Raw genomic sequence first — 54,805 nt, forward strand, 5'->3', positions numbered from 1 at the left:
ATCAGCTCCGTCGCCGACGCCACCGCCTGCCCGATCTGGTCGGTGCCGTCGCCCGTCACCACGAAGACGCTGTCGGCGAGGTCCTCGCCGGCCTGCAGCAGGTGCGGCTCGTTCGAGTAGGGCGCCACGTCGTCGAGGTCGTCGCGGGCCGAGGCCGCACCGGAGGCCGTCAACTGCTGCGCGAGGGGCTCGCCGGTGGAGAGGTACTGGATGAACTCCATCGCGGCGTCCTTCTTCTCCGACTGCTCCGAGATCGCGTAGCCGCCGCCGGTGCTGCTCCACCCGTAGGGCTCGTCGCCGGAGCGCAGGCCCGGGAACTGCCAGGTGGTCACCTTCTCGTCGAGCCCGTCGATGGGCGTCGCGCCCTCGGGGCCCCAGTCGAACTTCCAGCCCCACGTGCCCTGCGCGGCGACCTGGATCTCGCCCTCGGGGAACTTCTCGTACTTGGTGGGCTCCCAGGGGTTCGGGTTCTGCAGGTCCTCGACCGGCATGAGGCCCTTGTCGACCAGCTCGGCGTACAGCTCGAACACCGCCAGCCAGCCGGGGCTCTCCAGGTCCCACGTGTCGGTCTCGGTGTCGTAGTAGCCGGTGTCGGTGCCGCCGAGCAGGGGCTGGAAGCCCTCGCCCCACGTGCCGCCGCCCCACGCGGTGCCCGCCGGGATGACGATGGGGGTGCCGCCGGTCCTCTCCTTCACCTGCACGAGCCGGTCGATCAGCTCGTCCCAGGTCGCGGGCTGGCTGGTGTCGACGCCGACCTCGGTCAGCACGTCCTGGCGGATGAAGAGGTTGAGGACCCCCGCGCCGGACGGGAGGCTGTAGATGCTCCCGTCCTGGCGGGTCATCGCCTCCTTGACGGCGGGGTAGTAGTGCGACCAGCCGTCCCACTCCTCGAGGTAGTCGTCGAGGGGCGCGAGGTATCCGGCCGACGACCACGCGATGGCCATGTTCTCGCCGATGTCCAGCACGTCCGGCGCCTGGCCGGCGATGAGCTGCTGGGTCATCTTGGTCATGAACTGCTCGTCGGTCAGCTGGTCCGCGATCAGGTCGACCTTGATGTCCTTGCCCTGCTCCTTCATCGCGGCCTCGAAGCCGGGGATGACCTTGCCGATGGCGTCGATGTTGGTCTGCTTGGTCTCCATGATCGTGATGGTCACGGGTCCGTCCTCGGCCGATCCGCCGCCGCTGGAGCAGGCGCTGAGCCCGACCGCGACTGTTCCGGTGACGAGGGCCGCGATCACGCGGGAACGCTTCATTGCGATGCCTCTCTCCGCGCCCCGTCCGTCGGCCACTTTGCCACTTCGATGGGATAAAGCGCTGCGTCAGATGTTAGGACATGAGGTCATGGGCGTCAACGGAATTCCCTCATGTGCCGGAACGGCTGGGCAACGGGGCGCTGTCCGCGGGCGCCCCGGGGATCGGCGGGCCGATGCCGCTGCGGTAGCTTCGTCGGACGCCGGGGGACGTCCCGCCGCCGGCGCACCCGGCCTGGCGACGAGGAGGCGACGTGTCCCGAGGCAGCAACCTCCCGCGGCTCGCCGACTACAACCAGGCCGTCGTGCTCGACCTCGTGCGGCGGGAGCCCGGTCGCAGCCGCGCCGACCTGCAGCGCCTCTCGGGCCTCGCCTCGCAGACCATCTCGAACATCACCCGCCGGCTCATCGACACCGGCATGATCCGCGAGAGCGCGCCCGCCGACACGAACCGCGGCCGCCCGAGCATCCCGCTCTCGGTGGATCCGGACGGCGCGTGCGCGGTCGGCGTGCACGTGGATCCGGCCCGCCTCACCGTGCTCCTGCTCGACGTCGCGGGAGGGATCCGCGACCGACGCGAGCTCCGGACGCCGCAGTCACCCGACCCCGACGACACGACCGCGCTCATCGCCACCAGCGTCGACGGGATGATCACGGCGTCCGGCGTCGACCGGGAGCGCGTCCTCGGCCTCGGCGTCGCGGTGCCCGGCCCGCTCGACGTCCGCACGGGCGTCATGATCGCCCCGCCCCAGCTCCCGCGGTGGCGGCACGTGCGCCTGCGCGCCGACCTGCACGAGGCGACCGGCCTCCCGGTGCTCCTCGACAAGGACGTGACGGCCGCCGCGACCGCGGAGCTGCGCGCCTCCGCCGACGCCGACTTCCTGTTCCTCTACCTCGGATCCGGCGTGGGCGCGTCGGTCGTCGCCGAGGGCCGGGTGCTCCGCGGCGTGAGCAACAACATCGGCGAGATCGGCGACATCCTCGTGGACCCGGCCGCGGAGGACCTCGGCTGGGGCGGACGACGCGGTGGGCTGGCGGCCGCGTGCGTGCCGGAGGCGCTCGTGATCCAGGCGGTGCAGGCGGGTCTCATGCCGTTGCCCGACCTCGCCGACTACCTCGCGCTCGACGACGCGCTGACGCGCCTGTCGGAGCTGGCGGCGGGCGGCGACCAGGCGGCCCGGGAGCTGCTCGCGCGCGCCGCCCGACGGGTCGCGTCGGGGATCGCGGTGCTCGTGAACTTCCTCGACGTGCCGCGCGTGGTGCTCGGCGGACCCGCGTGGGACCGGCTCCGCGACGCGTTCCTCCCCGTGCTCGAGGAGGCCGTGCAGCGCGAGCTCGTCGTCGCGCGGCCCGGGTTCCGGGTGGTGGGCAGCGCGGTGGGCGGGCGCATCGCCGCGCAGGGCGCCGCCGAGCTGGTGCTCGACAGCTTCCTGGCGCCGCACGCCGGCGTCCTCGTCATGGGGTGAGGGCGGCGGCGCGCGTCGCGGGTCAGTCGCGCGGCGCGGCCGCCGTCTCGGCCTGGATGGTCGACGCCGTGGGCGGGGCCGCGTGGGCACCGTGCCCGCCGTCCGCCGGGAGGCCCGCGGGGAGGTCGGCGGCGGGCGCCGACGCGTGCGGGTGGGTGCGCTCGAGCGCCGCGCCCTCGATGTCGACGTCCGGGAGGATCCGGTCGAGCCAGCGCGGCAGCCACCAGGCCGAGCGGCCGAGCAGGTGCATGAGCGCCGGCATCAGGAGCATGCGCACCACGAACGCGTCGAGGAGCACGCCGAACGCGAGGCCGAAGCCGATCGACCGGATGATGGTCGACTCCGAGAAGACGAAGCCGCCGAACACCGACACCATGATCAGCGCAGCCGCCGTCACGACCGCGCGCCCGGCCCGGAAGCCCTGCACCACCGCGAGCCGGGCCTCGGCGCCGTGCACGTACGCCTCCCGCATGCCGCTCGCGAGGAACAGCTGGTAGTCCATGGCGAGGCCGAACAGGATCCCGACGAGGATCACCGGCAGGAAGCTCAGGATGGGCCCCGAGCTCTCGAGCCCGATCAGGCTCGCGCCCCAGCCGAACTGGAACACCGCGACGATGAGGCCGTAGGTCGCGAAGAGCGAGAGCACGAACCCGCCGGTCGCGATGAGCGGCAGGAGGATCGAGCGGAACACCACGATCAGGATCAGCAGCGACAGGCCGACGACCACGAGCAGGTAGAGCGGCAGCACCGCGGCCAGCGCCTCGGAGATGTCGATGTTGGTGGCGGCCTGCCCGGCGACGCCGAGCGAGATGCCGCCGTCGAGCTCGGGCAGCGCGCGGATGTCCTGCACGAGCTCCTCGGTCGACGCGCTGTTCGGGCCCTCCTCGGGGAGCACCTGGAACGCGAGCACGCTGCCGTCGTCGGTGTTCGCGACGGGGGCGACGGCCACCACGTCGTCGAGGTCGTGCAGCGCCTGCGCGACGTCGACCTGCGTGGCGAGGAGGTCGTCGGCGGCGACGCCGGAGGGCACGTCCGCGACCACGAGCAGCGGGCCGTTGGCGCCCTCGCCGAACTCGGCGGCGACCGTGGTGAACGCGCGCTGGCTGGTGGATCCGGCGGGCTCGCTGGATCCGTCCGGCAGGCCCAGGCGCATCGAGAGGCTCGGGATCGCGACCACGAGCAGGGCGACGACCGTGCCGACCACCGTGAGCACGGCGCGCGCGGTCGACATGGGCTTCAGGGCCTTCGCCGACTCGCCCGGGTGCGCGGCCCGACCGGCCTCGGCCGCCGCCGCGCGGTCGCGCTTCCGCAGCACGCGCGTGCCGGCGAGGCCGAGCACCGCGGGCGTCAGCGTGATGGCGACCAGCACCGCGACGAGCACGCACACCGCGCCGACCGTGCCCATCAGTGCGAGGAACGGCACGCCCGTGATGTTGAGGGCGAGGAGCGCGACGATCACGGTGGATCCCGCGAACACGACCGCCGTGCCCGAGGTGCCGGTGGCGAGCCCGATCGACTCGCGCACGCCCGTGCCGGCGAGCATCTGCTTCCGGTGCCGGTTGACGATGAAGAGGGAGTAGTCGATGCCGACCGCGAGGCCGAGCATCACGCCGAGCACGGGGGTCACCGACGCCATGTCGACCACGCCGGAGAACGCGAGCGACGCCGTGACGCCGACGCCCACGCCGACCACCGCGGTGACGATGGGGAGCGCGGCGGCGATGAGCGTGCCGAGCATCACGATGAGCACGATGGCCGCGAACACGAGGCCGACGACCTCGCCGATGCCGAAGATCTCGGGCACGCCCTGCGCGAGGTCGGTCGCGAAGTCGACGCGCGTGCCGTCGACGGGCGCGTCCTGGAAGTGGGCGATGGCCTCCTGCTTGGTCTCCTCGGAGAGCTCGAGGCGCGGGTCCGTGAAGGAGACGTTGACGATGGCGGTCGAGCCGTCCGCCGACACCACGCCGATGCCGTCCGTGAGGCCGAGGAGCGTGCGCCCGAGCTCGGCCTGCTCGGCGCCCGCGTCGAGCTGCGCGCGGGAGGAGTCCACGGTCGCCTGCTGCTGCTGGAGGGCCTGGGTCTGCGCATCGAGCTGGGCCTGCTGCGCGTCGAGCGCGGCGATCTGCGCGGCCGGCGCGCCCGCGGCCTCGGCCTGCTGGCGCGCGGCGGTGAGCTGCTGCTGGCCCGCGTCGAGCTGCGCCTTCCCGGCATCCAGCTGCTGCTGCGCGGCGTCGAGCTGCGTGCGGCCCGCGGTGATCTGCGCGTCGCCGCTGGTGAGCTGCGCGGCCTGGTCGGCGCGCTGCTGGGTGACGGCGAAGGGATCCACCACGCGCGCGACGCCCGGGAGGTCGCCCGCGCTCGTGGCGAGCGCCGAGATGTCCGCCTTCTGCTGGTCGGTGAAGGCCGACCCGTCGGTGGTCGTGTAGACGACCGTGCCGGTGCCGCCGGCGGTGTCGGGCAGCGTCTGCGCGAGCTCATCGGTGACGGCGCCCGAGGCCGTGCCCGGGATGTCGAAGCTGTTGCCGAGGGTGCCCGCGAACGCGAGGAACGAGCCCACGCCGATCCCGAGGATCACCACCCACGAGACGATCACGAGCCACGCGCGACGCGCGGCCATCGAACCGAGCCGGTACAGCACTGATGCCATGTCATCTCCCTCAGACGCTTCGACGATACGCTACGTCTCGTCTAGTTTCCGGAGCTACCCTGTGCTGGTGAACGAGCACCGAACCGGACGGGTCCGCAGCGAGGCGGCCCGCGAGGCGATCCTCAGCGCGACCGTGCGCCTCATCCACGCCGTCGGCTACGACCACCTCACGATCGAGGGCGTCGCCAAGGAGGCCGGCGTCGGCAAGCAGACGATCTACCGGTGGTGGCCGTCGCGCGGCGCGCTCATCGCCGAGTGCATGACCGAGGGGCGCCTGATCCCGGTCGAGTTCGCCGTGCCCGACACGGGCGACCTCCTCGCCGACATCGAGCGCTGGCTCACGGACGTGCTCGCCGTGCTCGACGCGCCCTCGGGCGGGCCGCTCGTCCGCTCGCTCGTGGCGGCGGCCGCCGAGGACGAGGCCGTGGGCGACCACCTCGGCGCGAGCCTCGGCGTCGACCGCGACCTGTCCGAGCGGCTGGCCTCGGGGATCCGCGCGGGCCAGCTGCCCGCCGGCGCGCCCGTCGAGGAGCTCGGCCAGGCGATCCTCGGCGTCATCGTGCTGCGCGTGCTCGGCCGCAAGGGCGACCACGCCGAGAGCGTGACGCGGTTGGTGCGGTTCGTGCTCGGATCCGCCGAGGCGACGGGGACACGCGCCCGGCGCTGATCAGCCGAGCAGCCGGATCGGCGCGCCCGCCGCCCACGCGGCCACGCTCTCGTGCGCCTCGGCGAAGAAGCGGCGGTAGGTGTCCTCCGTCACGTAGCCGAGGTGCGGCGTGAGCACCGTGCGGGGTGCCGACCGCCAGGGCGAGTCGGCCGGCAGGGGCTCGCCGTCGAAGACGTCGAGGGCGGCGGCGCCGATCCGGCCCTCGTGCAGGGCGGCGAGCAGTGCGGCCTCGTCGACGAGCGGTCCGCGCGCGGTGTTGACGAGGATCGCCGTCGGCTTCATCGCCTGGATGTCCGCGGCGCCGATGAGCCCGGCGGAGGCCCGGTCGAGCTTCGCGTGCACGCTGAGGACGTCGGAGGTGGAGATGAGCTCGTCCTTGCCGACCGGGATCACGCCGAGGCCGCGGGCCCGCTCCGGATCCAGGTGCCGGCTCCACGCGGCGACCTCCATGTCGAACGCGAGCGCGACCCGGGCGACGCGCGCGCCGATCGCGCCGAGCCCGACGATGCCGAGCCGCCTCCCCGCGAGGTCGCCGCCGACCGTGCCCTGCCAGAGGCCGTCGCGCACGCGGCGGTCCTCCTCGGGCACGTGCCGCAGCGCGGCCAGGATGAGCGCCCACGTGAGCTCGGCGGCGCCCGAGGTGCCGCCCGTCGCGCCGCTCGACACCAGGATCCCCGCGCGTGCCGCCGCCGCGAGGTCGATGGCGGCGTTCGCGCGCCCGGTGGTCACGAGCAGACGGAGCGCGGGGAGGGAGGAGAGCACGGCCGCGTCGAACCGGGTGCGCTCCCGCATGGCCACGACGACGTCGAAGGGCTGGAGGGCGGCGATCACCTCCTCGGTGGATCCGAGGTGCTCGCGGAACGCGGTGATGGTCGCCCCGGGGATCGCGCCCCAGTCGGCGAGGTCGGCGGAGACCGCCTGGTAGTCGTCGAGGACGGCGATGCGGATCGGTGCGGTCATGCTCCACTCTCCCTCCTCCCGCCGGACGGCGGGAGGGCGCGTGCGTCGGATCAGGCGAAGGCGTTCGGGACGAGCACCAGCAGCAGCCAGCAGATGAGAGGCGCCACGGCCACCACGACCCCGGCGTTGAGCAGCAGCTGCCGGTAGAAGACGTTGCGGTCGATGCCCTGCGCGTTGGCGAGCACGAGCGCGCCGTTCGTGGAGAAGGGCGAGACGTCCACCACCGTGGCGGCGATGGAGAGCGCCGCGACCACGCCGACCACGGGCAGCTCGCCGAGCTGCAGCAGCGGCAGGGACAGCGGGATGATCGCCGCGAGCAGGGCGGTGGAGGAGGCGAAGGCCGAGGAGATGCCGATCACGTAGCAGAGCACGAGGGCCACGACCACGGGGGCGCCGATGAGCAGCGCCATGTCGGCGAGGTGGTCGATGGTGCCGAGCTCCTCGAGCATCGCGATGTAGGTGACCATGCCGGCGACCAGCAGCACGGTCGGCCAGCTGATGCCGGCGATCGAGCGGCTCGTGTTCTTGAGGTCGGTGAAGGAGAGGATCACGCCCGCGGCGATGGCGACGAAGCTGATGGGCTGGTGCCCGACGAGCACGACCACGAGGATCGCGGCGATGAGCGCGAGCGTCAGCATCCGCACGCGGGTGAGCGGCACGTGGTCGGCGTCGACGGTGTCGTCCTCGATGGTCATGACGCTGCCGGTCGCCGTGTACTCGAGCGTCTTCACGCGGCTCGTGATCGCGTAGGCGGCGACCGTCAGCACCGACAGGAGCGTGTTGATCCCGAAGCTGGAGAAGAACAGCTGCCACGGGTCGAGCGAGAGGCCGTTGCCCTCGACGATGTCGCGCACGAGCACGCCGGAGACGGAGATGGGCGAGAAGGCGCCGGCGTGCGCGCCGTTGATGGTCATGATCCCCATCACGAGCGGGCTCATGCGCGTGCGGCCCGCGAAGCTCATCGCGGCAGGGGCGATGAGCGCGACCGCGGCCGGGCTGAAGGTGCCGAGCGAGGTGAGGAACGCGGCCACGAGGAAGAAGACCCACGGGATGAGGTACAGCTTCCCGCGCACGGCCCGGATGCAGGCGCTCACCATCAGGTCGATGGTGCCGTTCTGCTTCGCCATGCCGAAGAAGTAGGTGACGCCGATGATCGTGAGCACGATCGACGCCGGGAAGACCTCGAGGATCTCCTTGTCGTCGTAGCCGAACGCGATGGCGCCGACGAGGAAGGCCCCGATGAAGCCGAGGAAGCCGATGTTGATCGGGAACACCGTCGCGATGACGAACATCACGACGAGGCCGATGAGGGGGATGATCTCGATAGACGACACTGTCTTCTCCTGGTGATCGCGGGCGCGGGGCGCGTCAGCGGGTGGGGGCGAGCGGGATGGGTTCGTGGTGGGTGAGGAGCTCCGAGTCCGCGAGGCGGCGGGCCGCCCGCTGGAGGAGCACCCGGGTGCCGGCCGCGTCGACCTCGACGCCGGCGCGCAGCGGGCCGCCGAGGGTGCCGAGCCGGAGGGGCGAGGTGGCCGGATCCACCCCGACGCGCTCGAGCACGGTGCCGGGCTCGCGGGCGGCGAGGGCCAGCGCGACGGCGCTCGTGAGGCCGATGGTGGGATGCGCGGCGTTCATGGAGAGCATGCGGACGGAGACGTCGTGGTCGGCCGCGCGCACCTCCTCGCCGAGCGTGGTCACGTGGTCGACAGCCGGGCCGACGACGCCTACCTTGGGCACGGCGTCGCCCGCGGCCTCGACGGAGGGCGCGATGCCCATCGCGACGGCGGCGTGCGCGCGGATGCGGCGCAGCAGCGGCACGGCGGCGAGGATCTCCACCTCGGTCGCGGCGGCGGGCAGCCCGATGTCGGCCGCGGCGAGCAGCACGACGGGCGCGCCCGCGTCGGCCATGGTCACCTCGTGGGCGACGCCGTCGACGACGAGCTCCTCGCGCACGGATCCGGTGGGGAAGAGCGAGCCGGTGGTGGATCCGGCCGGGTCGACGAACGCGAGGTCGACCGCGGTGCCGGATCCGCGGACGCCCGGCACGGAGACCTCGCCGGCTGCGGCGCCGGCCACCTGCGCGACGACCTCGGCGGACGTGTTGAGGTTCCGCATCCGCACCGTGGTGGGCGCGTCGCCGGGGCCCGCGAGCCCGAAGCGCTCGACCGACCACTGCGCGACGGCCGTGGCGCAGTTGCCGCAGTTGCTGCCCCACTCCACGACGTGCGCGCCGATCGCGACCTGCGCGAAGAGGTAGTCGACGTCGATGCCGGGCTCGTCGCTCCGGCCGACGATGACGGCCTTGGACGTGACGGAGGTGCCGCCGCCGACGCCGTCGAGCTGGCGCGGGTCGTCGGCGCCGAACAGCTCGATGAGGAGCTCGGCGAGCTCGTCCCGGTCGGCCGGGACGGCGTCGCGGTCGAAGAGCCAGCACTTGCTGGTCCCTCCGCGCATGAGGGTGGCGGGGATGCTCACGAGGCCTCCTGGTCGTCGTCGATGTGCTCACGCTACGAATCCGGACGCTTGAGCAAAATCTCGATCTGCTACGCCCCCGTTCAGCCCAGCTAAAGTCGTCGCATGGCCTCCTTCGATCTCGTGACGCTGGATCTGCTGCTCGACGTGGTCGACTCCGGCACGCTGACGAGCGGCGCAGCTCGCTCGCGGATGACCACCTCGGCGGCGTCGCAGCGCATCGCCAAGCTCGAGCAGCTCATCGGCCAGCCCGTGCTCGACCGGCTCCCGCGCGGCATGCGGCTGACCGAGGCGGGGCAGGTGCTCGCCGCGAAGGCGCGGGCCGTGCGCCGCGAGCTGCGGGCCGCCGAGGGCGAGCTCGAGGCGATCCGCGGGCTCGAGCACGGCACCGTGCGGCTCGGGTCCTTCCCCACCGTGAGCGCGTCGCTGCTGGCGGACGCGCTCAAGGACGCGCACGCGGCGTGGCCGGGCATCGAGATCCGCGTGCAGTCGGCGCTGCGGCCCGAGCTCATCGACAAGCTCAGCTCCGGCGAGGTCGAGATGGCGCTGCTCTGGAGCTACGCGTGGACCGAGGAGGCCGAGAAGCACCTCGCGCTGCGGAAGCTGGTGGAGGACGAGACGATGCTGCTCGTCGCGGCCGACAGCCCCATCGCGGACGGGGTGGCGCTGAAGTCGCTACGGAAGGAGTCGTGGATCACCCGCAACGGCGGGCATCCGGCGGCCGACGTGCTCTACCGCAGCTGCGCGGCCGCGGGGATCACGCCGGAGGTCGCGTACGAGGCGTACGACTACCAGGAGGTGCAGGCTATGGTGGCCGCGGGCGTCGGCATCGCGATGGCGCCGCGGCTCGCGCTCGCGTCGCATCGGGACGACGTGCGGGCGGTCTCCTTCCGGCCGGCCGACCGGATCCCCGCCCGCACCATCTACCTCGCGACCCTCGCCCGACGCGTGGAGACGCCGGCGATGCGCGCGCTGTCGGAGGCGGTCACGCGCGCGGCGCGGTCGTTCGCGGCCGGGGCCGGGGCGGATCCGCGGTAGCGGCCGGGCGCGCGCGGCGCGTCCCGGGCCGGTCGCCTAGGCCGGCGCCGGCGCCTCCACGGCGAGCTTCACGCCGACCGCGCCGATCAGCCCGCCGGTGGCCCAGCGCTGCCAGCGCATCCACCGGGGTCGGCCCCGCAGGAACTAGGCGACCGAGCAGATCACCTGACCGTCGGTGCGGTCGCATCCGCCCGAATTGGGGGTCTCAGGGCGGCTTCACGCTTCTATGCAGACTCATAGGATCTTGGCGATTACCCGATCCTGCGGTGTTGTGCCACGCCCCGCGCCTAGGCGCCGCGCCGTTTCTGCGACCCGAATCGCACTGGAAGAGAAGCATTGATGGTCAACGAGAACAACGAGTCCGACATCGCCACGGAGCCGCAGCCCCACCCGGCATCGGAAGAGCTGACGTCGTCACGGCGCAGGATCACACGGAGGTCATGGGTCATCGCCGGCGTCTGCCTCCTGGTCGCAGTGATCGTCGTGGTGGTCATCGTCCTGGTAGCCAACCTCCTTCGCGAGCAGGCGGAGACGAAGGCCGAGGCTGTGGCCGGCTATTCGTCCCTTCGCACGTCGCATCTGAGTGCGATCTCGAATCTCCGCAACAGCATCGACAGCGCTGAAGCGGTGACGGAGACGAAGTCGGAGGGTGACGTGGAGGACGGCAGTCTTCTCCGCGAGCTCACCGCCGAGATCGGTACCGCGAAGGCGGGACTGGCCGAGTCGCAGCGGAAGTACATCGATCCAGCGGACTTCGGAAGCGATGAGGTGGATGCTGCCGCAGCGGGTCTCGGGCTGGCGCGGTACCAGGCGGAGACCGCGACGAAGAGCCTGAACGAGGCGCGAGTGGCGGTCGTCGACAGCGCGTCGGCGCACGATGCGCGGATCGCGGAAGAAGAACGAGCAGCCAAGACCGCCGCAGCGAAGGCCAGTGCAGGCACGGTCGCCTTCGAGGACCTTTCCCGAGCGGGCAACAGCGCGATCGGCACGTACTACCGGTTCGAGGGCCGCATCATCCAGGATGCGGGTGGCGGTACCTATCGGGTGAACATGACGAAGGATCCTGGTTACACGCGCGTCTTCTGGGAAGACACGATCCTCGTATCCGTCGCTGGGACACCCGGTACTCGCTTGATCGAAGACGACATCATCTCGTTCACCGCGGCATCCGCGGGCGAGCAGAGCTACACGACCGTCCTCGGTGCGACCGTGACACTGCCCCTGGTGATCGCGGAAGCGTCGGACATCTCCGTGACGGGGCGGGCGGACTGACGAGCGCAATGCGCCCGTAGGTCATCTCCGCCGTGACGGCGCCCCTTGGGCGAGGCAGCGTCTATGGCGGGCCGATCGCGTAACGTCGCTCAATTCCACGGATGCGGGATCAGGAGGATCCGGCGGCGCCTAGGCTGGCGCCGGCGCCTCGATCGCGAGCTTCACGCCCACGGCCCCGAGGAGGCCGCCGGTGGCCCAGCGCTGCCAGCGCATCCACCGGGGGCGGCCCCGCAGGAACACGGCGATGGAACCGGCCGCGAGGACAATGCCTGCGTTCACCGCGAGGCTCACCAGGATCTGCACCGCACCGAGCTGGAAGCCCTGCGCCACGACGTCGCCGGCCGCCCGGTCGACGAACTGCGGGATGAGCGCGAGGTACATGATCGCGGCCTTCGGGTTGAGCAGGTTCGTCACGAGGCCCATGCGGAAGAGCTTCGCGGTGGAGTCGCGCGGCAGGTCGCGCGTGTCGAAGACGGAGGCGCCGCCCGGGCGCAGCGTGGAGTACGCCAGCCACAGCAGGTACGCCGCCCCGGCGACCTTGAGCCCGGTGTAGAGCCACGGCACCACGACGAAGACCGCGGCGAGGCCGACGTTGGCCATGATCATGTAGACGACGAAGCCCACGCCCGTGCCGGCCAGTGAGACGAGACCCGCGCGACGGCCCTGGCTGATGCTGCGCGAGACCAGGTACATCATGTTCGGGCCCGGCGTGAGGACCATGCCGAGCGCGACGAGGGCCATGGCGGATGCGGCGGCCAGGGTGATCATGCGGGTCCCTCCTCGATCCGCCGGCGTCGCGCGCGGCCGGAGGGACCAGCTTGCCGCACGCGCTGCTCCGGATCGACCCGGTCGCGGGCGGCCGTCGCCTCATCGGCGCGGCGTCACCGGCTCCGCGTCATCCGGCCGCGTCACCGGCCCGCGTCAGCGGTAGTCGTAGAACCCCTCGCCCGACTCCACGCCGAGCTTGCCCTTGTCGAGGTACTCGCTCTTGAGGTGCGCCGCCCACGCCTGCGCGCCCGGGTCGTCGCTCGCCACGGAGACCGCGTAGGCGGTGCGGAGGCCGACGACGTCGTAGATCTGGAACGGGCCGAGGGGCGCGCCGGTCGCGATGCGCCAGGTGGTGTCGATGGTCTTCGGATCCGCGACGCCCTTCAGCAGGAGGCCCGCGGCCGCGTCGAGCAGCGGCACGAGCAGCGAGTTGAGCACGTAGCCGGGCTGCTCCTTCTTCAGCGGGATCGGGACCATGCCGATCTCCTCGGCGAACGCGACGACCCGGTCGAACACCTCGGGCGACGTGCGCTCGGTGCCCATGACCTCGGCCGTGTTCTGCCGCCACACGTGGTTCGCGAAGTGCAGCGCGAGGAAGCGGTCGGGGCGGTCGGTGGAGTCGGCGATCGCGCTCGGCAGGAGCGTCGACGAGTTGGTCGCGAAGACCGTGCGCTCGGGTGCGGCCTCGGCGATGCGGCGGTAGACGTCCTGCTTGAGCTCGAGGGACTCGGGGACCGCCTCGATCACGAGGTCGGCGTCGGCGACGGACGCGGCGAGGTCGCTCGTGAGCGTGATCCCCGCGGCGGCGCGGGTCGCCGCGTCCCGCGTCTCCTCGCCGGACTCGGACACGAACTGCGCGACGATCGCGTCGAGCCGCCCGCGCGCGGCCTCGAGCGCGGCATCGTCCACGTCGTAGCTGGTCACGGTCTTGCCGTGGTTCGCGGCCTGGAACGCGATCTGCGCGCCGAGCACGCCCGCTCCGAGGACGGTGACCTTCGTGATGTCGGGCATGGCGGACTCCTTCGTCGGCGGACGCGTCGAGGCGGCGGGCGGGTCCCGCGCGGGCGTCATCGCCAGCGAACCACCGGGCGCGGCGGGCGGTCGGATCCATGCGGCCAGCGGACAGGCGCGTCCCCCCTGCCCGGCTCCGGGCAGGGGGGACGCGGGCCTCACTCGGCGGGCGCCGCCGGGTAGTCGTGCTGCGCGAGGAACGCCGCGAGGTGCGCCGCGTTGCGGGCGGCGGTCGCGGTGACGGAGGCGACGCGCTCGGGCACCTCGTCGAGGTCGTTGTAGTCGACGCTGTTCATCGCCTCGCCGTTCCAGTAGACGCCGCCCTGCGCGGGGATCGAGAAGCCGACGTCGTTGAGGCCCTGGAAGAAGTCGGCCGTGATCTTGTGGGCGCCGTCCTCGTTGCCGACCACGACCGCGAGCGCGACCTTGCCGAACAGGCTCGGGTTGCCGTCCTCGCGGGTCTCGGAGAGCTCGGCGTCGAGGCGCTCGAGCACGCGCGAGGCGACGGACGACATGTGGCCCATCCAGGTGGGCGTGGCGAGGATCAGGATGTCGGCGGCGAGCACGGCCTCGCGGACGGTGGGCCAGGCGTCGCCGTCGCCCATGTCCTTCTCCACGCCGGGCTTGATGTCGTGGTCGACGAGGCGGATCTCGCGGCCGGTCACGCCGTGCGTGGCCAGCTCGGCGAGCACCTCGCCGGCGAGCTTGCTGGTGCTCGAGGGGGCGGGGGAGGGCTTGAGGGTGCAGTTGAGGACGAGCGCGGTGGTCATGGGTGTTCCCTTCGGTGGATCCCCTGGAACGTAGGCCGGTCGGGGCGGCGGCTGTCGAGGAGCTGCGCGGATCGGCCAGGGCTCGGAGGCGGCGGTCATCTCCCGGCGGGCCGTCGCTAGGTTCGAGGGGCGGATCCCTCCGCCGAGCACGGAGGACCCATGGACGACACCCCGAGGCGCAAGCCCCTCGAGCCCCTCGACCCCGCCGACCAGGGCGTCTCCGGCGAGCTCCGCCGCGACCGCTTCCTCGGCGATCGCGACCTCACGCGCTGGGTGACGCCCGTCGGCCGGGTCCTCGCCCGCGTCGTGGAGCGGATCATGCGCGCGCTCGGCCCGTACGCCGCCCTCGTGATCACTCTGCTGGTCGGGCTCGCGCTCGCTGTGGGCCTGTCGGCGATCGCCGCGCAGGTCTACGACAACGTCACCGACGCCGACGGGGTCGCCGGCCTCGACAGGCCCCTCCTCGCCTTCATGATCGGCATCCGCACACCGTGGCTGGATGATGCGGCGACCGCGTACACGGACGTGGCGGGCACGACGATCATGCCGATCATCGCGGTGGTGACGATGCTGTTCCTCGCGGTGCGGCGCCGCTCGTGGACGCCGATCATCCTGGTCGTCGCGGCCGGCGGCGGATCCCTGCTGCTCACCATCGCGGGCAAGGACATCATCGGCCGCGCCCGCCCCGACCTCGCCGACGCGGTGCCTCCCTACGAGACGTCGCCGTCGTTCCCGAGCGGCCACACGCTGAACGCGGTGGCGATCGCCGGGATCCTCGCCTACCTGCTCCTCCTCCGCCAGCACCGCCGGGCGACCCGCGTGCTCTCGATCGCGGTGGCCGTGGTCTTCGCGATCACCGTCGGCGCCTCCCGCGTGTACCTCGGCCACCACTGGTTCACGGACGTGCTCGCAGCGTTCTTCCTCGGCGGCGCGTGGCTGGCGCTGGTGATCACGGCGCATCGGCTGTATCTGACGGCGCGGCGGCCGGGGGCGGTGGATTGACGCGCCTCGCTTCGGAGGATGAGGGACTTTGGCACCGGCATGGACGAACGCCATATAGCAAGGCTCTTAGCGATAGCAACACGGGTCTCTTGGGCTACGTGAAGAACTGCGATAACTAGGTATTCACCCAAGTTGCGCGGCGTAAAGTCAGTATACTGCCCGCAATTCGCTCCTTGTGGCCCCTATGTCTTGTGCTATCTGTGCCGTCAGCTGCGCGGCACAACTCATACTAAATGCCTCTTTACAAGCGCGGATTCGCAACCTAGGCTCCAACTAATGTACCTGGTCGCTCGACCTGGTTTTTCGTTAGTGATGGCGCGCCGGTCTGAGTTCGCCTCGTATATGCGAAAGGTGCCATTGTGGATGACAAAGAACTTGGAGCGGGTAAAACTTGTTTTTTGGTCACGCCGATTGGTAGTGCCCTCGCGCCCCTGGGAACGGAAGGGCGAGATTCCTACGAACGCGCTCTTGAAATGTGGGCTAAGGTTTTCTCTCCGGCTTGTGAGGTGTTTGGTCTGCGTGTTATACGCGCCGACAAAATCGCCGATCCGGGCGAATTGCCAGATCAAATATTCTCCTACTTGCGCGACGCTGAGGTCGTCATAGCCGACCTCAGTGGCGGAAACTCTAACGTTATGTACGAGCTTGGCTTGCGTCATAGTAAGCATGCCATGACGATTCAGGTCGGTGAGTATGGCCGGCTACCATTTGATCTCCAATCTATTCGCACGATTCAATTCAAGCGTGACGAGATGGGGCTAATCGATGCGCGCAACTCTCTGATAGACGCTTTGAGAGCTGGTCTTATAAGCGGACCAACGTCGCTCCGCGCGACGGAGGTCTTTACGGATGGCGCAGGAGCTAGAATTGATTCCCAAGCAGATTCCGCACGTTCAGCCGCGCCGGATGAAGTCGGGAAATTGCCGGAGGAGCCGGGCCTGCTTGAGGTGATGGCCGAAGGTGAAACGGCCCTGACTCATGTTTCCACGGTCATGCAAGACATTTCGGGAGATATCCGCCAAATTGCTGCGGTAACTTCAGCGGCAGGTGAACGCATTCAAGATCCTCAAATGCAGACAAAGGGTTTCGCTGGGCGGCTAGTCATTGCTCGTGAATTGGCCTCAGAGCTTGAGCCGCTGGCGAGTGTCATGAGCAACGATTCGGCGGATTTTGCGTCCGACATCGCACTGATCGACGCAATGCTTAAGAATATTTTTGCGCGATCGGATGACGAGGACCCAGAAACTATCACTAACTTCTTGGACAAAGTGGAAGAGATGCTTGAGGCCGCCGAGGGGGGAGGGGAAGGCATGATGCAGATGCGTGCTGGCGTAAGCAAGATTCGCGGACTCTCGCGTGACTTGCGACCTGTGGCCGATGCTCTCGATAGGTCTTTGGGTGAGGTCATAACGGGTATTCGAGTAATGCTTGATTGGAGGACGCCCATGGCAGAAGTTCGGGCTTCGTTGCTGACGAGGGATTTGGCGTAGCCCGTCCTCATAGTATTAGACGTGAAGCACGGACTAGCAATTATTCAAATGAGGTGTTGGCGTTGTGGCGATGGGTGCCTGTGTCGGGCGCCTCAAGCGCGCGGAACTGCCCCTATGGCGTAGATGGCCGCTGTTGACCCGACGGCCGTGCGACCCTTGCCGCATGGATCTCGTGGTGCCCCCGGGGCTGACCATCCCGGCGGCCGAGCTGCAGTGGCGGTTTTCGCGGTCGTCCGGGCCCGGCGGGCAGCACGTTAACACGGCGGACAGCCGGGTGCAGCTCACGTGGGACGTCGCAGGATCGCTCGTGCTCACGGATCAGCAGCGCGAGCGGATCCTCGACCGGCTCGGCCGACGCCTCGTCGCCGGGACCATCACGGTGACGGTCTCGGAGCAGCGGTCGCAGCTGCGCAACCGGGTCGCCGCGATCGACGGGCTCCGTCAGCTCATCGCCGAGGCGCTCGCGCCCGATGCCTCACCACGCCGCCCGACCCGCCCCACGAAGGGCTCCCAGAAGAGACGCCTGGCGGCCAAGACGCAGCGGTCCGCGACGAAGCAGCAGCGCAAGCGGCCGACCGGCGACTGAGCGCGCGAAGGAGCGGGCGTCAGCGGATCAGGCGGACGCCCCCACGGACGCGTCCGCCCGGTCCCACCCCAGCGCCTCCCCGATCTGCTTGATAGCCGCGAGCGACCGCAGGTTGAAGTCCACGCCGAGCTGGTTGGGGATCGTGACGAGCAGCGTGTCGGCTGCGGCGATCGCCTGGTCGGCGCCGAGCTCCTCGATGAGGCGCTCGGGGCTGCCGATGTAGGAGCGGCCGAAGCGCCACCTCTCGCCGCCGACCTCGCCGACCTGGTCCTGGCCCTCGATCTGCGAGCGGACGCCGAAGTACATCTCGGACTCGTCGTCGACGATCGGGATGATGCTGCGGCTGACGCTCACGCGCGGCTCCCACGCGTGCCCGGCGGCGGCCCAGCCGTCGCGGAACAGCTGGATCTGCTCGGCCTGGAGCACGTCGAGCGGCACGCCGGTGTCCTCGGAGAGGAGCGTCGACGACATGAGGTTCATGCCCTGCTCGGCGGCCCACTGGCCGGTCGCGCGCGTGCCGGCGCCCCACCAGATCCGCTCGCGGAGGCCCGGCGACTGCGGCGTGATCGCGACGCCGCCCGCGATGATGCCGCGCTGCGGGGCCGCGGTCGCGAGCTCCTCGCCCTCGAGCGCGCGGAGGAAGAGGCCCGTGTGGCGGCGGGCCATGTCGGCGTCGGTCTCGCCGTCGCGGGGCACGTAGCCGAACGACTCGTAGCCGGCCTCGACCTGCTCGGGCGATCCGCGGCTGATGCCGAGCTGCACCCGGCGGTTGGAGATGAGGTCGGTCATGGCCGCCTCCTCCGCCATGTAGAGGGGGTTCTCGTAGCGCATGTCGACCACACCGGTGCCGATCTCGATCCGGCTGGTGCGGCTCGCGATGGCGGCCAGCAGCGGGAACGGCGACGCCTGCTGCGGCGCGAAGTGGTGCACGCGGAAGTACGCGCCGTCGATGCCGATCTCCTCGGCCGCGACCGCGAGGTCGATCGACTGGAGCAGCGAGTCCTGGGCGGTGCGGACGCGGGATCCGCGCACGTCCTGCCAGTGGTTGAACGACAGGAAGCCGATCTTGGTGGCCATGGGGCGCTCCTCGGTGCTCGACGGCGGCGGATCCGGGTGGATGCGTCTGCATGGAAGCGAACCACGTCCGCGCGCCCCGGTATTCCCGCGGCGGATCCCTGGACCGCACGCGCACCCCGGCCTACGCTCCCGACATGCACCGGATCTACACGACGCCGTTCGCCGCGGTGTACCCGCTCTACGTGACGAAGGTCGAGCGGAAGGGCCGCACGCGCGCGGAGCTCGACGAGGCGATCACCTGGCTCACCGGCTTCGACGCCGCCGAGCTCCAGCACCACCTCGACGCCGAGACCACCTTCCAGGACCTCTTCGCCGCCGCGCGGCTCAACCCGCTCGCCGACGAGGTCCGCGGCGTGATCTGCGGCGTCCGCATCGAGGAGATCGAGGACCCGCTCATGAAGCAGGTCCGGATCCTCGACAAGCTCGTCGACGAGATCGCCCGCGGCCGGCCGATGCAGAAGGTGCTGCGCGGCGGCTAGCCGATCCGCACGGCCTCCGCCAGCACCGCCGCCGGCAGCACCGCGCTCGCGTGCAGCACCTCGAGGCCGAGGAGGCGGCCGTCGGCGTCGAAGTCGAGCGCCACCTCGCCGCGGTCGCCCGGCGTCGTGATCGAGTGGATCGTCGTGGCCGCGTCCCCGTCGGCGATCGGGTCGGCCAGCTCCACGTACGCGGCGTCCGCGACCGGGTCGTAGGTTAGCCGCATCACGCGCCCGCCGCCATCACGCGACGGAACGCGTCGAGGGTGTCGTGCAGGACGTCGGCCAGCTCGCCCGCGCCGTCGTCGGAGAGCCAGCGGCCGATGGAGACGCCGAAGACGGTCGCGGTGGCGTGGGCGACGAGCACGGCGGTGAGCGGATCCACGCCGCGCTCCACGAAGCCCGCGCGCACGGCCTCCTGCATCGCGTGGACCTTGCGCATCTCGCGCTCCTGCAACCCGGCGTCGGCGACGATGATGCGCTTGCGGGCGACGAGCGTCGCGCGCCCCTCCGCGAACTGCGACGCGACGACCTCCGGGAAGCCGTCCTCGACGACCTGGAGCGGCGAGCGGTCGGCGGGCGCCTCGCGGATGATGCGCGTCACGAGCGCGGGCAGCTCGTCCTCCTCGGCGAACAGCACCTCGCGCTTGTCGGCGAAGTGGCGGAAGAAGGTGCGGGTGGTGAGGCCGGCGCGGGCGGTGATCTCGGGCACGGTCGTCGCGGCGAAGCCCTGGCTCTGGAACAGCTCGAGGGCGGCGGCGGCCAGGCGCTCGCGCGTGTCCGGCTGCCATCTGCTCATGCGTCGATCCTAGTGATGACATTCCGTGCCATCGCAGTGCATACTGATGACACGCGGTGTCATCGGGCAGCGCGATCCGCAGATCGGAGATCCGCCATGCCCACCGAGACCGCCGCCTGGCTCGCCTCGTCCGCCGCCGACCTGACCGTCGGCCCCGCGCCGCTCACCGCACCCCGGGAGGGCGAGGTCGCGATCCGCGTCCGCGCCGTCGCGATCAACCCGCTCGACACCATGAAGCAGCACATGGGCGACCTCATGTACCGCTGGCTGCCGCACCCCGCGGTGCTCGGCGAGGACGTCGCGGGCGTCGTCGAGGAGGTCGGCCCGGGCGTCACGCGCTTCGCGGTCGGCGACCGGGTCGTCGCGTACGCGGTGGGCATGGAGAAGGGCCGGCGGCACGCGCCGGAGGGCGGGTTCCAGTCGCGCGCGATCGTGCGCACCGACCTGGCCGCGCCGATCCCGGACGCGCTCGGGTTCGCGGACGCCGCGGTCCTCCCGCTCGGCATCTCGACCGCCGCGTCGGGCCTCTTCGGCGCCGGCCAGCTCGGCCTGCGCATGCCCGACGCCACCACGCCGCCGACGGGGGAGACCGTGGTGGTGTGGGGCGGATCCACGAGCGTCGGCCTGAACGCCATCCAGCTCGCGGTCGCGGCTGGCTACGACGTCGTGACCACCGCGTCGCCGCGCAACCACGACCTCGTGACGGGCCTCGGCGCGAGCCGCGCCTTCGACTACCGGAGCGCGACGGCCGTGCAGGACATCGCGCGGCACCTGGCCGGCCGACGAGTCGCGGGCGTGCTCGCGATCGGCACCGGATCCGGCGACCCGGCCGTGCGGATCGCCGCCGCCACGGGCGCGAAGCGGGTCAGCATGGCGAGCCCGCCCGTCTCGTTCGAGACCCTGCCGCGCGGGGGCCGCGTCGGCCTGCCGCTCGTGCGCCTCGGCCTCCGCATGGGCACGGCCACCCCGGCGCTGATGCTGCGGGTGCGCGTGCGCGGCATCCGCGCGTCCTTCATCTGGGGCAGCGCGCTCATGCACGACGAGGTGGGCCCGATGATCTGGGAGCGCTTCCTGCCGGCCGCGCTCGCCGGGGGCCGCTACGTCGCGGCGCCGCCGGCGGAGGTGGTCGGCACCGGACTCACGAGCATCCAGCCCGCGATGGACCGGCTGCGGGAGGGCGTCTCGGCGCGGAAGCTCGTGGTGACGCTCTAGCGGTCGCGCTCCGTCGGTCGGCCGGGGTCACGGCGGAGGTCCGAGCTACCCGGTGCCCTGCCCGTCGGTCGCGCCGGGGTCGCGAACGCGAGCCGTAGGCGCTCTGCGACCGACGTCTCGACTCCTGCCATGCGCGCGTACGCCGGATCTCGGCGCAGCAGTGCCGCCGCCGCCAGCGCGCGTGTCCGCTCGACCGCGGTGATGCCGTCGCCGACGCGGTCCCGCCGGGTCACCAGCGTGCCGAGGGTGGCGATGTCGACGAGGTGACGCGTGCTGTCGTCTCAGGGGATCTCCACGGCGGCGGCCTTGGACAGGATCGCTCCCTGCAGCGTGGGACGACGGATCGTCCCCTCGCGGTCTTCCGCACGGAAACGGACGTCCATCGACCGGTCGAGCGCGCCTTGGGTCCCCGGTGCCGAGAGGGTCGTCCCGCCACCTACGCCCCGGCGTCGGTCGGCGCGCTCGCCGAGGAAGCGCGGGATCAGCACGTCGATGCGGGCCTCTCCACGGGTCCATCGGTGCTGGTGGCCTTCGAAGCTCGTTCCGTCCGGCTCGAACCCGATGTCGCGCAGGACGCTGGTGAACGTCATCAGCATGCGCGGGTGCGCGCGGATGTCGAGGGCTGTGTCCGCGTCCACGGTCGGGCGGTTCGCCGGGGCGCCCCGCTCCCAGCACAGCGACTGGATCATCTGCCCGCCGTCCAGGGCCCAGCCCACCGGGATGCGTTCGTGGACCTCGAACAGCGCATGCCAGGCGTCCGCCTGCGCGCGTCGCAGCGGCGGTGCGATGACGGTCATGCGATGCCCCCGAGGAGCTGCGCGGCGGCCGCGCGTTCCCGCGGGCCCTGGTGCTGGACGAGGTCGGCGATCAGGTCCCCGAGCGGGAGTGGGCGCCCGACGGGACCGTCGTGCACATGGAGCAGGACGTTGGGCTGCTCGCTCCGGACGAGCAGGTACTCATGGACCACGGAGTCGAGGACGTCGGCGGGGACGTGGGCCTCGAGCTCCTCGGCATCCGACATGCCCGAGCGCGGATCGCTGATGCCCCCTGCGACGAGTCGGCGATCCGCTCGGAGATCCTCCAGATCGGCGGCCGCGACGCGGTACGGCATCGGTGCCGACCGCGCGCTGCGGATCCAGGAGGCCAGCAGCGACGCCGGGTCAGGGTCCGCCTGGAGCCGTCCGAGTCGCGCGGACACTCGTGCGGCCTCGCTCGCGGACAGGCTCTCCCGCCAGCGCCCGTCTCCCGAGAGTCGCGTGAGCAGGGCGTGCGCGGAGCGGATGGACAGCGGCCTGCCCGCCCTGTCGTGATGCGCTGCGGCCGAGTCGATGACCCATCTGCCCGCCAACTTGCGCGCCGGCAACGAGCCCGCTGCTGCCGCCGCCTGGACCCTCCTCGCGGAGATGCCGTGATCGTCCGCGTACTCGGCCGCGCTCATCTCCGCCATGTCGCCCCCTGTTCGTACCACAATCATACGTGTGCGCGAATGATTGTGGTAGGTCGGTCAGGAGAGGGCCGCCATACGCTGGATGGGTGCCCGCCCACGACCTCCTCACCGTCCCCGACCGCGCCGCGTGGCGCGCCTGGCTCGACGCGCACGAGGAGACCTCCGACGGCGTGTGGCTCGTGCTCGCGAAGAAGGGCACGACGGATCCGACCTCCCTCACTTACGCCGAGGCCCTCGACGAGGCGCTGTGCAGCGGGTGGATCGACGGGCAGACCGCGAGCATCGACGAGCGGATCTTCCGGCGCCGCTTCACTCCCAGGCGGAAGGCGTCCCTGTGGTCGGAGCGCAACATCGGCCTGGTGGCGACGCTCACGGCCGAGGGGCGGATGCGGCCGGCGGGGATCCGGGAGGTCGAGCGCGCGCAGGCGGACGGCCGCTGGGAGCGCGCGTACGCGGGCCAGGCGTCCGCCGCCGAGCCCGAGGACCTGCTGGCCGCGCTCGCCGCATCGCCGGCCGCCGCCGCGACCTTCGCGACGCTCACCAAGGTCAACCGCTACGCCGTGATCCACCGGGTCGCGACCGCGCCGAACGCCGCCGTCCGCGCGAACCGGCTCGCCAAGCTCGTCGCGATGCTCGAGCGCGGGGAGACGCCGCACCCGCAGTGAGCGGCCGGGGCGCCGACGGATCCAGCCCGCGCCGCGGATCCGCACCCGTCGCCCGGCCCGCCGCGGGTGTCTCTTTCGTCTTGCTGACGGTCCCGAGGCGATCCCCGCCGCGACCACGAGTACACCCGTAGTTTGTGTACGAACGGCCCCGTGCGGGCCGGGGGACGCGGCCGGCGACCTCCGGCACGAGAGCCCGCGCGAGACCGAGCACGACCCGGACCGCACGCCCGCGTGCATCCTCCTCGTCCCGTCGCCCCGCGCGACCCGCACCCCGAAGGACTCCGATGCGCGACACAGCCCCCTCGACCACCCGCCGGCGACGCCGTCCGATCCGCGTGGCGCTCGTCGCCGCCGCGGCTGCCGCGACCGTCGCCCTCACCGGCTGCGGCGCCGGCGCCGACGTGGGAGGAGCGGGCGTCGCCTGCGACATCCCGCAGCCCGACGCGAAGACCACCGTCAACGTGCTCTCCTACAACAGCCCGTCGACGAACCCCTTCACCGATGCGATCGCCACCGGCTGCACGGGCGGGAACCTCACGGTCAACGCCCCCACCACCGACTTCGGCGGCCAGAACCAGCGTGCCGTGCAGTCCATGTCGGGCACCAACCCGAGCTACGACCTCGTCGAGGTCTACGGCACCGTCTACCCGCTCTACGCGGAGCGGGGCTGGATCGAGCCGCTCGACGACCGCATCGCGGACAAGGGCGACGAGCTCGGCATCGACGACATCGACCCGACGCTGCTGGAGTCGCTGCAGTACGACGGCAAGCAGGTCGGCATCCCCACGTTCTGGGGCACGATCATCTTCATCTACCGCGAGGACATCCTCAGCGACCTCGGCATCGAGGTGCCGACGACGTTCGAGGAGATGTACGCGGCGGCCGACAGGATCCGCACGGAGACCGGCATGGCGAACCCGCTGGCCCTCCCGTTCAACGCCGCGGGCGACAACTCGAGCGCCTACAACCAGTACCTCGGCTCGCTCGGCGGCACCTGGTTCGAGGACGGATCCGCGACGCCGACGCTCGACACCCCCGAGTCGATCCAGGCGCTCGACACCCTCCGCGCCACGTACCAGCAGATGAGCTCGCAGTCGACCTCGTGGTCGTCGCCCGAGGTGATCACGCAGCTGCAGACCGGCCAGGCCGCCATGTCCATGCTGTTCGCCGGCCGCGTCTCCGCGCTCCTCGACGAGGGCCAGACGGAGAACTTCGACAAGTTCGCGTTCGCCGTGCCGCCGTCGGTCGAGGAGGGCGGCACACCCGCCACCAGCCTCTCGGTCGACGGGCTCTCCATCGCCGCGAACTCGAAGGTCGACAAGGACCTCCTCTTCGACCTGCTCGGCGTCGCGACCGGCGCCGACGCCGCGACCGAGGCCGCCAAGGCCACGATCCCCGCCCGCACCACGCAGGCGCAGGCCGCCGACCTCCCGTTCGAGCAGGCCGCGCGCGACGTGCTCGAGAGCGAGAAGCCCAACGGCCTGCCGCTCGTGCCGTACATGTCCGACGTGTTCGCCGCGATGGCGCCGATCCTCGCGCAGGTCGTCGACGGCACGCTCTCCTCGGCCGACGGCGCCACCCAGCTCCAGGCGGCGGCCGTGCAGGCCATCGCCACGGCGGGCTTCGCTCCGTGATCTGCGCCTCCCGCGCTCGCGGGTCCGCGCGTCCGGTCGCCCGGGCATGAGGCTCAAGACCTTCGCCGCGTTCACGGCCCCCGCCATCATCCTGATGGCGGGGCTGCTGATCGTGCCGCTGATCACCACGCTCGTCTGGAGCTTCCAGAACGTGCCGGTCGGCCAGCCGGGCGTCTTCAACGGCGTCGCCAACTACGTCGAGATCTTCACCGACCGGCGCTTCGGCCGCGACGCCGCCTTCACGATCACCTACGCGGTCATCATGACGGTCGCGAAGCTCGTCGTCGGCTACGGCATCGCCCTGCTGCTCAACCGCATCGAGCGCGGGCGCATGGTGATTCTCGGGCTCCTCATGGCGAGCTACGTGGTGCCCACCGTGATCGGCGCGCTCAACTTCTCCTGGCTGTTCAACGACATCTTCGGAGGCGTCGTGAACCAGGGGCTCGCCGTGTTCGGGATCCACGTGGACTGGCTGACGGAGACCGGGCCCGCCCGCGTCCTCATCGGCCTGCACGCGCTCTGGCACGAGACGCCGTTCGTGATCCTCGTGCTGCTCGCCGGCCTGCAGACGCTCCCCGAGGAGCCGCTCGAGGCCGCGCAGCTCGACGGCGCCGGGTGGTGGCAGCGCCAGCGCTACATGGTGATCCCGCTGCTCGCGCCCCTGTTCTCGTTCGTGACGCTGATCAGCCTGATGGACAGCCTCAAGGTGTTCGACTCGATCCGGATCATCACCCCGGCCGCCGGCAGCGTCGGCACCGAGTCGCTCATGGTGTTCGTGTACCAGGTGGCCCTCGGGGAGTCGTACCGGCTGGGGGTGGCGAGCGCGGTCAACGTGGTCACCATCGTCATCACGCTCGTGCTGCTGATCCCGTTCCTCCGACAGACCTGGAAGGGGGCGCGGGCCGCATGACCGCATCCACCCCGCTCGTGCCCACAGGCCGCACCCGCCTCCCGCGCGGCGACGGACCGACCGGATCCGGCCGCACGCTGACCGCCCGGGAGCGCCGCCGTCGCGAGCGCATCGGGTCGCTGTGGGCCGGCGCCGCGCTGGTCGTGGTCGTGATCGTCGCGCTCAGCCCGTTCCTGTGGGCGCTGCTCACCGCGATCAAGCCGTTCCAGGACGCCTTCACGAACCCGCCGACGTGGGTCTTCGAGCCGCGCTTCGACGCGTTCGTCGACCTGTGGCGCGGCACCCGGTTCGCCGAGGTGCTGGTGAACACCTTCATCGTGGCCGGGCTGACGGTCGTGGTCGCGCTCGTGGTCGGCGCCCCGGCCGCGTACGCCTTCGCGCGCTACGCGGGCGTCATCGGGCCGATCCTGCTGCTGCTCGCCGTGGTGCTGCGGACCATCCCGCGCTTCGCGGTGGTGCTGCCGTTCTACGAGATGAGCCAGGCGCTCGGGATCTACGACACGAAGATCGCGCTGGTGGCCGCCCTCGTGGCGGTGAACATGCCGTTCACGCTGCTGCTGCTCGTCGGGTTCTTCCGCGACATCCCGACCGAGCTCGACGAGGCCGCGATGATCGACGGCTGCAGCCGCTTCGGCGCGTTCCGCCGCGTCATCGTGCCGCTCATGGGCCCCGGGCTCGTGACCGCGGGCGTCTTCACGCTGCTGGTCGCGTTCCAGGAGTACCTCGTGGCGCTGACGCTCACGCAGAACCAGGCCGTGACGATCCCCGTGTTCATCGCCGCGCAGAAGGGGGCCGACGACATCTCGACCTACCAGACGCTCGCGGCGGCCAGCATCGCGCTCGTGATCCCGGTGGTCCTCATCGCGGTCTTCGCGCGGAAGTACCTCGTGGCGGGGCTCGGCGGCGGAGCGGTCAAGGGCTGATCCGGGGTCAGGCCCCGCGCGGGGCCGCCCGGCGCAGCGCGACCGCGCCGACCGCGATGGCCGCCGCGAAGAGCCAGGCCGCTGCCGCGGGCGCCGCCGCGGTGAGCAGGAGGCCGACGCCCACCACCGGCACGGCGAGCCCCGCGTAGGCGGCGGTGAAGACGAGGGTGGACGCGCGCGGGCGGGTCGCCGCGTCCGCCGACCGGAGCGCCGACCGAAAGGCGGCCGAGAAGACGATGCCGGCGCCCGCGCCGCTCAGCGCCCCGGCGGCGACGAACAGCCCGATCGCGCCGGCCGTCGTGGCGGCCGCGACGAGCACGAGGCCGGCCACGAGCGTCGCCGTGCCCGCGGCGATCCCCGCCGCCCGACCCCGGACGACCTGCGGCGCCACGGCCCCGGCGAGGAAGACGGAGGCGACGACGAGCCCGCTCACCGGCACCGGCACGTCGCCCGACATGGCCGCGAGCAGCGTGGGCGCGAGCGCGCCGAACAGGCCGGTCACGGAGAAGGCCAGGAAGGCGCCGAGGAGGATCCACCCGGCGGGGCGAGCCGGTCGCGCGGCCTCGGCCGAGCCGGCGGGCGGGCGGACGGCGCGGGCAGCGGCGGGATGACGACGCGGGCCGCCACGGCGCCGAGGGCGAGCACCGCCGCGTAGGCGAGGTAGAGCGCGCGCAGCCGGTCGGGCTCCGTCGGCGCCGCCAGCCCCGAGACGAGCGGGCCGAGGGCGAGCCCGCACATGCTGAGGGCGGGCGCGATCCGCAGCGCGGCGGTGGACGCGCGCGACGGCGGCCCGGCCTCGGCGATGCGGCCGATGATCACCGAGACGGACGAGGCGAGCACGCCGACGCCGACGCCCGTCAGCAGCCGGCCGAGCGCGAAGCCGGCGAACGACGGCAGCAGCGCGAGGGCGACGGCGGCGACCGCCTCGATCCCCGCGGCCAGCGCCACGACCGCGCGCAGGTCGATCCCGCGCAGCACGCGCAGCGACGCGAGAAGGGACGCGATGGCTCCGACGGCGAACCCGGCGAACAGCAGCGTGACGCCCGACGGCCCGATGGCGAACCGCGCCTCGTACGCCGGGTAGAGCGGGGTGGGGGCCGTCGACAGCGCCATCCCGGCGAGGAAGCACGTGACGACGAGCGCCAGGGACGAGGTCGTGCGCGAACGGCCCACGCCATCTCCTTCACTCCGGGTGCAGGATCTTCACCCTAGGCGAAGCGGCGCCGACGCGAGCGCGACCGCTCAGAGGCGGCGGAGGTTGATCCACACGGTCCGGGCCGGCCGGTCCGTCGTGTTGCGGATGAGGTGCGCGCGCTTCGCCGGGAACTGCGCGGCATCGCCCTCGCTCGCCGCGTAGATCTCGCCGTCGAGCTGGATCTCGAGGTCGCCGTCGATCACGATGCCGAACTCGTGGCCCGGGTGCTGGGACGGCCGGCGCGCGTGGCTCGTGCCCGGGTCGTACTCGTCCACGTAGATCTCGATGTCGAGGTCCGATCGGTAGACGGCCGAGCGGCGGCGGGCCCCGCCCGGGGTCACGTCGCGGATCTGCGCCTCCAGCGGGATGATCGGCGCGTCGTCCTGCCCCGACTTCGCGAACAGCGTCGTGATCTCCACGCCGAGCCCCTGCGCGATCGCGTGCAGCGTGCCGATGGACGCCGTCGTCTTGCCGCGCTCCACCGTGCTGAGCATCGAGAGGCTGAGGCCGGTGCGCTCGGCGAGGTCCTGCAGCGTGAGCTCGTTCCGCAGCCGCAGCGTCTTGATCCGCTCGCCCACGCCCTGCACCACGTCCTCGAGCGCCTCGCGCGGAGCCGGGGCGGGGCGGGCGTCCGGCTCGGCGGATCCGCGGGGCCTGCTGCGCGTCTGCTCGCTCATGCGCCCATCGTCCCAGGTGGCCGGGCGCGCCGTCGCGCTCTCGCCGCCGTGCGCTGCCGGTCGCATGACGGAAACACGCCTGCAACACCCCGAATGTAACTTCTACTACCAGAGCGAAGTCCCGATGCTCGTCCCGAACCGACCGGAGGTCACCCGATGAACGCCTCGCCGCCTTCCCCGACGGACGCCCCGGCGTCCGTGCCCCCGCCCGTGCTCAGCGTCGGCTTCGACGAGAGGCTGCCACCCGCCCGCACGGCGCTCTTCGGCGTCCAGCACCTCCTCGCGCTCACCGGCATCTGGGTCTTCCCGAGCATCATCGGGTCCTCGCTCGAGCTGTCCAGCCAGGAGGTCGCGTGGATGATCCAGGCCTGCTTCCTGCTCACGGGCGTGGTCACGATCCTCCAGTCGTCGCGCGTGCTGCGCCTGCCGATCGTGCAGGGCCCCACCGCGGCCTTCATGGTCGCGATCATCTCGTCCGGCGCCGCCTTCGGCCTCGGCACCGCGTTCGGCTCCATGGCCGTCGCGGGCCTGATCTTCATGGCCCTCACGATCCCGCTCAAGCGCTTCGGGCTGTTCGGCCACGTGTCGGCGTTCGTCTCCTCGCCCATCGTGCTGGGGACGCTGTTCGTCATCATCGGGGCGCAGCTCGCGAGCATCGGCGCGGGGGGCTGGTTCGGCACGGCGGGGACGCCCGCGTACGGGTCGCTCGCCCTCGTCGTGACCGTCGCGACGGCCGTCATCGTGCTGGCCTGCCTGCTGGTGGGGCGCGGGATCGTGAAGCGCGGCGCGATCTTCTGGGGCATCGTCGCCGGCAGCGTCGTGGCGCTCGCCGTCGGCGCCTGGACGCCGCCGGACGTCACGTCCGCCCCGCTGGTCGGCGCGCCGCACCTGCTGCCGTGGGGCTTCGGCGTCGAGGGATCCGTCGTGGTGCTCATGCTCGTCGCCTTCCTCCAGGCGGGCACCGAGTCCATGGGCATGTACACGATGGTCGCCAGCTGGGGCGGCGAGCGGATCGACACGCAGCGCGTCAACCGCGGCCTGTTCTCCGAGTTCGGCGGCACGGTCGTCGGCGCGCTCTTCGGCGGGATCGGCACCACCTCCTACCCGGAGAACGCGGGCATCGTCCGCGTCTCCGGCATCGGCAGCCGGTTCGTGACCCTCACCGCCGGCGGCATCGCCGTCGCGCTCGCCTTCCTGCCGCCCGTGAGCCTCTTCCTCGCGGGCATCTCCGGCCCCGTGCTCTCCGCCGCCTCCACGATCCTGTTCGGCATCATCGCCATCAGCGGGATCCAGATGCTCGCCCGCGTGACCTGGGACGACCTCAACCTCGCGATCGGCGCGACGGCATTCATCGTCGCGCTCGGCACCCAGTTCGTCCCGGCCGACGTCGCCGCGACGCTCCCGCCGTCGATCGCCAGCATCGTGACCAGCCCGATGATGACCGGCATGTTCCTGCTGCTCGGGCTGCACGGCCTCGTCAACCACGGGCTGCGCCCCGCGCTCGCCCGACGGGAGGCGCGGAGGGAGGACGCGGCGTCGGCTGCCCGCTCCGACGTGCGGCCGGCCGATGCGCAGGCCATCCGGCACGGGCACGTCGGCACCGACGCGCCGGATCCCGCCCCCACCCCGTCCACCACGACCGACAGGAGCGCGGCATGACCGCCATCGACGTCCACGGCAGCCCCCTCGAGATCGCCCGCGACGGCGGCTTCGGTCCCTGGCTGGATCCCGCGAGCACCGCGGTCATCTCCATCGACATGCACCAGGGCCACCTCTCCGAGGACCCCGACTGCCCCTGCCCGGCTCCGCGCGGCCGGCAGGTGATCGCGCCCATCGACGACTTCCACCGGCGGGCGCGCGCCCTCGGGGTGCCGGTGATCCACGTGCGGTCGGAGGTGCGGGCCTCCGGGATCGACGACCTCGGCGGCACCTCGCCGAGCGCCTGGCGGCGGACCTTCCCGCAGCACGTGGGCGAGATCCCCGGCGCCTCGGACCACGCGATCGCGGGCAGCCGCTGGACGGAGTTCGCGACCGACGTGCAGCCCGGCGACGAGGTCGTCACCGGCAAGAAGCGCCTCTCGGCCTTCTACCCGACCGACCTCGACTTCCTGCTCCGGCAGATGGGCGTGCGCGCGGTGGTCCTCGACGGGATCATGGCCGACTGCTGCGTGCTCAACACGGCCTTCGACGCGTCGAACCTCGGCTACCGCGTGACGGTGCTCTCCGACCTCGTGCGCGGCACCGACGAGGGGCTGGAGCGCGCGGCGCTCGGCATGGTGTCGCTGCACCTCGGTCTCGTCACCACGGCGGACGAGCTCGTCGGCACGTGGCAGGCGGCGCGCGCCGACGTCGAGGAGCCCGCGGTCGCGGTCGGTTAGGCGCCCGGGAGCGTCAGCGTGAGGATCCCGTCGCGCGCCTCGACGGTCGTGCCGCGGTGGTCGCGGACGCGGGGGAGGCCGACGGTGGCGTCGCTCTCGTGGTCGCCCACGACGACGACGCGCATGCCCGCGGCGAGGCCCGCGCGGATGCCGGCCTCGGCGTCCTCGTAGACGATCGCGTCGGCGGGATCCACGCCCAGGCGCGATGCGGCGAGCAGGTAGCCGGACGGGTCGGGCTTGCCGGCGGTGACGTCGTCGGCCGAGACCACGACGTCCGGCACGCGGATCCCCGCACCGGCGAGGCGGGCGCGCGCGAGCTCGAGGCCGGCGCTCGTGACGAGGGCGTGGGATCCGGTGGGGAGCGAGTCCACGAGGTCGCGGGCGCCCGGGATCTCGATCGTGGCGGGGCTGCCGTCGAGCTCCAGCCGGTCGAGCTCGGCGAGGAGGGCGGGCACGTCGCTGTCGGCGGGGGCGAACCGGGCGATGCTGTCGACGGCGCGCACGCCGTGGACCCGGCGGATGAGCTCGGCCGGGTCGTGGCCGAAGCGGTGGGCGAGCATCGTCCAGATCTCCTCCACGAGCGCGGTCGAGTCGACGAGCGTCCCGTCCATGTCGAGGAGGAGCGCGCGGGCGGTGAGCGTGACGGGGGAGGACATGCGTCCATCCTCCCGGACGGGTGGCAGCCGGGCGATCCCGCGTCGGCCACGATGGAAGGGGACGCCGCGATCCGACGCGGGCGAGCGGAGGCGGCATGGGCGCGGGCGACATCGACGAGGTCGAGGCCGGGAAGGTGCGCACGCTCACCGGCATCTCGGCCTTCACGCTGATGCTCGGCCTGCTGATCGTGGGGCTCGCGCCCGACCTGTCGGCCGCAGGCGGGTTCCGCTGGAGCGCGCCCAGCTGGCTGTACGCCGGGATCTTCGTGCTGTTCGGCCTCGCGGGGCTCGTCTCTGCGATGCGCGCGATCCGGCTGCGGCGGCGATCCCGTGGGTGACGCGTTCGAGAAGGCCGTCCTCGTGGGGTCCATCGTCTGCATGTCCGGCTCGATGGTGATGTTCGTGCGCGTCATGGCCCGACGCATGGTGACCCAGGACCCGCCGTCTCGCCGGACGCTCGTCATCCTGGCGGTCTTCGCCGTGGGCGCCGTCATCACCGGCGTGATCCGCCTCTTCCTGCCCTGACGACGGGACCCGGGCTCAGCCCGGGAACGCGTCGCGGGCCAGCGGGATCCGCTCGACCCGCATCCGCTCGAACCCGTTGAGCCACTCGCCGAGCCCCGCGAGCGCCCGCGCCGCGTGCTCGAGCGCGGCCGGGCTGTACGAGGTGCGGAGGGGGAGGCGCTCCACGTCGTCCGGCGTCGCCCAGCGGCGGCGCTCGCCGGCCAGGTCCTCGACGATCCAGGCCCGCCCGCCGTCCGGGCCGGGGACGGAGACCTTCGACGCGGGGAGGAAGCGGTCCGGGTCCACCATCGCGCGTCCGACGACCGGCCAGTCGCCGTCCTCGACGCGGATCGCGCTCACCTCCGCGGCGAGCACCGGCGCGGCGGCGGGAACACGGGCGGCGTGCGTCGCGGCCTCCGCCGCCGGGACGACCAGGTCGACGAGCACGACGTACGGGGAGGTGCGCACACGGGCGACGACCTGCCCGAGCTGCACGCGGCCGTCACCGAGCGGGAGGGCGAGGACGTCGCCGGGCTCCGGTGGCGGGAGGCGCTTCCGGCGCGGGCGGGGGCGCGTCCGGGCGACCGGGGCGGCGGGGGCCGCGGCGACCTCGTCCACGAGCCCGTCCACGGCGCTCCGCGACGCGGCCAGCCACTCGTCGAGGTCATCCGACTCCGACCAGACGGCGAAGAGGTCGGACTCGGCGGGACCGGCGATCGCGTGCCGGCCGAGGTCGTGGATCCGCCGCACCGCCGTGTCGTCGAGCCCTGCCGCGAGAGCCACCGCGTCGAGATCGTGGTCGACACCCGTCAGGTCCCGCCCCTGCCGCCCGGCCGCGACGACCGCCGCCATCGCGAGGGCGCGCTCGCCGTCCGCGACCGGCAGCGGGGCGTCGTCGCGGACCGCGGGCGGTGCCCAGGCCACGCCCTCGGCCAGGTCGGCGAGGAGATCCGCCGCCGTGTCGTTCTCGAACGGCCCCGCACCCCACGCACCCATGGGCCGAGGGTATCCGTGCCACCCGCACCCGCCGCCGTCCCCTCGGCGACCGCACCGGTTACGGCTCCCGCCGGTGCCGGTCGTCCGCGACGCGCCCCCGTAGCCTGGGCGCATGGCGGGATCCACCGGGCGCGGGCGCGCATCGCACCACGTCGTCATCGGCGCCGGGCTCGCGGGGGCCGCCACCGCGTGGCAGCTCGCGAGCCGCGGGCACGCCGTCACGGTGCTCGAGCGCGACCGGCCGGCGAGCATGCTGGGCAGCTCGCACGGGTCCGCGCGCATCCTCCGCTACGCCTACGACGACCCCTTCTACGTGCGCCTCGTGCGCGACGCCCGCGTGCTCTGGGACCGCCTCGAGCGCACCACGGGCGCGCGGCTCGTCACCCCGACCGGATCCGTGGACTCGGGCCTCGTGCGCCGTCCCGCCGAGCTCGCCCGCGTGCTCGAGCGCGTCGGCATCGAGCACGAGCTGATGTCCGCGCGCGCGGCCCGGGACCGCTGGCCCGAGATGGCCTTCGAATCCGATGTGCTGTTCCACCCGGCCGCGGGCGTGATCGACGCGGAGACCGCCGTGCGCACGATGCTCGACCTCGCCGTCGCGCACGGCGCCGTGGTGCACGAGGGCTGGACCGCCGCGCGCGTCGAGCGGGTCGGCGCCGGCTTCGCCGTGACCTCCGACGACGGGCGCCGCGTGGACGGCGACAGCGTCGTGGTGGGCGCGGGCGCCTGGCTGCCCGACCTGCTCGGCGCGCTGCCGCTGCCGCGCGCCGCGCTCGACCGGATCCCGCCGCTGCGCGTGCGGCAGGAGCAGGTGTTCCACTTCGCCTACATGGACGGGCCGCCCGCGCGGCCGGTGCCCACCTCCATCCACATGGACGAGCGGATGCAGGTCTACGCGCTCCCCGGCGGGCGCGACGCGGACCACCGCGGGCACAAGGTCGCCGAGTTCGACGGCGGGCGCGTGATCCCGTCGGCCGCGCACCAGGACGGCGTCGTGGATCCGGCCAACCGCGCCCGCGTCGTCGACTGGGTGCGCCGCAACCTGCCGGGCGTCGAGCCGGTGCCGTACGCGGAGGCGACGTGCCTGTTCACGAGCACGCCCACGGAGGACTTCGTGATCGACCGGGTCGACGGGATCACCCTCGTCTCGCCCTGCTCCGGCCACGGCGCCAAGTTCGCACCGCTCATCGGCAGCCTCGCGGCGGACGCGGCGACCGGGGAGCGCGTCGAGCCGCGGTTCGCGCTCGCGCCCTGAGGCCGCGCGCGGGTGACCGCGCGGGCGGACGCCCGGATCCGCCGTCCGCTCAGACCTTCTGCGGGCTGCCCCGGCCGCCGGTGCGCACTCGGCTGCGGCCCGGAGCCTTCGCCTCGGCGCGCTCGGCGGCTCGCTCCCGATCCGCGGCCAGGCGCGCCAGCTCCGCCCGCAGCTCGTCGACCCGGTCGCCGCGCCCCTCCTCGGGGAACGCGCCGGGGAGCAGCTGCGGCGCGAGCCGGGCGCGCACGATCTGCTCGAGCGCCGAGTCGCGCGCGATCACCAGCACCTCGCGGAGCGCCTCCGGGTCGCGCGAGAGGGCGCCCAGCCGCTCCACGATCTCCTCGGCGATCTCGGCGCGCAGCCGGAGGCCCGGCACGTCGCCCTCGCGGTAGTCGTCGGGTCGGCGTCCCTTGCCGTCGCGCAGCGCCGCGCGGTCGCGGGCCATGCGCAGCCGCTCGGCCTCGCCGCGCTTCTCGCCGATGAGCTCGGCCAGCTCGCCGCGGAGCGCCTCGATGAGCGACTCCTCGTCGTACGCGCGCCGCTCCCGCAGCGTGCGCATGATGATGAGGTTCTCCATCTGGAGCCGGAGCGCGACGCCGACGAGCAGCAGAGCCTCCTCCACGAGCACCTCCCGCTGCGCCGGATCCGCGGCGACGCGGGCGGCCACGGAAGGCGGCGGAGGGCCGGGCTTCGTGGGCTTCTCGGGGCGGATGCGGGGCCGGGGCATGATGTCCTCCCGCTCCGCTCGCTCCACCGGCGAGGTGATCCCAGGCTACGCGGAACGGCCGACCTCGGGGCGGGTCGCGCCCCCATCCGGGAGCGGATCCGCGCCCGCGCTCAGCCCATCCGCCGCCGGAGGAACGCGAGCGTGCCGAGCTCGTCGTCGATGCCGCCGCCGTCGTGGCCGTTGTACTCCCACTCGACGATCTCCTTCTCGCCCGCGTACGCGTCGAACGCCCCGTAGACGGTGGACGGCGGGCAGGTCGCGTCCATGAGCCCCACCGAGAAGCGGGCCGGCGCCGAGGCGCGACGCGAGAACGCGACGCCGTCGAAGTAGCGCAGCACGGCGTGCACGTCGGCGGCCCGGCCCCGGTGCGTCTTGAGGTAGTCGACGACCTCGTGGTACGGGTACGCGTCGGTGATGTGCGTGGCCCGCTCGATGTCGCAGAGGAACGGCACGTAGGCGGAGACCGCGGCGAGGTCGTCGCGGAGGCCCGCGACCGCGAGGGCCATGCCGCCGCCCTGGCTGCCGCCCTGCACGGCGATGCGCGACGGATCCACGACGTCGAGCGCCTTGGCCACGTCGACCGCGCGCACCGCGTCGGTGAAGAGGCGGCGGTAGTAGTAGGTGTCGCGCGAGGCGATGCCGCGGGTCATGAAGCCGGGGATCGCGGGTCCGGCCTCGCCGTGGTCGGCCGTGTCGCCCGCGCTCCAGTACGAGCCCTGGCCGCGGGTGTCCATCTGCAGGTGCGCGAAGCCGGCGGCCGCGTAGATCAGCGTCTCCTCGGCGCGTCCGCGACCGCCGCCGTAGCCGACGTACGAGACGACGGTGGGCAGCGGGCCGGTCGCGCCCGCGGGGGTGCGGAGCCAGGCGCGCACGTCGGTGCCGCCGGATCCGGCGAAGGTCACGTCCTGCACGTCGACGAGCGCGAGGTCGGTCTCGACCGGCGCGAGCCGCACGTCGAGGTCGTGCTGCGCGGCCTCGGCGAGGGTGCCGGCCCAGAACGCGTCGAAGTCGTCCGGGTCGACGTGGCTGCTGACGTGCGCGCGGGCGGCGTCGACGGGTTCGATGAGCATGGGTCCTCCGGGCGTTCGGCGGTGGATGGGCGGTCGGCGTCCCGCGAGCCCGGTGGGCTGCGTCGCCTCGCTCATCATGCCCGCGTGCCGGTCCGATCGCACGCCGCCGGTCAGCGGAAGAGCGGCTCCCCGTCGGCGAGCTCGGCGTCGAGGAAGGTCCAGATCCACGCGAGCGCGCGCGTGCGGTCGAGGCCCGGCACCTTCTGGGAGAGCTGGGTCGCGATCCCGTCGCTGTACGCGGCGAGCTTCAGCGCGACCTCGGACGCGTCCACCGCGCGGAAGACGCCGCCCTCGACACCGCGGCGGATCGTGCGGACGAGGCACGCCTCCCACACGCGGATCCGCTCGAGGCGGTCGGCGCTGATCGCGGGCTTGCGGCCGACGGCGGTCCAGTAGTCCGACCAGAGCCGCCAGTGCGCCTCGGCCTCGTCGGTGCCCGTGAAGAGCGGCTCCACCAGCAGGCGGATGCCGTGCACAGGGTCCGGGTCGGCGTCCACCTCCTCCACGATCGACGCGTAGAAGCGGTCGGTCTCGAGCACGACGACCTCGTCGAGGATCTCGGCCACGCTCGCGAAGTGGTACGTCACCGTGCCGACCGACACGTCGCCCTCGGCCGCGATGTCGCGGAGGCCGGTGGCGGTGAGGCCCTTGCGGAGGATCACCGCGCGCGCGGCCTCGACGATCATCGCGCGCCGCACCTCGGGCTTCTCGCGCTTGCCGCCGCGGCGGCCGGCGGGCACGGTCGTGCCGGCCGTCGTGCCCGCGCTCACGCGGAGGTCCGCGGCACGAGGTCGTCGAAGACGCGGTCGGCGACGAGCACCTCGGGGGCGTCCGGGCCGCCGTCGCGCGCCCACGCCCTCAGCGTGTTGACGACGCGGTAGGCGTCCGCGTCGGCCGTCACGCGCGAGGTCGTCTCGAGGCGCGCGCGCCAGCCGGGCTGCTCGAGCCCGATGGCCCAGCGCGACTCCGCGACGGCCGACGTGGGGTCGCCCTCGGTGATCCGGTACGTCTCGCGGCTCGACTCGGTGAAGACGAGCCCGTCGGGGTAGATCCGGGATCCGCCGTAGCCGGGGTCGACGTCGAGCGTCCACTCGCCGGTGGCCACGTCGTGGGTGACGCTGCGCTCGGGCAGGCCGGAGTCGTCGGGGATGCGCTCGATCGCGAGCGGCGTCGACCGCACGGCCTCCTCGAAGCGCACGCCGTCGTCCTCGTCGCGCGTCCAGACGGGCAGGGTCACGAGGCTGCGGGAGGGCGTGACCCGGAGGGTCGCCTCGCGGGCGTGTGGCCAGATCCACGGCCAGTACGCCGACGACACCGCGATCCGCAGCCGGTGCCCGGCCGGGAAGGAGTGGCCCGTGGCGACGAGCGCCACGCGCACGGTCTCCTCCTCGCCGGGGACCATCGGGTCGATCCGGGCGCGGTGCAGCCGCTTGTTGAGGTTCAGGGCGCCGCGCGTCACGAGGGTGGACGCGCCGTCGGGCCCCACGTCGCAGAGCCGCACCACGAGGTTCGCGTCGGGCAGGTCGCTCGTGACGGCGAGGTCGACGAGCACGTTGCCGAGCACGTCCAGCCGCTCCTCGAGCAGCAGGTCGAAGCAGACCGAGAGGCCGTCCTCGGCACGCTGGTCCGGCGGCAGGTCGGTGGCGTTGCCGAAGGGGAAGAAGCGGCCGGCGTCGAGCCCGGTGCGCTGCGGCGAGCGGACCACGACGGCGTCGCCCGCGGCGTCCGGCCCGTGGAACACGGTCAGCGGCAGCGCGGGTCGGGCGGCGACGGACGCGGGCGGCGGCCACGACGCGGCGGCGACCCAGCGCCCGGTGCGCTCGGGGTAGCTCGTGGCGGGCGGCTCGGAGTCGCTGATGAAGGCGCGGAGCGCGGGATCGGCCTCCACGCCCGTGTCGACGCCCTTCAGCCAGCGGTCCCACCAGCGGAGGGTCTCCTGGAGGAAGCCGATCGACGGGCCGGGGGCCAGGCCGCGGTCCGGGTACTGGTGCGACCACGGGCCGACGATGCCCTTCGCGGGGCCGGGCAGGTTCTCGACCAGGCGCAGGACGGCGTCGCGGTACGGATCCGCCCAGCCGCCGACCGCGAGCACCGCCGCGTCGATGGCGGAGTAGTCCTCGCACACGCTGCCGTGCCGCCAGTAGTCGTCGCGCTCCTGGTGCGCGAGCCATGTCGGCGTCATGGGCCGGTCGGCCTCGAGGCGCTCGCGCCAGCGCTCCACCCAGCCCTCGCCCACGACCTCGGGACGCGGCGGGCGGGAGTTGAACGCGAACATGGTCGCGCCCCACGCGGCCATGTCGATGCCGAGCACGGCGCCGCCCATGTAGTGCACGTCGTCGTCGTACCGGTCGTCGGTGGAGCACACCGTGACCACGGCCTTCAGGGCCTCGGGCGCACGGGCCGCGAGCTGCAGGCCGTTGAAGCCGCCCCACGAGATCCCGAAGATCCCGACGGCGCCCGTGCACCACTCCTGCGCCGCGATCCACTCGATCACCGCGACCCCGTCGTCGAGCTCCTGCGCGGAGTACTCGTCGACGAACAGGCCGTCGGAGGATCCGGTGCCGCGGATGTCGACGCGGATCGACGAGTAGCCGTGCGCCGCGTACCAGGGGTGGCGCTCGCTGTCGCGCGGGGCGGTCCAGTCGTCGAGCCGGTAGGGGAGGTACTCGAGGAGCGCGGGGACGGGGGCGTCGGTCGCCGGGGCCCAGATGCGGGCGTGCAGGCGGATCCCGTCGGGCATCGGGATCCAGACGTCGCGCGTCGTCACGGCGGCGTCGCCCTCGGTCGTGCCTCGTGCGGCGTCGGTCATCGTGCGTCCTCCCAGTCCCGGATGCGGTGCCCGTCGCCGAGCTCCCTCCACCCTCCACCCGCGGCGTCGCGCCACGTGGCCGTCACGCCCTCCACGTCGGGCAGCTCGGTGGCGCCCGGCTCGAGGGTCGCCGCGAGCAGCTGCCGCGTGTAGGGGTGGTTCGGCCCGGCGAACACGCGCTCGGTCGGGCCGATCTCCACGATGCGCCCGCCGGTCATCACGGCCACGCGGTCGGCCACGCCGCGCACCACCGCGAGATCGTGGCTGATGAAGAGGCAGCTGAGGCCCTTGTCGCGCTGCAGGGCGGCGAGCAGCTCGAGGATCTCCGCCTGCACGCGCACGTCGAGCGCGGTCGTGATCTCGTCGGCGATCACGAGCTGCGGCTCGGCCGCCAACGCGCGGGCGATCCCGACGCGCTGCCGCTGGCCGCCGGAGAGCTGGCTCGGGAGCCGGCGGGCGAAGTCCGGCGAGAGGCCCACCTCGGTGAGGATCTCGCCCACGCGCTCCGGGGTCGCGCGTCCCGTGAAGAGCTTCAGCGGCCGGGCGATCGCGGCGCCCACGGTGCGGCGCGGGTTGAGCGAGGTGTCCGCGTTCTGGAACACGAGCTGCACCGCGCGCCGGAGCGCGGGCGAGCGGCCGGCGACCGCGGAGGTCAGGTCGCCCGAGACGCCGTCGCCCTGGAAGCGGAAGGTGCCCGACTCGGTGGGCACGAGGCCGGCCAGGGCGGTCGCGAGCGTCGTCTTGCCGCTGCCGGACTCGCCGACCACCGCGAGCGTCTCGCGCGGCGCGATGGTGAAGGACACGTCCGCGACCGCGGCGGGCAGGTGGCGCGCGTACCGGACGACGAGGCCGTCGGCGACGACCATCGGGGTCACCGCGTCGGCCGGGGCGTCCGGGGCGGTGCCGGAGCGCGATCCGCCGGGGATCGCCGCCAGCAGCTCGCGCGTGTACGGGTGCTTGGGCGCCGCGAACAGCTCCGCCGTCGGCCGCTGCTCCACGATGACGCCGTCGCGCATCACGGCGATCTCGTCGACCATCGTCGAGACGACGCCGAGGTCGTGGCTGACGAGGAGCACCGCCATGCCGAGCTCGCGGGCGAGGTCCCGGATCAGGGTGAGCACCGCCGCCTGCGTCACCACGTCGAGCGCCGTCGTCGGCTCGTCGAGCACGAGCACCCGGGGGCGGGCGGCGAAGGCCATGGCGATCGCGATGCGCTGCTGCTGCCCGCCGGAGAGCTGGTGCGGGTACCGCCGCACGATGGTGACGGGATCCGGGAGCCGCACGAGCCGGAGCAGCTCGAGCACCCGCTCGTCGTCGCTCGGCAGGCCGTGGCTCTCGAGGGCCTCGCGGAGCTGGCGGCCCACGCGCATCGAGGGCGTGAGCGCCTGGCCGGCGTTCTGCGCGACGACCGCGGCCGTGCCGCCGCGCAGCTCGCGCGTCGCGGCGGGGGAGAGGGCGAACACGTCGTCGCCGGCGACCTCGACCGATCCGCCCACGATGCGGGATCCGCGGCGGAGGTGCGCGAGGAGCGTCCGGGCCACCGTGGACTTCCCGCTGCCCGACTCGCCCACGAGCCCGAGCGCGCGCCCGGCGCGGATCTCGAAGCTGACGCCGCGCACGACGGGCACGTCGGCGTCGCCCGCCGCGTACGAGATGGCGAGGTCGGCCACGCGCACGACGGTGCCGAGCCGCATCTGGCCGGTGAGGGTGTCCACGAAGCCGCCGGCCATCACGCCATCCCCCTCTGCGCGCGGTCGACGCCGAGCGACTTGCTGAGCCCGTCCCCGCTGAGGTTCAGGCCGACCACGAGGGTCGCGAGCGCCACGATCGGGGCGAGCGTGCCGAGCGGCACGACCGTGAGGGCGGTGCGGTTCTCCTGCACCATCAGCCCCCAGTCGGGCGTCGGCGGGTTCGCGCCGAAGCCGAGGAACGAGAGCGTCGAGATGAGCAGCACGATCCACGAGGCCCGCATCGCGTACTCCACGAGCACGACGTCGAGCACGTTCGGCAGGATCTCGCGGAACACGATGCTCAGCGGCCGCTCCCCGCGGGCCCTGGCGGCCGTGACGTAGTCCTGCGTGATCACGGTCCGGGCCGCGCCGCGCACCACGCGCGTCACGGCGGGCGCGTACACGACGGTCACCGCGAGCACGATCACCCAGAGGCCGGATCCGAACACGGTCACCACCACGAGCAGCGCGAGGACCGACGGGATGCTCAGCAGCGCGTCGACGACGCGCATCACGACCTCGTCGAGCCAGCCCTCGGCGTACGCCGTGACGCAGCCGACGACCGTGCCGACCGCGACCGCGATGGTGGTCGCGAGGAAGGTGACGACGAGCGCGTACCGGCCGCCGTTGAGGGTGCGGGAGAGCACGTCGCGGCCGTACTGGTCGGTGCCGAGCCAGTGGGTCCACGTCGTGCCGGAGAGGACGTCGGCCGAGTCGGTCGCCACGGGGTCGTGCCCGGCGATCCACGGCGCGAGCACCGCGAGCACGACGTGGATCGCGATGAGGGCGAGCCCCACGGTCAGCGCCGTCGACCCGCGGAGCGAGGCCGTCAGCCCGCGCAGGCGGCCGGCGGGTCGTCCGGTCGGGCGGATGGGCAGGGGCGTCGCGGTCATGCGCGGGCCTTCCGTCGGGTGGCGGGTCGTGCGGTGCGGGCGGTCCGGGTGCGCGTGCGGCCCTGCCTGGTGCGGAGCCGCGGATCCAGCGCGAGGGCCACGAGGTCGGCCGCCAGGTTGCAGACCACGTACACGGCGGCGCTCAGGAGCGCGATGGCCTGGATCGTCGGCAGGTCGCGCGTGAAGACGGACTCGAGCATGAGCTTGCCCATGCCGGGGTAGTTGAAGACGTTCTCGACCACGACGACGCCGCCGAGGAGCCACGCCACGTTGAGCGCGACCACGTTGAGCGTCGGCAGCAGCGCGCTCGGCACCGCGTGCCGCCACACCACCTGGCGGGTGGTGAGGCCCTTGAGCTCGGCCGTGGTGACGAACTCGGAGGCCATCACGTCGATGGTCGCCGAGCGCATGGTGCGCACGATGTACGCGGCCATGGCCAGCGTCAGCACGATCACCGGCAGCGCCACCGAGGGCAGCAGCTCGGCGACCGTGGCGTCGCTGCCGCGGAGCACCACGGCCGGGAACACCGGGATCGTGATGGCGAAGAGCAGCACGAGCACCGTGGCGACCATGAACTCGGGGACGCTCATCACGACGAGGCTCACGATGCTGATCACCGAGTCGCTCGCGCGGCCCCGGCGCACGCCCGCGATCACGCCGAGCACGAGCGACAGCGTCACGCCGACGAGCATCGCCGGCACCGCGATGAGCATGCTGTTGCGGAAGGCGACGAGGAGGGTCGGCGCGACCGGATCCCCGCCCACGAGCGAGGTGCCGAAGTCGCCGTGCGCGGCGCCCAGCAGCCAGTCGCCGTAGCGGAGCCACACGTTCCGGTCGAGCCCGAGCGACTCGCGGAGCGCGGCGACGGCCTCGGGGGTGGCGTCCTGGCCGAGGAGCTGCTGCGCCACGTCGCCGGGCAGCAGCTGGATCGCGAGGAACACGAACAGCGACGCGAGCACGATGGTGAGGAGCGCGGTGCCGAGGCGGCGGAGGACGTGCCAGGTGACGTTCATCGGCGGAATCCGATCGCGAGGTGGTCGAACTCGAAGCCGTGCTCGCGGTAGTTCACGACGTCGCGGGAGATGCCGACGAGCCGGTCGCCGAACATGGGCGTCATGTCGGCGCTGTCCTCCACCACGATCCGCTGGGCGTCCTGGTAGAGCATCCGCCGCCGGTCGTCGTCCATGGTGGCGCGGGCGTCGTCGAGGAGCGCGTCGAAGGTCGGGTTCGACCACGCGCTCTCGTTGTAGGAGGAGCCGGTGCGGAAGATCTGGTTGAGCATCTGGTCGATGGGCCGGCCGGTGAACCAGTAGCTGACCATGAGCGGCTGCTTCATCCAGATCTCCGTGTAGTAGGAGTCGGACGAGCTGTTCTTCACCGTGAGGTCGATGCCCGCGGCCTTCACCTGGTCGCGGTACGCGACCGCCATGGGCGTGAACACCGACTCGTAGGAGGAGGTGTGGATCGTCGTCCGCAGCCCCGGCACGCCCGCCTTCCGGAGCAGCGCCTTCGCCTGGTCGGGGTCGTACGCGCGGTCGACGTCGACGAACGCGGCGAGCGACGGCGGCACGGGGTTGTCCCAGCCGGCGGTGCCCGTGCCCTGCAGCGCGGTCGCGACGATCTGCTCCGGGTCGTAGGCGAGCTTCATGGCCTGGCGCACGAGCGGGTCCTGGAACTCGGCGCTCGTGGCGAGCATCGGGATCGTGTACCACTGCGCGTCCACCACCCGGGCGACCGTGGCGCGGCTCGACGCGGAGACGACCCGCGCGGTCGCGAAGTCGAGGTTGGTCTGCGAGATGAGGTCGATCTGGCCGGCGAGCAGGGCGTTCACCCGGGCCGTCGTGTCCTGGACGGAGGAGAAGTCGATGCCGTCGAGCACCGGGCGCCCGGCGAAGTGGTCCTCGAAGGCCTCGACGCTGCCGGATCCCGCGGGCTGGAACGACGAGAGGCGGAACGGCCCCGTGCCGATGCCCGTGCGGCCGATCGTCGCGATGGCGTCGGCCGGCACGATGTAGCACTGGTACGCCGTGAGCAGCGACGGGAACTCGGCGTTGGGGGTCTTCAGCCGGAAGACGAGGGTGTGCGGATCCGGCGCCGACATGCTGCCCGCGTCGAGCATGTCGCCCAGCACGCCGCCCTGCGGGGAGGCCGTCGCGGGATCCAGGATGTGCTGGATGGAGGCGATGGCGTCAGCCGCCGTGAACCGCGTGCCGTCGTGGAACCGCACGTCGCGACGGAGCCGGAAGGTCCAGGTGGTGCCGTCGGCGCTCGCCGACCACTCCTCGGCGAGGTCCGGGATCGTCTCGCCCTTCTCGTCGAGCTTGACGAGCCGGTTGTAGAGGGCGCCGAGGTACTCGTACGCGGAGAGCGAGCTGGCGGCGTCGAGGGTCTCGGCGGCGGACGCGGCCGGGCGCGCGACGCGGAGGCGGCCGCCGGGCACGGGCGTGCCGGTCGCGGCGGCCTCCGGGATGGTGGTGCTGCGGGCGCCGGTGGCGCAGCCGGTGAGGGCGAGCAGGCCGAGGCCCGCGATCCCGGCGGTGCCGGCGAGGACGGCGCGGCGGCTGGGCGTGCCCGGGAGGTCGGGGCGGTCGGCGATGCGCAGGGTGCGCGCGCTCGCGCCGGCGAGCGTGGATCCGGTGGTGACGATCGATGGCATCGGGACGGGCCCTCCTCGTTATCGTTCAGGTGAACGATAGGGGAGATGCGGGCCCGTGGCGAATGCGGATCGGGCCCGGCTCGCTGCCGCCGGGCCCGATCCGCACGTGGACGGCCGCGGGATCAGCCGGCGGTGGGCGCCTGCACGTCGATGACCCAGGTCACGCCGAACCGGTCGGTGAGCATCCCGAAGCCGGCCGACCAGGCGGACGCGGCGAGCGGCTCGATCACGGTCGCGCCCTCGGCGAGCCCGCGCCACAGGCCCTCGATCTCGTCCAGCGTCCCGCCCCGCAGCGACTGGAAGAAGGTGCGGTCGGTGATCGTCGCGCCCTGCTCGCGGGTCGTCGTGCCGGCGATCGCGTTGCCGTCGGCGTCGTCGTGCCCGGGCACGTCGTAGGCCATGAGCCGGAACCCGTCGGCGGTCTCGAGCTGGCCGAAGACGACCTTGTCCGCGCCGGGAGCGCCGGCAGGCATGCCGAGGTCGGAGTACGCGGCGACGGTGACGCCGCCGCCGAAGACGCCGCGGTAGAACTCGAGCGCCTGGCGCGCGGTGCCGCGGAAGTTGAGGTGGGTGGTGGTCATGATGCTCACGGTGGCTCCTCGTGCTGGGTGGTGCGGCCCGGATCCGGGCCGCTGAGGAGCACTCTCCCTGCAGTGGCGGACAGCCGCGGTCCTCTACTCCGGGGAGACTGGATCCATGATCGGGAGCTCGTCGCGGATGCTGTCCCTCCTGTCGCTGCTGCAGACCCGGCGCGACTGGCCGGGGCGGATCCTCGCCGAGCGCCTCGAGGTCACCCCGCGCACCGTGCGCCGCGACGTCGAGCGGCTCCGCGAGCTGGGGTACGAGATCCGCTCGGTGAAGGGGCCCGACGGCGGCTACCGGCTGGCCGCCGGGGCGGAGCTGCCGCCGCTGCTGTTCGACGACGAGCAGGCCGTCGCGATCGCGGTCGCGCTCCAGGCGGCGCCCGCGGTGGGCGTCGACGTCGACGAGGCCGCGGCGCGCGCCCTCGCGACCGTGCGGCAGGTCATGCCGTCGCGACTCCGGCACCGGATCGACGGCATCCGCTTCACGGGCGCGGAGGCGGGGCCGGCGTCGGGCCGGGCGCCGAGCCCCGCGTGGATCCGGCGGTGCTGGAGGCGGTGAGCGCCGCGGTCCGCGACCGGCTGACGCTGCGCTTCGACCGCGTCGGCGAGGAGGAGGCGCCGCCTCGCCGCGTGGAGCCGCACGCGATCGTGGCCCGGCGCGCGCGGTGGTACCTCGTGGCATGGGATCTGGATCGCGACGACTGGCGCACCTACCGGCTCGACCGCATGCAGCCGCGCACGCCGACGGGCCCGCGGTTCGCGCCGCGGGAGCTGCCCGCCGCGGACGCGCGGACGTTCCTCGCGGCCCGGGCGAAGGGATCCGCGTCGGAGGACCGCTGGCCCTGCACGGGCGAGGTGCTCCTCGATCTGCCGGCCCGGGAGGTGGCGCCGTGGATCGGCGACGGCGAGATGGAGGAGGTGACGGCGACGTCGACGCGGATCACCATCGGCTCGTGGTCGTGGACCGGGGTCCTCGCTGCCGTGGCCCGCTTCGACGCCCCGTTCTCCGTCATCGGGCCGGAGGAACTGCGCGAGGCGGCCGCCGCGCTGGCCGCGCGCCTCGGCGCCGCGCAGCAGCCGCCGCGCACCTGACCGGAGCGTCGGGCCTCAGCTCACGTGCACGTCCGGCCGCCTGGACCGCACCGGCTCGGCGCGCCGCAGCACCTCGCGCGTGACGGGGGCGACCTCGCCCGTGCCCGTCACGAGGAAGCGGAGGAGGTTGCCGACGGGGGATCCCTCCGTCCACTCGAAGTAGACGCCGGGCTTCACGCCCGTGAGGTCGCGCACCGCGAGGAGCACCGCGGCGATCGTGTTGGGGACGTTGCCGCTCGTGACCTGGAGCACGCGGAACCCGCAGCGCACGATGCCGCGCACCACGAGGTCCTCCTCGAACTCCGACGAGTCGCCCGGGGTCACCTCGAGGAAGATCACGGGCGCGCGCGCCGGGATCCCGCTGTCGCGCCGCTCGTCGCTCGCCTTCCGGCGGTACTCCGCGACCTGCTCGGCCTCGGTCAGCGCCTCGTCGGGCTCGTCCGGCTCGTGGGCGATGATGCTCACCGCGCCGTAGTCCTCCGCGTCCTCGATCACGAAGGCCCGCGCCTGCTCGTCCATCGTGAGCGAGGTCGCGCGGAGCTGGAAGGAGCGCTGCACGCGGCTGACGATCGAGACCGCGAGGATCCCGAGGATGAACAGCGCCGCGATCCGCACGCCGTCCGGCCGCTCGATCACGTTCACCACGGTCGTGTACGCGAAGACCGTCGCGATCGCCGCGAAGCCGATGGTGCGCTTGCGCTGCCCCGCCTTCCTCGCCGACAGGGTCACCGCGACCGACGCCGAGGTGATGAGCACCAGCACGCCGGTCGCGTAGGCGCCCGCCTGCTGGTCGACGTCGGCCTGGAACACGAGCGTCACGATCACCGCGATGGCCGTGAACACCAGCACGAGCGGGCGCACGGCCGCGGCCCAGTGCGGCGCCATGCCGTAGCGCGGCAGGTAGCGCGGCACGATGTTGAGGAGTCCGGCCATCGCGGAGGCGCCCGCGAACCAGAGGATGCAGATCGTGCTGATGTCGTAGAGCGTGCCGAAGCCGTCGCCGAGGAACTGGTGCGCGAGGTACGCGAGCGCGCGGCCGCTGGCCTTGCCGCCCTCCTGGAACTCGGCCTGCGGGATCAGCAGGGTCGTCACGAAGCTCGACGTGATGAGGAACGCGCTCATGATGAGCGCCGCGGTCGCGAGCAGCCGCTTCGTGCCGTGGATCCGCGCGCGCGGCACCCCGTCGGCGTCGTCCTCGCCGCGCACCTGCGGCATGACCGCGACGCCGGTCTCGAAGCCGGAGAGGCCGAGCGCGAGCTTCGGGAAGACGATGAGCGCGATGCCCACCATCACGAGCGGGTTGCCGTGCTGCGCCGTGAGCGCGAGCCACCAGTCGTCGATGACCTGCAGGTTCCCGGCGACGTGGAAGAGGGAGACGACGACCACGATCGCGTTGAGGGTGAGGAACACGCCCACGAGGACGACCGCGATGGAGATCGCCTCCTTGAACCCGCGGAGGAACACGAACGCGAGCGCGGCCAGCAGCACGAGGGTCAGCAGCACCTCGTTGCCCTGGAACCAGTCCGGCGCGAACGGGTTCTCGACGGCGTGCGCGGTCGCGTCCGCCGCCGACAGCGTGATGGTGATGAGGAAGTCCGTCGCCGCGAACCCCAGCAGCACGAGCACGAAGAGCTTGCCGCCCCACCAGGGGAGGAGCCGCTCGAGCATCGCGATGGATCCCTCGCCGCGGGGGCTCTCGCGCGCCACCCGCCGGTAGACGGGCAGGGCGCCGAGCAGCGTCAGGAGGATGAGGACGAGCGTCGCGAGCGGCGACAGCAGACCCGCGGCGACCGCCGCGATGGCCGGCTGGTAGCCGAGCGTGGAGAAGTAGTCGACGCCCGTGAGGCACATGACCCGCCACCACGAGTGCGTCTTCTCGACCGTCTCGGCGTGCGGGCCGGGGTGGGCGCCGGACGCGCCGGGCAGGCCGTCGAGGAGCCAGGCGGTGATCCCGTCGCGGGCGCGCCGCTGCTCGGGCGCGCGCAGCAGCTTCGGGGCGCTCACGCGCGGGCCGCCGAGGCGGTGCGGCGGAGCGGGGACGTCATCTGACCGTGATCCGGGCAGTGCACGGGTGATCCTCCTGAGGCGGCGCCGGGACCCCGTCTCGCGGATGCGACGGTCGGGCCCGGCAACATGTCGGCCCATCGTGCCACTTCCGGACGGGAGGCGGGTGGGCGTGGAGGGTGCGGTCATGGGGGCGGGTGGTCCGCGGATGGCCCCGTGGCCACCGCGTCCGGTCGGCCGCTCGCTGTGGACGTGCGCCGCCGGGGGATCCGCGGGCTCCGTAGTCTCGTGCTCCACCCGAGAACGGAGCCCCATCACCATGTCATCCACCACGCCCTCGAACCGGTCCTCGCGTCGTCTCGGCCGAGCGGGATCCGCGGCCGCCGCCGCGATCGTGCTCTCCGCCGCGGTCGGCGTGGGCATCGTGTCGGCCTCCGCATCCGCCACGGCCCCCGTCAGCGTCAGCGCCATGGGACACAACCCGCACCAGCCGGCGGAGGGGTACGGCGCGTCGCCGAGCGCGCCCGGCTCCTCGCACACCGGGCATCATCGGGGCTGAGCACCCGGTCGAACCGGATCCAGCAGGTCGCGCCCTCGGGAGGGCCGACCTGGTCCTCCCGCCGCCCGTCCCGGCCGTCCGCTCGCGCGGTGCGGCCGGGGCGGGCGTCGTGCGTCATGCGGCGGGCGTGCGCGCCGCTCGGCCCGACCACGGTCCGCCGATGCGCCTAGCCTCGGAACCGGGCGCGCCGCACGGCCGCGCCCACCGCATCCACGAGGAAGAGGAACGCGCATGACGACCTGGCTGATCACGGGATGCTCCACGGGGCTCGGGCGCGCGTTCGCCGAGGAGGCGCTGGCGCGCGGGAACGACGTCGTCGTCACGGCGCGCGACGGCGCGGCCGTGCAGGACCTCGCCGACCGCTACCCCGACCACGCCCTCGCGCTCGACCTCGACGTGACGGATCCCGCGCAGGTCGCGATCGCGGTCGACGAGGCGACCGCCCGCTTCGGCGGCGTCGACGTGCTCGTCAACAACGCGGGCTACGGCTACCGCGCGGCCGTGGAGGAGGGCGACGACGTGGACGTCGCGCGCCTGTTCGACACCCACTTCCACGGCAGCGTCCGCATGATCAAGGCCGTGCTGCCCGGCATGCGCCAGCGCCGCAGCGGCACGATCGTGAACCTCTCGTCCATCGGGGCCGCGCGCACCGGTGCCGGATCCGGCTACTACGGCGCCGTGAAGGCCGCCGTCGAGCAGATGACCATGGCGCTGCGCACCGAGCTCGAGCCGCTCGGGATCGTCGCGACGGTCGTGGCGCCCGGATCCTTCCGCACCGACTTCTCCGGCCGCTCGCTCACGCAGTCGGCCACCGTGATCGACGACTACGCCGAGACCGCCGGCAAGCGCCGCAAGGAGAACGACACCACCGACGGCACGCAGCCGGGCGACCCGGCCCGCGGCGCGAAGCTGCTCGTGGACGCGGTCGAGCAGGGCGCTCCCTATTACCTGCTGCTCGGCGGCGACGCGGTCGAGATCGTCACGGGCGCGCTCGACGACCTGCGCGCCGACGTCGACGCGTGGGCCGAGCGCAGCCGGTCGACGGCCTACGACGCGAGCTGATCCGCGACGCGGCGCCGCTCACCCCGGTGCCGCGCCCGAGGGTTCCGGCGCGACGAAGACGCAGAACGGGTGGCCGGCGGGATCCCGCAGCACGTGGAGCGGCTCGTCCGGATCCGCCGACCGGTCCTGCAGCACCTCGGCGCCGAGCGTCAACGCACGCGACCGCTGGCGCTCGAGGTCGGCGACGGATCCGACGGTGAGGTCGAGGTGCAGCATCTGCGGCGGCGACCCATCGGGCCAGCGGGGCGCGGGCATGTCCGGCGCGAGCTGGAAGGCGAGGCGGCGGGTGCCGTCGTCGTCGACGAGGACCAGCCAGTCCGGATCCGGCCCCGCCTGGTCGGGCTCGTCGCCCGGCCGGTAGCGGAAGCCGAGGAGCTCGCGGTAGAACTCGGCGAGGCGGCGCGGATCCGGCGCGTCGAGGACCGTCTGCAGGAGGCGCGGGTGGTCGGGCGAGGAGGCCATGGTCCTGTCTACGCCGTCGGTGGTGGGGCGTCGTCCCCGGCGGCGCGGTCGCGCTCTCGCGTGGCCGGACGGATCCCCATGACGAAGAACGTGACGCCGAGGACGAGGAACGGCAGCCCGGCGACGCGGGTGTCGTCGAGCGTCAGCATCAGCGCGAGGCCGAGCATCCCGAAGACGACGCCGAGCGCGGTGTTGGTGCTCTTCGAGCCGTCGTCGCCCTCCGCGGGCGCATCCGCGGGGCCGCCGGGTGTCGTCGGATCGCTCATGCCCTCACGCTAGGGAGCCGCACCCCGCGCCCGCGTCCTCCTCGTGGGGGATGCCGGTGCCCGCGGACGGTCAGCGTCCCGGGCCCTGCCGGACCGGCCGCATGATCATCGACACCAGGAACACGGCGGCGCTCACGACCATCAGCAGGAGCGCGACCGGGCGCAGGTCGTCGCGGGTGAGCGCCAGCACGACGCCGATCGCGAAGAGGACGGCGAGCCCGGTGTCGCACAGCCGGCCGGCGCCCCCGCCGACCGACGGGCGGTCGTCGGGCGCCGTCGGCTGCTCCATGCCCCCACGCTAGGCGCGGGGCCGCGCTCGCCGCGTCCGCCGGAGGGGGGAACCGGTCAGATCCGCCCCTCCAGCTCGAGCAGCGTCGTCTTGGCCGCGAGGCCTCCGATGTAGCCGCCGAGCGTGCCGTCGGAGCGGAGGACGCGGTGGCACGGGATCACGACGGGCAGCGGGTTCGTCGAGCACGCCGTGCCGACCGCGCGCGTGGCGGCCGGGCTGCCGGCCGTCTCGGCGACCTCGCGGTAGGTGCGCGTGGATCCGTACGGGATCTCCGGCAGCAGCCGCTGCACCCGGTCGCGGAAGCCGGTGGACAGGCGGCGGTCGAGCGGCAGGTCGAAGGAGCGGCGGCGGCCGGCGAAGTACTCGTCGAGCTCGCGGGCGGCCGCATCGAGGCGCTTCGGGGCGCGCAGGATCCGCGGGCCGAGCCGCCGTGCGAGGTCGCCGAGCACGGTGTCGTGGTCCTCGCGGGAGTACGCGACGCGGATCAGTCCGCGGTCGGTGGCGACGAGCAGCAGCGGGCCGACGGGCGAGTCGATGGTCGTGAAGCCGACGTCGAGGGCCCCGTCGGCCTCGGCCCGGTCGGCGAGGCGCAGGCGGAGCGCGTCGAGGGCGGGCGCGGTCGGATCCGTCCGCTCGAGCGCGGCGGCGTCGAGGAAGGGGGCGGTGTCGTCGAGATCGGTCACGGTCGTCCTCCGATGGTGGTGGCGGGTGCGGGCTCGCGCTCGCCGCCCGGCGGATCCGCGCCCATCGACCGCCGGAGGCTCGCGACCCCGTCCGCCGCCGCGCGCCGCGCCGCCTCGGGGGTGCCGCCCACGATCGCCGCCACCTCCGCGTACGGCAGCCCGCCGAGGTACCGGTACGCGACCGCGAGCCGCTGCCGCTCGGGCAGGCCGGCGACGAGGCGCCAGAGGTCCGGGTCGCAGGAGTCGGGCACGCCGAGGTCGGACACCCGCTCGGGCACCTCGTCGACGGGGAGCGCGCGGCGGCCGCGGGCGCGGATCGCGTCGAGGGCCTTGCGGTGCGCGATGGTGACGAGCCAGGCGCGCACGTCGGCGCGCGGTCCGAGCCGCGGGTAGGCGACCAGCGCCGACAGGAACGTCTCCGACCACGCGTCCTCGGCGTCCGCGTGCCCGCCGAGCACCGCCCGGCACACGCGGAGCACCACGGCGCCGTGCTCGGTCACGACCCTGTCGAACGGCTGCATCATCTCCACACCGGGTAGACGCCGGGGCGGGGTGATCCGTGAGGTCGGCGTGCGGATCAGTCTCGCGGATCCCGCGGCCGGGTCGGAAGGGCGCCCGGTGACCGCGTCGCCCTGCGCCCGCCTCCGGACGCGCCGTGCGCTTCCTCCGCATCGCCGATCCGTCGCCCGTGCGGTCCGTGGGGACCACCCGTGACGGTCCCCGCGGATGACGACCCGGCGCTCCTCGACCCGGAGGATGGAGGCGCGGCCCACCCCCGGCCGCACCGCTCCGCGAGGAGCACCGCCGCCGGCCCGTCCCCCCGGGCCGGCGGCCCCACGACGACACGAGGATCCGCATGACCGGCACCGTCAGCCCCGCCGCCCGCGACGACGAGCAGGCCGTGCCCGGTGCCGCGCCCCGCGCGCTGCGCGTCCTCGTGGTCGACGAGGAGGCGCCCATCACGCAGCTGCTGTCGCTCGCGCTGCGGATGGAGGGCTGGGACGTGCGCGTCGTCGACACCGGCCGCGCCGCGATCGAGGCCGCCGTCGGGGACGCGCCCGACGCGATCCTCCTCGACATGATGCTGCCCGACGTCTCGGGCGTGGAGGTCGTCGCCGAGCTGCGTCGTGCGGGCGTCGCCACGCCCGTCCTGTTCCTCACCGGCCGCGACTCGCTCGAGGACCGGCTCGCGGCGTTCGGCGCGGGCGCCGACGACTACGTGACGAAGCCCTTCGGCCTCGAGGAGGTCGTCCAGACCCTGCGCGAGCTCTTCCGCCGTCGCGGGCTCGCGCCGGCCATGGTCACGGCGGGCGACCTCGTGCTCGACCCGGTCACGGGCGAGGCGTGGCTCGCGGGCGTGCCGCTGGAGCTGGATCCGACGGAGCTCGCCGTGGTGCGCGCGCTCGCGGAGGAGCCGACGCGCCGGCTGTCCCGGCGCGAGCTCGCGCACCGGCTGGCGGAGGCCGGCGCCGGCGTCGTCGCGCCGCGCGCGCTGCTCGACCTGCCGGTCGTGACGGGGCGTCGGATCGGCGGCGAGCAGGTGATCCTGGTCGGTGTCGCGGGCGACGACCTCGTGCTCGCGCCCCTCGCCTGACGCCGGAGCGGCCCGCTCTGAACACCCCAGTCCGGGGGTCGATGCGGCGAGTCACCCGCGCAACTCCGGGGATCACGAGTCACACGCGTCATACTGCGCCAAAAATCTCCCCAGGTGGGGAAAGGAAGTCCCTACAGTCGGCGGCAGGGAGCAGATCCTCCCCGCCGCGTTCTCGAGACCCCGGAGCGCGTCCCCTTCTACCGCACGGTCGCGGCACAGCACTGGCGCGCGCGGGCGGTCCTGCACCACCGGAGATGCCATGACCCGTCCCACCCCCGCCGCCGGTCGCGGCAGGTCGTTCCGCCGCGCGGCGGCCGGCGCCTGCCTCTCGGCGTCGCTCGTGATCCTGCCCCTCGCGATGGCGCCCGCCGCGCACGCCGAGACCGTCCCCGTCGACTCCGCGCCCGTCGCCGTCGAGACGCCCGTCGAGGCCCCGGCCGCCACGCCGGCGCCCGCCGTCGAGGCCCCGCCGAGGACGCGACCCCGACGCCCGCGCCCGCCGCGCCCGCCGAGGAGGCGACCCCCGCCGCCGATGCCCCGGTCGAGACCCCGGCCCCCGCCGTCCCGACCCCCGGCACGCCGAGCACGGGCCTCCCGACGCTCGAGCCGACAACGCCCGTCGTCGAGCTGCCCTTCACCTGGACCACGCCCGACCGCGGCGTCGCCCTCCCGATCAACGAGGCCGTGCCGTTCGCCGGCACCGGCACCGCGGGCAGCATCGTCACCGCCAGCTACTTCAACGCCGTGGGCGTCAAGTCGATCGCCGGCATCGGCATCGTCGGCGAGGACGGCACGTACGCGTTCCCCGCGAGCTTCACCGAGCTGCTCCAGGGCTCCACGACCGCGAGCGTCACCCTCACGCAGGTCGGCCTCGACCTCACGGTCACGGGCGAGATCCGCGGCCTGGTGCGCTTCGCCGAGGCGCCCGTCGGCCCGTTCGTCCGCGCCGAGGCCTCGTTCTCGACCATCTCGCCGATCTCCGTCACCGAGGCGACCAGCCTCCTCGGCGGCCTGAAGGTCGACGCGACCGGCTACCTCCGCTACGAGGCCGTCCAGGTCACGGTCACCGCGCCCGACGGCCGGGTGATCCAGCTCAGCGACGCCAACGGCGGCCTGGGCGTCGGCACCCGCTCGCTCAAGGACCTCGTGCGCGCCGACGTCGACGGCACCTTCGCGCAGCCGGTCATCCTGTTCGGCGACATCCAGCCGGGTACGTACAAGGTGTCCGTCACGGGCCTCGAGTCGGGCCTCACGCAGGGCGGCACGGTCGAGCTGACCGGCGAGGACGCGGGCGGACCGGTCATCCCGGGCCTCCCCGGCATCCCCACCCCGACGCCGACCGCGCCGTCGATCGACCCCGCGGGCACCGCTCCGAAGCCGATCACGAAGCCGGCCGCGCACCACGGCGACACCCTGCCCGTCACGGGCACGGACGGCGCCGCGGCCCTCGGCCTCGGCGGCCTCGGCGCGCTGATGGCCCTCGCCGGCGCGGGCGCGCTCGTCGCCCGCCGCCGACTGCGCTCCGCGGAGTAGCGGCACGGCACCACCCGCACCACGCACGACGACGGCCGGATCCCCGCGGGGGTCCGGCCGTCGTCGCGTCCGGCCGCCGACGCGGGATCAGGGGAGGACGATCACCTTCCCGGTGACGCGTCCCGCCTCGGCCTCCGCGTGCAGCGCGGGGAGCTCCGCCAGCGGGATCCTCCGGGTCACCTCCACCGCGAGCGCGCCCGCGTCGACGAGCGCCACCAGCTCCGCGAGGCGATCGCAGTCCGGCCGCACGAAGACCGTGGCGGCGCGCACGCCGCGCCCCTCGTCGCCGGGGGTGGCCATGAAGGCGGTGGTGCTGACGACCGCGCCGCCGTCGCGCACCGCGGCCACGTAGGCGGCGAACGTCTCCGGCTCGATCGGCGCGAGGTTGAGGAGCACATCCACCTGCCCGTCGAGCGCGCCCAGCAGGTCGGTCGTGGTGCGGTCGACGATCTCGTCCGCCCCGGCGGCGCGCACGGCGTCGAGGCTGCGCGGGCTCGCCGTCGCGATGACGTGCACGCCGGCCCGCGTCGCGAGCTGGATCGCGTACTTGCCCACCACGCCGCCGGCGCCGACGATCAGCACCCGCTGG

Annotated in this window: 58 protein-coding genes (2 of these 58 running past the window's edge); 24 read left to right on the forward strand and 34 right to left on the reverse strand. The window is 73.1% G+C overall.

Translation table 11 applies throughout. The features are described 5' to 3' along the window. Positions 1–1,253 carry the 5' portion of an ABC transporter substrate-binding protein gene (locus tag AES38_RS00540; protein ID WP_053773328.1) on the reverse strand. 91 nt of this gene lie to the left of the window's left edge, so the window shows 1,253 of its 1,344 coding nt (coding positions 1–1,253); the start codon lies at positions 1,251–1,253; its stop codon lies off the left edge, out of view. 251 nt (positions 1,254–1,504) lie between these two features. Here AES38_RS00540 and AES38_RS00545 point away from each other — a divergent pair, with 251 nt between their 5' ends. Then, positions 1,505–2,716, forward strand: coding sequence for an ROK family transcriptional regulator (locus tag AES38_RS00545; protein WP_053773329.1), 1,212 nt, complete (start codon positions 1,505–1,507; stop codon positions 2,714–2,716). A 22-nt stretch (positions 2,717–2,738) separates the two neighbouring features. Here the strand turns inward: AES38_RS00545 and AES38_RS00550 are convergent, their stop codons facing one another. After that, a complete protein-coding gene (locus AES38_RS00550) occupies positions 2,739–5,363 on the reverse strand; it encodes an MMPL family transporter (protein WP_053773330.1) in 2,625 nt (874 codons plus the stop codon). A 67-nt stretch (positions 5,364–5,430) separates the two neighbouring features. Between AES38_RS00550 and AES38_RS00555 the strand changes: the two genes are divergently transcribed. Further along, the gene (locus AES38_RS00555; protein ID WP_244629194.1) at positions 5,431–6,030 is read left to right on the forward strand and encodes a TetR/AcrR family transcriptional regulator; all 600 of its coding nucleotides are present in this window, start codon (positions 5,431–5,433) and stop codon (positions 6,028–6,030) included. On the opposite strand, the gene AES38_RS00560 is transcribed toward AES38_RS00555, so the two are convergent. Genes AES38_RS00560 through AES38_RS00570 form a run of 3 tightly spaced genes read right to left on the reverse strand, consistent with a single transcriptional unit; the run spans position 6,031 to position 9,465 of the window. After that, positions 6,031–6,990 carry a D-2-hydroxyacid dehydrogenase family protein gene (locus AES38_RS00560; protein WP_179945030.1) on the reverse strand — a complete coding sequence of 320 codons (960 nt, stop codon included), beginning with the start codon at positions 6,988–6,990 and terminating at the stop codon, positions 6,031–6,033. Between the two features lie 50 nt (positions 6,991–7,040). Next, positions 7,041–8,324, reverse strand: coding sequence for an SLC13 family permease (locus tag AES38_RS00565; protein WP_053773332.1), 1,284 nt, complete (start codon positions 8,322–8,324; stop codon positions 7,041–7,043). 34 nt (positions 8,325–8,358) lie between these two features. Next, on the reverse strand, positions 8,359–9,465 hold the full coding sequence (locus AES38_RS00570) for a PrpF domain-containing protein (RefSeq protein ID WP_072174593.1): 1,107 nt from the start codon (positions 9,463–9,465) through the stop codon (positions 8,359–8,361). Between the two features lie 102 nt (positions 9,466–9,567). On the opposite strand from AES38_RS00570, the gene AES38_RS00575 reads away from it, so the two are divergent. Continuing rightward, positions 9,568–10,500 carry a LysR family transcriptional regulator gene (locus AES38_RS00575; protein ID WP_053773333.1) on the forward strand — a complete coding sequence of 311 codons (933 nt, stop codon included), beginning with the start codon at positions 9,568–9,570 and terminating at the stop codon, positions 10,498–10,500. Between the two features lie 339 nt (positions 10,501–10,839). Further along, positions 10,840–11,772 (forward strand): hypothetical protein, encoded by a 933-nt coding sequence (locus tag AES38_RS00580; protein WP_053773334.1) that lies wholly within the window; start codon positions 10,840–10,842, stop codon positions 11,770–11,772. A 129-nt stretch (positions 11,773–11,901) separates the two neighbouring features. On the opposite strand, the gene AES38_RS00585 is transcribed toward AES38_RS00580, so the two are convergent. From AES38_RS00585 to AES38_RS00595, 3 genes are all read right to left on the reverse strand, one after another. Continuing rightward, entirely contained in the window at positions 11,902–12,540 is a 639-nt protein-coding gene (locus tag AES38_RS00585) for a LysE family translocator (RefSeq protein ID WP_053773335.1), read from the reverse strand. 153 nt (positions 12,541–12,693) lie between these two features. Beyond that, positions 12,694–13,551, reverse strand: a complete 858-nt coding sequence (locus tag AES38_RS00590) for a 3-hydroxyacyl-CoA dehydrogenase (protein WP_053775578.1) — start codon at positions 13,549–13,551, stop codon at positions 12,694–12,696. 158 nt (positions 13,552–13,709) lie between these two features. Beyond that, on the reverse strand, positions 13,710–14,321 hold the full coding sequence (locus tag AES38_RS00595) for a flavodoxin family protein (RefSeq protein WP_053773336.1): 612 nt from the start codon (positions 14,319–14,321) through the stop codon (positions 13,710–13,712). 159 nt (positions 14,322–14,480) lie between these two features. On the opposite strand from AES38_RS00595, the gene AES38_RS00600 reads away from it, so the two are divergent. From AES38_RS00600 to arfB, 3 genes are all read left to right on the forward strand, one after another. After that, on the forward strand, positions 14,481–15,323 hold the full coding sequence (locus tag AES38_RS00600; RefSeq protein ID WP_053773337.1) for a phosphatase PAP2 family protein: 843 nt from the start codon (positions 14,481–14,483) through the stop codon (positions 15,321–15,323). Between the two features lie 359 nt (positions 15,324–15,682). Then, positions 15,683–16,813, forward strand: a complete 1,131-nt coding sequence (locus tag AES38_RS15745; protein WP_157883489.1) for a hypothetical protein — start codon at positions 15,683–15,685, stop codon at positions 16,811–16,813. A gap of 163 nt (positions 16,814–16,976) precedes the next feature. After that, entirely contained in the window at positions 16,977–17,399 is a 423-nt protein-coding gene (gene arfB / locus AES38_RS00610; RefSeq protein ID WP_053773339.1) for an alternative ribosome rescue aminoacyl-tRNA hydrolase ArfB, read from the forward strand. A 27-nt stretch (positions 17,400–17,426) separates the two neighbouring features. Here arfB and AES38_RS00615 read toward each other — a convergent pair whose 3' ends face one another. After that, positions 17,427–18,476, reverse strand: coding sequence for an LLM class flavin-dependent oxidoreductase (locus AES38_RS00615; protein ID WP_053773340.1), 1,050 nt, complete (start codon positions 18,474–18,476; stop codon positions 17,427–17,429). Between the two features lie 134 nt (positions 18,477–18,610). Between AES38_RS00615 and AES38_RS00620 the strand changes: the two genes are divergently transcribed. After that, positions 18,611–18,955: a DUF2200 domain-containing protein gene (locus AES38_RS00620; RefSeq protein WP_053775579.1), complete on the forward strand. Its 345-nt coding sequence runs from the start codon at positions 18,611–18,613 to the stop codon at positions 18,953–18,955. Here the strand turns inward: AES38_RS00620 and AES38_RS00625 are convergent. Beyond that, positions 18,952–19,179, reverse strand: coding sequence for a DUF2283 domain-containing protein (locus tag AES38_RS00625; RefSeq protein ID WP_053775580.1), 228 nt, complete (start codon positions 19,177–19,179; stop codon positions 18,952–18,954). The two genes, AES38_RS00620 and AES38_RS00625, sit on opposite strands and share 4 nt — an antisense overlap. Next, positions 19,179–19,751: a TetR/AcrR family transcriptional regulator gene (locus AES38_RS00630; protein ID WP_053773341.1), complete on the reverse strand. Its 573-nt coding sequence runs from the start codon at positions 19,749–19,751 to the stop codon at positions 19,179–19,181. Before AES38_RS00630 ends, AES38_RS00625 begins: the two co-directional genes overlap by 1 nt. A 96-nt stretch (positions 19,752–19,847) precedes the next feature. Here AES38_RS00630 and AES38_RS00635 point away from each other — a divergent pair, with 96 nt between their 5' ends. After that, the gene (locus tag AES38_RS00635; protein WP_053773342.1) at positions 19,848–20,963 is read left to right on the forward strand and encodes a zinc-binding alcohol dehydrogenase family protein; all 1,116 of its coding nucleotides are present in this window, start codon (positions 19,848–19,850) and stop codon (positions 20,961–20,963) included. A 281-nt stretch (positions 20,964–21,244) separates the two neighbouring features. Here the strand turns inward: AES38_RS00635 and AES38_RS16130 are convergent, their stop codons facing one another. Together AES38_RS16130 and AES38_RS00645 are read right to left on the reverse strand one after the other, a co-directional pair. Further along, positions 21,245–21,760: a hypothetical protein gene (locus AES38_RS16130; RefSeq protein WP_244629195.1), complete on the reverse strand. Its 516-nt coding sequence runs from the start codon at positions 21,758–21,760 to the stop codon at positions 21,245–21,247. Next, positions 21,757–22,410: a hypothetical protein gene (locus AES38_RS00645; protein WP_053773343.1), complete on the reverse strand. Its 654-nt coding sequence runs from the start codon at positions 22,408–22,410 to the stop codon at positions 21,757–21,759. Before AES38_RS00645 ends, AES38_RS16130 begins: the two co-directional genes overlap by 4 nt. An 86-nt stretch (positions 22,411–22,496) precedes the next feature. On the opposite strand from AES38_RS00645, the gene AES38_RS00650 reads away from it, so the two are divergent. The 4 genes from AES38_RS00650 (at position 22,497) to AES38_RS00665 (ending at position 26,542) form a co-directional block, all read left to right on the forward strand. Continuing rightward, positions 22,497–23,075 (forward strand): YdeI/OmpD-associated family protein, encoded by a 579-nt coding sequence (locus tag AES38_RS00650; RefSeq protein ID WP_053773344.1) that lies wholly within the window; start codon positions 22,497–22,499, stop codon positions 23,073–23,075. Positions 23,076–23,359: 284 nt separating this feature from the next. After that, positions 23,360–24,709, forward strand: coding sequence for an ABC transporter substrate-binding protein (locus AES38_RS00655; protein WP_081001808.1), 1,350 nt, complete (start codon positions 23,360–23,362; stop codon positions 24,707–24,709). Between the two features lie 46 nt (positions 24,710–24,755). Then, positions 24,756–25,619 (forward strand): carbohydrate ABC transporter permease, encoded by an 864-nt coding sequence (locus tag AES38_RS00660; RefSeq protein WP_053773346.1) that lies wholly within the window; start codon positions 24,756–24,758, stop codon positions 25,617–25,619. Then, positions 25,616–26,542 carry a carbohydrate ABC transporter permease gene (locus AES38_RS00665; RefSeq protein ID WP_053773347.1) on the forward strand — a complete coding sequence of 309 codons (927 nt, stop codon included), beginning with the start codon at positions 25,616–25,618 and terminating at the stop codon, positions 26,540–26,542. The genes AES38_RS00660 and AES38_RS00665 overlap by 4 nt, the downstream gene beginning before the upstream one ends. A 7-nt stretch (positions 26,543–26,549) precedes the next feature. Here AES38_RS00665 and AES38_RS00670 read toward each other — a convergent pair whose 3' ends face one another. From AES38_RS00670 to AES38_RS00680, 3 genes are all read right to left on the reverse strand, one after another. Next, positions 26,550–27,044, reverse strand: a complete 495-nt coding sequence (locus tag AES38_RS00670) for a hypothetical protein (protein ID WP_053773348.1) — start codon at positions 27,042–27,044, stop codon at positions 26,550–26,552. Beyond that, complete coding sequence (locus AES38_RS00675) at positions 27,041–27,715, reverse strand: MFS transporter (protein ID WP_053773349.1); 675 nt, start codon at positions 27,713–27,715, stop codon at positions 27,041–27,043. Before AES38_RS00675 ends, AES38_RS00670 begins: the two co-directional genes overlap by 4 nt. 69 nt (positions 27,716–27,784) lie before the next feature. Further along, positions 27,785–28,414 carry a helix-turn-helix domain-containing protein gene (locus AES38_RS00680; RefSeq protein WP_053773350.1) on the reverse strand — a complete coding sequence of 210 codons (630 nt, stop codon included), beginning with the start codon at positions 28,412–28,414 and terminating at the stop codon, positions 27,785–27,787. A 198-nt stretch (positions 28,415–28,612) separates the two neighbouring features. On the opposite strand from AES38_RS00680, the gene AES38_RS00685 reads away from it, so the two are divergent. Both AES38_RS00685 and AES38_RS00690 read left to right on the forward strand, forming a co-directional pair. Next, a complete protein-coding gene (locus AES38_RS00685) occupies positions 28,613–30,073 on the forward strand; it encodes a uracil-xanthine permease family protein (protein ID WP_053775581.1) in 1,461 nt (486 codons plus the stop codon). Beyond that, entirely contained in the window at positions 30,070–30,792 is a 723-nt protein-coding gene (locus AES38_RS00690) for a cysteine hydrolase family protein (protein ID WP_053773351.1), read from the forward strand. The genes AES38_RS00685 and AES38_RS00690 overlap by 4 nt, the downstream gene beginning before the upstream one ends. Here the strand turns inward: AES38_RS00690 and AES38_RS00695 are convergent. Further along, a complete protein-coding gene (locus AES38_RS00695; RefSeq protein WP_053773352.1) occupies positions 30,789–31,448 on the reverse strand; it encodes an HAD-IA family hydrolase in 660 nt (219 codons plus the stop codon). The two genes, AES38_RS00690 and AES38_RS00695, sit on opposite strands and share 4 nt — an antisense overlap. Positions 31,449–31,543: 95 nt before the next feature. On the opposite strand from AES38_RS00695, the gene AES38_RS00700 reads away from it, so the two are divergent. Together AES38_RS00700 and AES38_RS00705 are read left to right on the forward strand one after the other, a co-directional pair. Further along, positions 31,544–31,786, forward strand: coding sequence for a hypothetical protein (locus AES38_RS00700; RefSeq protein ID WP_053773353.1), 243 nt, complete (start codon positions 31,544–31,546; stop codon positions 31,784–31,786). Further along, positions 31,779–31,973, forward strand: a complete 195-nt coding sequence (locus AES38_RS00705; protein WP_053773354.1) for a hypothetical protein — start codon at positions 31,779–31,781, stop codon at positions 31,971–31,973. Before AES38_RS00700 ends, AES38_RS00705 begins: the two co-directional genes overlap by 8 nt. Before the next feature lie 15 nt (positions 31,974–31,988). Here the strand turns inward: AES38_RS00705 and AES38_RS00710 are convergent, their stop codons facing one another. Beyond that, entirely contained in the window at positions 31,989–32,948 is a 960-nt protein-coding gene (locus AES38_RS00710) for a DUF4259 domain-containing protein (RefSeq protein WP_053773355.1), read from the reverse strand. 112 nt (positions 32,949–33,060) lie between these two features. Here AES38_RS00710 and AES38_RS00715 point away from each other — a divergent pair, with 112 nt between their 5' ends. Beyond that, positions 33,061–34,203, forward strand: coding sequence for an FAD-dependent oxidoreductase (locus AES38_RS00715; protein WP_053773356.1), 1,143 nt, complete (start codon positions 33,061–33,063; stop codon positions 34,201–34,203). A 49-nt stretch (positions 34,204–34,252) separates the two neighbouring features. On the opposite strand, the gene AES38_RS00720 is transcribed toward AES38_RS00715, so the two are convergent. The 9 genes from AES38_RS00720 to AES38_RS00760 form a co-directional block, all read right to left on the reverse strand. Then, positions 34,253–34,930 (reverse strand): hypothetical protein, encoded by a 678-nt coding sequence (locus tag AES38_RS00720; protein ID WP_242431024.1) that lies wholly within the window; start codon positions 34,928–34,930, stop codon positions 34,253–34,255. Positions 34,931–35,040: 110 nt separating this feature from the next. Further along, complete coding sequence (locus tag AES38_RS00725; protein ID WP_053773358.1) at positions 35,041–36,000, reverse strand: acetylxylan esterase; 960 nt, start codon at positions 35,998–36,000, stop codon at positions 35,041–35,043. 110 nt (positions 36,001–36,110) lie between these two features. Continuing rightward, on the reverse strand, positions 36,111–36,770 hold the full coding sequence (locus AES38_RS00730; RefSeq protein ID WP_053773359.1) for a TetR/AcrR family transcriptional regulator: 660 nt from the start codon (positions 36,768–36,770) through the stop codon (positions 36,111–36,113). Continuing rightward, the gene (locus AES38_RS00735; protein WP_053773360.1) at positions 36,767–38,809 is read right to left on the reverse strand and encodes a CocE/NonD family hydrolase; all 2,043 of its coding nucleotides are present in this window, start codon (positions 38,807–38,809) and stop codon (positions 36,767–36,769) included. Before AES38_RS00735 ends, AES38_RS00730 begins: the two co-directional genes overlap by 4 nt. Further along, a complete protein-coding gene (locus tag AES38_RS00740; protein WP_157883490.1) occupies positions 38,806–40,539 on the reverse strand; it encodes a dipeptide ABC transporter ATP-binding protein in 1,734 nt (577 codons plus the stop codon). The genes AES38_RS00735 and AES38_RS00740 overlap by 4 nt, the downstream gene beginning before the upstream one ends. Next, positions 40,539–41,432, reverse strand: a complete 894-nt coding sequence (locus tag AES38_RS00745) for an ABC transporter permease (protein WP_053773362.1) — start codon at positions 41,430–41,432, stop codon at positions 40,539–40,541. Before AES38_RS00745 ends, AES38_RS00740 begins: the two co-directional genes overlap by 1 nt. After that, a complete protein-coding gene (locus AES38_RS00750) occupies positions 41,429–42,445 on the reverse strand; it encodes an ABC transporter permease (RefSeq protein ID WP_053773363.1) in 1,017 nt (338 codons plus the stop codon). The genes AES38_RS00745 and AES38_RS00750 overlap by 4 nt, the downstream gene beginning before the upstream one ends. Further along, positions 42,442–44,088, reverse strand: a complete 1,647-nt coding sequence (locus tag AES38_RS00755) for an ABC transporter substrate-binding protein (RefSeq protein WP_174775873.1) — start codon at positions 44,086–44,088, stop codon at positions 42,442–42,444. Before AES38_RS00755 ends, AES38_RS00750 begins: the two co-directional genes overlap by 4 nt. A 122-nt stretch (positions 44,089–44,210) precedes the next feature. Then, the gene (locus tag AES38_RS00760; RefSeq protein WP_053773364.1) at positions 44,211–44,678 is read right to left on the reverse strand and encodes a VOC family protein; all 468 of its coding nucleotides are present in this window, start codon (positions 44,676–44,678) and stop codon (positions 44,211–44,213) included. Between the two features lie 106 nt (positions 44,679–44,784). Between AES38_RS00760 and AES38_RS16515 the strand changes: the two genes are divergently transcribed. Together AES38_RS16515 and AES38_RS16520 are read left to right on the forward strand one after the other, a co-directional pair. After that, positions 44,785–45,231, forward strand: a complete 447-nt coding sequence (locus AES38_RS16515) for a helix-turn-helix transcriptional regulator (protein WP_371259386.1) — start codon at positions 44,785–44,787, stop codon at positions 45,229–45,231. Beyond that, positions 45,204–45,764 (forward strand): helix-turn-helix transcriptional regulator, encoded by a 561-nt coding sequence (locus tag AES38_RS16520; RefSeq protein WP_371259387.1) that lies wholly within the window; start codon positions 45,204–45,206, stop codon positions 45,762–45,764. The genes AES38_RS16515 and AES38_RS16520 overlap by 28 nt, the downstream gene beginning before the upstream one ends. Before the next feature lie 15 nt (positions 45,765–45,779). Here AES38_RS16520 and AES38_RS00770 read toward each other — a convergent pair whose 3' ends face one another. Further along, a complete protein-coding gene (locus AES38_RS00770; protein ID WP_053773365.1) occupies positions 45,780–47,768 on the reverse strand; it encodes an APC family permease in 1,989 nt (662 codons plus the stop codon). A gap of 319 nt (positions 47,769–48,087) precedes the next feature. Between AES38_RS00770 and AES38_RS00775 the strand changes: the two genes are divergently transcribed. Next, a complete protein-coding gene (locus tag AES38_RS00775) occupies positions 48,088–48,327 on the forward strand; it encodes a hypothetical protein (protein WP_053773366.1) in 240 nt (79 codons plus the stop codon). 231 nt (positions 48,328–48,558) lie between these two features. Further along, positions 48,559–49,389, forward strand: coding sequence for an oxidoreductase (locus tag AES38_RS00780; protein WP_053773367.1), 831 nt, complete (start codon positions 48,559–48,561; stop codon positions 49,387–49,389). Positions 49,390–49,407: 18 nt separating this feature from the next. On the opposite strand, the gene AES38_RS00785 is transcribed toward AES38_RS00780, so the two are convergent. The 5 genes from AES38_RS00785 to AES38_RS00805 all read right to left on the reverse strand — a co-directional run bounded on the left by AES38_RS00785 (position 49,408) and on the right by AES38_RS00805 (position 51,610). After that, complete coding sequence (locus tag AES38_RS00785) at positions 49,408–49,851, reverse strand: VOC family protein (protein ID WP_053773368.1); 444 nt, start codon at positions 49,849–49,851, stop codon at positions 49,408–49,410. An 8-nt stretch (positions 49,852–49,859) separates the two neighbouring features. Beyond that, on the reverse strand, positions 49,860–50,117 hold the full coding sequence (locus AES38_RS00790) for a hypothetical protein (protein ID WP_053773369.1): 258 nt from the start codon (positions 50,115–50,117) through the stop codon (positions 49,860–49,862). A 70-nt stretch (positions 50,118–50,187) separates the two neighbouring features. Then, positions 50,188–50,406 (reverse strand): hypothetical protein, encoded by a 219-nt coding sequence (locus AES38_RS00795; RefSeq protein WP_053773370.1) that lies wholly within the window; start codon positions 50,404–50,406, stop codon positions 50,188–50,190. A gap of 56 nt (positions 50,407–50,462) precedes the next feature. Then, positions 50,463–51,089: a methylated-DNA--[protein]-cysteine S-methyltransferase gene (locus AES38_RS00800; protein ID WP_053773371.1), complete on the reverse strand. Its 627-nt coding sequence runs from the start codon at positions 51,087–51,089 to the stop codon at positions 50,463–50,465. After that, positions 51,086–51,610: an RNA polymerase sigma factor gene (locus AES38_RS00805; protein ID WP_072174659.1), complete on the reverse strand. Its 525-nt coding sequence runs from the start codon at positions 51,608–51,610 to the stop codon at positions 51,086–51,088. Before AES38_RS00805 ends, AES38_RS00800 begins: the two co-directional genes overlap by 4 nt. Before the next feature lie 335 nt (positions 51,611–51,945). Between AES38_RS00805 and AES38_RS00810 the strand changes: the two genes are divergently transcribed. Both AES38_RS00810 and AES38_RS00815 read left to right on the forward strand, forming a co-directional pair. Continuing rightward, positions 51,946–52,683 carry a response regulator transcription factor gene (locus tag AES38_RS00810; protein WP_053773372.1) on the forward strand — a complete coding sequence of 246 codons (738 nt, stop codon included), beginning with the start codon at positions 51,946–51,948 and terminating at the stop codon, positions 52,681–52,683. A gap of 684 nt (positions 52,684–53,367) precedes the next feature. Beyond that, the gene (locus tag AES38_RS00815) at positions 53,368–54,216 is read left to right on the forward strand and encodes an LPXTG cell wall anchor domain-containing protein (RefSeq protein ID WP_256998830.1); all 849 of its coding nucleotides are present in this window, start codon (positions 53,368–53,370) and stop codon (positions 54,214–54,216) included. 87 nt (positions 54,217–54,303) lie between these two features. Here the strand turns inward: AES38_RS00815 and AES38_RS00820 are convergent, their stop codons facing one another. Then, a protein-coding gene (locus AES38_RS00820) for an NADP-dependent oxidoreductase (protein WP_053775584.1) crosses the window boundary here: on the reverse strand, positions 54,304–54,805 show its 3' portion. Its footprint extends 428 nt past the window's final position; the window shows 502 of its 930 coding nt (coding positions 429–930); its start codon lies off the right edge, out of view; its stop codon occupies positions 54,304–54,306.

Origin of the sequence: Clavibacter capsici, assembly GCF_001280205.1 — a bacterium.
Lineage (GTDB): Bacteria > Actinomycetota > Actinomycetes > Actinomycetales > Microbacteriaceae > Clavibacter > Clavibacter capsici.

Bases quoted from the DNA above. Each gene is read 5' to 3' on its own strand.
- AES38_RS00755 (WP_174775873.1), bottom strand. From the start codon at position 44,088: ATGCCATCGATCGTCACCACCGGATCCACGCTCGCCGGCGCGAGCGCG.
- AES38_RS00665 (WP_053773347.1), top strand. From the start codon at position 25,616: ATGACCGCATCCACCCCGCTCGTGCCCACAGGCCGCACCCGCCTCCCG.
- AES38_RS16515 (WP_371259386.1), top strand. From the start codon at position 44,785: ATGATCGGGAGCTCGTCGCGGATGCTGTCCCTCCTGTCGCTGCTGCAG.
- AES38_RS00810 (WP_053773372.1), top strand. From the start codon at position 51,946: ATGACCGGCACCGTCAGCCCCGCCGCCCGCGACGACGAGCAGGCCGTG.
- AES38_RS00720 (WP_242431024.1), bottom strand. From the start codon at position 34,930: ATGCCCCGGCCCCGCATCCGCCCCGAGAAGCCCACGAAGCCCGGCCCT.
- AES38_RS00660 (WP_053773346.1), top strand. From the start codon at position 24,756: ATGAGGCTCAAGACCTTCGCCGCGTTCACGGCCCCCGCCATCATCCTG.
- AES38_RS00590 (WP_053775578.1), bottom strand. From the start codon at position 13,551: ATGCCCGACATCACGAAGGTCACCGTCCTCGGAGCGGGCGTGCTCGGC.
- arfB (WP_053773339.1), top strand. From the start codon at position 16,977: ATGGATCTCGTGGTGCCCCCGGGGCTGACCATCCCGGCGGCCGAGCTG.
- AES38_RS00615 (WP_053773340.1), bottom strand. From the start codon at position 18,476: ATGGCCACCAAGATCGGCTTCCTGTCGTTCAACCACTGGCAGGACGTG.
- AES38_RS00710 (WP_053773355.1), bottom strand. From the start codon at position 32,948: ATGGGTGCGTGGGGTGCGGGGCCGTTCGAGAACGACACGGCGGCGGAT.
- AES38_RS00635 (WP_053773342.1), top strand. From the start codon at position 19,848: ATGCCCACCGAGACCGCCGCCTGGCTCGCCTCGTCCGCCGCCGACCTG.
- AES38_RS00655 (WP_081001808.1), top strand. From the start codon at position 23,360: ATGCGCGACACAGCCCCCTCGACCACCCGCCGGCGACGCCGTCCGATC.
- AES38_RS00750 (WP_053773363.1), bottom strand. From the start codon at position 42,445: ATGAACGTCACCTGGCACGTCCTCCGCCGCCTCGGCACCGCGCTCCTC.
- AES38_RS00560 (WP_179945030.1), bottom strand. From the start codon at position 6,990: ATGACCGCACCGATCCGCATCGCCGTCCTCGACGACTACCAGGCGGTC.
- AES38_RS00735 (WP_053773360.1), bottom strand. From the start codon at position 38,809: ATGACCGACGCCGCACGAGGCACGACCGAGGGCGACGCCGCCGTGACG.
- AES38_RS00690 (WP_053773351.1), top strand. From the start codon at position 30,070: ATGACCGCCATCGACGTCCACGGCAGCCCCCTCGAGATCGCCCGCGAC.
- AES38_RS00700 (WP_053773353.1), top strand. From the start codon at position 31,544: ATGGGCGCGGGCGACATCGACGAGGTCGAGGCCGGGAAGGTGCGCACG.
- AES38_RS00725 (WP_053773358.1), bottom strand. From the start codon at position 36,000: ATGCTCATCGAACCCGTCGACGCCGCCCGCGCGCACGTCAGCAGCCAC.
- AES38_RS00795 (WP_053773370.1), bottom strand. From the start codon at position 50,406: ATGGAGCAGCCGACGGCGCCCGACGACCGCCCGTCGGTCGGCGGGGGC.
- AES38_RS00585 (WP_053773335.1), bottom strand. From the start codon at position 12,540: ATGATCACCCTGGCCGCCGCATCCGCCATGGCCCTCGTCGCGCTCGGC.
- AES38_RS00575 (WP_053773333.1), top strand. From the start codon at position 9,568: ATGGCCTCCTTCGATCTCGTGACGCTGGATCTGCTGCTCGACGTGGTC.
- AES38_RS00715 (WP_053773356.1), top strand. From the start codon at position 33,061: ATGGCGGGATCCACCGGGCGCGGGCGCGCATCGCACCACGTCGTCATC.
- AES38_RS00695 (WP_053773352.1), bottom strand. From the start codon at position 31,448: ATGTCCTCCCCCGTCACGCTCACCGCCCGCGCGCTCCTCCTCGACATG.
- AES38_RS00745 (WP_053773362.1), bottom strand. From the start codon at position 41,432: ATGACCGCGACGCCCCTGCCCATCCGCCCGACCGGACGACCCGCCGGC.
- AES38_RS00780 (WP_053773367.1), top strand. From the start codon at position 48,559: ATGACGACCTGGCTGATCACGGGATGCTCCACGGGGCTCGGGCGCGCG.
- AES38_RS00630 (WP_053773341.1), bottom strand. From the start codon at position 19,751: ATGAGCAGATGGCAGCCGGACACGCGCGAGCGCCTGGCCGCCGCCGCC.
- AES38_RS00680 (WP_053773350.1), bottom strand. From the start codon at position 28,414: ATGAGCGAGCAGACGCGCAGCAGGCCCCGCGGATCCGCCGAGCCGGAC.
- AES38_RS00775 (WP_053773366.1), top strand. From the start codon at position 48,088: ATGTCATCCACCACGCCCTCGAACCGGTCCTCGCGTCGTCTCGGCCGA.
- AES38_RS00785 (WP_053773368.1), bottom strand. From the start codon at position 49,851: ATGGCCTCCTCGCCCGACCACCCGCGCCTCCTGCAGACGGTCCTCGAC.
- AES38_RS00595 (WP_053773336.1), bottom strand. From the start codon at position 14,321: ATGACCACCGCGCTCGTCCTCAACTGCACCCTCAAGCCCTCCCCCGCC.
- AES38_RS16130 (WP_244629195.1), bottom strand. From the start codon at position 21,760: ATGACCGTCATCGCACCGCCGCTGCGACGCGCGCAGGCGGACGCCTGG.
- AES38_RS00790 (WP_053773369.1), bottom strand. From the start codon at position 50,117: ATGAGCGATCCGACGACACCCGGCGGCCCCGCGGATGCGCCCGCGGAG.
- AES38_RS00805 (WP_072174659.1), bottom strand. From the start codon at position 51,610: ATGCAGCCGTTCGACAGGGTCGTGACCGAGCACGGCGCCGTGGTGCTC.
- AES38_RS00620 (WP_053775579.1), top strand. From the start codon at position 18,611: ATGCACCGGATCTACACGACGCCGTTCGCCGCGGTGTACCCGCTCTAC.
- AES38_RS00580 (WP_053773334.1), top strand. From the start codon at position 10,840: ATGGTCAACGAGAACAACGAGTCCGACATCGCCACGGAGCCGCAGCCC.
- AES38_RS00600 (WP_053773337.1), top strand. From the start codon at position 14,481: ATGGACGACACCCCGAGGCGCAAGCCCCTCGAGCCCCTCGACCCCGCC.
- AES38_RS00550 (WP_053773330.1), bottom strand. From the start codon at position 5,363: ATGGCATCAGTGCTGTACCGGCTCGGTTCGATGGCCGCGCGTCGCGCG.
- AES38_RS00740 (WP_157883490.1), bottom strand. From the start codon at position 40,539: ATGGCCGGCGGCTTCGTGGACACCCTCACCGGCCAGATGCGGCTCGGC.
- AES38_RS00625 (WP_053775580.1), bottom strand. From the start codon at position 19,179: ATGCGGCTAACCTACGACCCGGTCGCGGACGCCGCGTACGTGGAGCTG.
- AES38_RS00645 (WP_053773343.1), bottom strand. From the start codon at position 22,410: ATGGCGGAGATGAGCGCGGCCGAGTACGCGGACGATCACGGCATCTCC.